The 54372-nt window shown below is 60.3% G+C and carries 47 protein-coding genes; 18 read left to right on the top strand and 29 right to left on the bottom strand.

Annotation, left to right across the window (positions count from 1 at the left end):
• Positions 1-207: 207 nt before the first annotated feature.
• The gene (locus FY528_RS19065; RefSeq protein ID WP_149072623.1) at positions 208-582 is read right to left on the bottom strand and encodes a hypothetical protein; all 375 of its coding nucleotides are present in this window, start codon (positions 580-582) and stop codon (positions 208-210) included.
• Between the two features lie 11 nt (positions 583-593).
• The gene (locus FY528_RS19060) at positions 594-2450 is read right to left on the bottom strand and encodes an LTA synthase family protein (RefSeq protein ID WP_149072622.1); all 1857 of its coding nucleotides are present in this window, start codon (positions 2448-2450) and stop codon (positions 594-596) included.
• A gap of 270 nt (positions 2451-2720) precedes the next feature.
• Here FY528_RS19060 and FY528_RS19055 point away from each other — a divergent pair, with 270 nt between their 5' ends.
• Positions 2721-4910: a glutamine synthetase III family protein gene (locus tag FY528_RS19055; protein ID WP_149072621.1), complete on the top strand. Its 2190-nt coding sequence runs from the start codon at positions 2721-2723 to the stop codon at positions 4908-4910.
• A 384-nt stretch (positions 4911-5294) separates the two neighbouring features.
• Positions 5295-7853, top strand: a complete 2559-nt coding sequence (locus FY528_RS19050; protein WP_149072620.1) for an RCC1 domain-containing protein — start codon at positions 5295-5297, stop codon at positions 7851-7853.
• A gap of 1240 nt (positions 7854-9093) precedes the next feature.
• Here the strand turns inward: FY528_RS19050 and FY528_RS19045 are convergent.
• The 3 genes from FY528_RS19045 to FY528_RS19035 all read right to left on the bottom strand — a co-directional run bounded on the left by FY528_RS19045 (position 9094) and on the right by FY528_RS19035 (position 10883).
• Positions 9094-9702: an HPP family protein gene (locus FY528_RS19045; protein WP_149072619.1), complete on the bottom strand. Its 609-nt coding sequence runs from the start codon at positions 9700-9702 to the stop codon at positions 9094-9096.
• A gap of 329 nt (positions 9703-10031) precedes the next feature.
• Positions 10032-10448: a hypothetical protein gene (locus FY528_RS19040; RefSeq protein WP_149072618.1), complete on the bottom strand. Its 417-nt coding sequence runs from the start codon at positions 10446-10448 to the stop codon at positions 10032-10034.
• A 69-nt stretch (positions 10449-10517) separates the two neighbouring features.
• Positions 10518-10883: a DUF1304 domain-containing protein gene (locus FY528_RS19035; protein ID WP_149072626.1), complete on the bottom strand. Its 366-nt coding sequence runs from the start codon at positions 10881-10883 to the stop codon at positions 10518-10520.
• Between the two features lie 275 nt (positions 10884-11158).
• On the opposite strand from FY528_RS19035, the gene FY528_RS19030 reads away from it, so the two are divergent.
• Positions 11159-11440 (top strand): hypothetical protein, encoded by a 282-nt coding sequence (locus tag FY528_RS19030; RefSeq protein WP_149072617.1) that lies wholly within the window; start codon positions 11159-11161, stop codon positions 11438-11440.
• An 84-nt stretch (positions 11441-11524) separates the two neighbouring features.
• On the opposite strand, the gene FY528_RS19025 is transcribed toward FY528_RS19030, so the two are convergent.
• Together FY528_RS19025 and FY528_RS21350 are read right to left on the bottom strand one after the other, a co-directional pair.
• On the bottom strand, positions 11525-12661 hold the full coding sequence (locus FY528_RS19025; protein WP_149072616.1) for a multinuclear nonheme iron-dependent oxidase: 1137 nt from the start codon (positions 12659-12661) through the stop codon (positions 11525-11527).
• A gap of 25 nt (positions 12662-12686) precedes the next feature.
• Entirely contained in the window at positions 12687-12854 is a 168-nt protein-coding gene (locus FY528_RS21350; RefSeq protein ID WP_168679928.1) for a chryseobasin-related MNIO class RiPP peptide, read from the bottom strand.
• A 449-nt stretch (positions 12855-13303) separates the two neighbouring features.
• Here FY528_RS21350 and FY528_RS19020 point away from each other — a divergent pair, with 449 nt between their 5' ends.
• The 3 genes from FY528_RS19020 to FY528_RS19010 are packed head-to-tail and all read left to right on the top strand — an operon-like array spanning position 13304 to position 17169.
• Positions 13304-13936, top strand: coding sequence for a (2Fe-2S)-binding protein (locus FY528_RS19020; protein ID WP_149072615.1), 633 nt, complete (start codon positions 13304-13306; stop codon positions 13934-13936).
• Complete coding sequence (locus FY528_RS19015; protein ID WP_149072614.1) at positions 13933-14916, top strand: FAD binding domain-containing protein; 984 nt, start codon at positions 13933-13935, stop codon at positions 14914-14916. The genes FY528_RS19020 and FY528_RS19015 overlap by 4 nt, the downstream gene beginning before the upstream one ends.
• Positions 14917-14928: 12 nt before the next feature.
• Positions 14929-17169 (top strand): xanthine dehydrogenase family protein molybdopterin-binding subunit, encoded by a 2241-nt coding sequence (locus FY528_RS19010; RefSeq protein WP_149072613.1) that lies wholly within the window; start codon positions 14929-14931, stop codon positions 17167-17169.
• Between the two features lie 73 nt (positions 17170-17242).
• On the opposite strand, the gene FY528_RS19005 is transcribed toward FY528_RS19010, so the two are convergent.
• Positions 17243-19354 (bottom strand): glycoside hydrolase family 97 protein, encoded by a 2112-nt coding sequence (locus FY528_RS19005; protein ID WP_149072625.1) that lies wholly within the window; start codon positions 19352-19354, stop codon positions 17243-17245.
• 275 nt (positions 19355-19629) lie between these two features.
• Positions 19630-19908, bottom strand: a complete 279-nt coding sequence (locus tag FY528_RS19000; protein ID WP_149072612.1) for a hypothetical protein — start codon at positions 19906-19908, stop codon at positions 19630-19632.
• Positions 19909-20101: 193 nt separating this feature from the next.
• Between FY528_RS19000 and FY528_RS18995 the strand changes: the two genes are divergently transcribed.
• Positions 20102-20755 (top strand): PA2169 family four-helix-bundle protein, encoded by a 654-nt coding sequence (locus FY528_RS18995; protein ID WP_149072611.1) that lies wholly within the window; start codon positions 20102-20104, stop codon positions 20753-20755.
• 89 nt (positions 20756-20844) lie between these two features.
• Here FY528_RS18995 and FY528_RS18990 read toward each other — a convergent pair whose 3' ends face one another.
• From FY528_RS18990 to FY528_RS18975, 4 genes are all read right to left on the bottom strand, one after another.
• Positions 20845-23088, bottom strand: coding sequence for a PAS domain-containing sensor histidine kinase (locus FY528_RS18990; protein ID WP_149072610.1), 2244 nt, complete (start codon positions 23086-23088; stop codon positions 20845-20847).
• Positions 23089-23271: 183 nt separating this feature from the next.
• Positions 23272-24570 (bottom strand): sensor histidine kinase, encoded by a 1299-nt coding sequence (locus FY528_RS18985; RefSeq protein ID WP_149072609.1) that lies wholly within the window; start codon positions 24568-24570, stop codon positions 23272-23274.
• A 164-nt stretch (positions 24571-24734) separates the two neighbouring features.
• A complete protein-coding gene (locus FY528_RS18980; protein WP_149072608.1) occupies positions 24735-24989 on the bottom strand; it encodes a hypothetical protein in 255 nt (84 codons plus the stop codon).
• Positions 24990-25155: 166 nt separating this feature from the next.
• On the bottom strand, positions 25156-25653 hold the full coding sequence (locus FY528_RS18975) for a hypothetical protein (RefSeq protein WP_149072607.1): 498 nt from the start codon (positions 25651-25653) through the stop codon (positions 25156-25158).
• Positions 25654-25814: 161 nt separating this feature from the next.
• Here FY528_RS18975 and FY528_RS18970 point away from each other — a divergent pair, with 161 nt between their 5' ends.
• Positions 25815-26789 (top strand): NAD(P)H-quinone oxidoreductase, encoded by a 975-nt coding sequence (locus FY528_RS18970; protein ID WP_149072606.1) that lies wholly within the window; start codon positions 25815-25817, stop codon positions 26787-26789.
• 75 nt (positions 26790-26864) lie between these two features.
• Here FY528_RS18970 and FY528_RS18965 read toward each other — a convergent pair whose 3' ends face one another.
• A complete protein-coding gene (locus tag FY528_RS18965) occupies positions 26865-28061 on the bottom strand; it encodes a lactonase family protein (RefSeq protein WP_149072605.1) in 1197 nt (398 codons plus the stop codon).
• A 217-nt stretch (positions 28062-28278) separates the two neighbouring features.
• On the opposite strand from FY528_RS18965, the gene ispG reads away from it, so the two are divergent.
• The 4 genes from ispG to FY528_RS21760 all read left to right on the top strand — a co-directional run bounded on the left by ispG (position 28279) and on the right by FY528_RS21760 (position 31668).
• Complete coding sequence (ispG, locus tag FY528_RS18960) at positions 28279-30264, top strand: (E)-4-hydroxy-3-methylbut-2-enyl-diphosphate synthase (protein ID WP_149072604.1); 1986 nt, start codon at positions 28279-28281, stop codon at positions 30262-30264.
• Positions 30265-30322: 58 nt separating this feature from the next.
• Complete coding sequence (locus FY528_RS18955; protein ID WP_149072603.1) at positions 30323-30973, top strand: hypothetical protein; 651 nt, start codon at positions 30323-30325, stop codon at positions 30971-30973.
• Positions 30974-31005: 32 nt separating this feature from the next.
• Entirely contained in the window at positions 31006-31341 is a 336-nt protein-coding gene (locus tag FY528_RS21765) for an NAD-dependent epimerase/dehydratase family protein (protein WP_308418679.1), read from the top strand.
• Between the two features lie 87 nt (positions 31342-31428).
• The gene (locus FY528_RS21760; protein WP_308418678.1) at positions 31429-31668 is read left to right on the top strand and encodes a hypothetical protein; all 240 of its coding nucleotides are present in this window, start codon (positions 31429-31431) and stop codon (positions 31666-31668) included.
• Positions 31669-31780: 112 nt separating this feature from the next.
• Here FY528_RS21760 and FY528_RS18945 read toward each other — a convergent pair whose 3' ends face one another.
• Positions 31781-32239: a nuclear transport factor 2 family protein gene (locus FY528_RS18945; RefSeq protein ID WP_149072602.1), complete on the bottom strand. Its 459-nt coding sequence runs from the start codon at positions 32237-32239 to the stop codon at positions 31781-31783.
• A 163-nt stretch (positions 32240-32402) separates the two neighbouring features.
• Between FY528_RS18945 and FY528_RS21345 the strand changes: the two genes are divergently transcribed.
• Positions 32403-32576, top strand: coding sequence for a DUF6728 family protein (locus tag FY528_RS21345; RefSeq protein ID WP_168679896.1), 174 nt, complete (start codon positions 32403-32405; stop codon positions 32574-32576).
• A gap of 3 nt (positions 32577-32579) precedes the next feature.
• Positions 32580-32936 carry an MmcQ/YjbR family DNA-binding protein gene (locus FY528_RS18940; protein WP_149072601.1) on the top strand — a complete coding sequence of 119 codons (357 nt, stop codon included), beginning with the start codon at positions 32580-32582 and terminating at the stop codon, positions 32934-32936.
• 85 nt (positions 32937-33021) lie between these two features.
• On the opposite strand, the gene leuS is transcribed toward FY528_RS18940, so the two are convergent.
• The 3 genes from leuS to FY528_RS18925 form a co-directional block, all read right to left on the bottom strand.
• A complete protein-coding gene (gene leuS / locus FY528_RS18935; RefSeq protein ID WP_149072600.1) occupies positions 33022-35862 on the bottom strand; it encodes a leucine--tRNA ligase in 2841 nt (946 codons plus the stop codon).
• A 163-nt stretch (positions 35863-36025) separates the two neighbouring features.
• On the bottom strand, positions 36026-37810 hold the full coding sequence (locus FY528_RS18930) for a sensor histidine kinase (RefSeq protein WP_149072599.1): 1785 nt from the start codon (positions 37808-37810) through the stop codon (positions 36026-36028).
• A 221-nt stretch (positions 37811-38031) separates the two neighbouring features.
• Positions 38032-39390: a sigma-54-dependent transcriptional regulator gene (locus FY528_RS18925; protein ID WP_149072598.1), complete on the bottom strand. Its 1359-nt coding sequence runs from the start codon at positions 39388-39390 to the stop codon at positions 38032-38034.
• Between the two features lie 163 nt (positions 39391-39553).
• Here FY528_RS18925 and FY528_RS18920 point away from each other — a divergent pair, with 163 nt between their 5' ends.
• On the top strand, positions 39554-39778 hold the full coding sequence (locus FY528_RS18920) for a hypothetical protein (protein ID WP_149072597.1): 225 nt from the start codon (positions 39554-39556) through the stop codon (positions 39776-39778).
• 138 nt (positions 39779-39916) lie between these two features.
• Here FY528_RS18920 and FY528_RS18915 read toward each other — a convergent pair whose 3' ends face one another.
• From FY528_RS18915 to FY528_RS18880, 8 genes are all read right to left on the bottom strand, one after another.
• On the bottom strand, positions 39917-41011 hold the full coding sequence (locus FY528_RS18915; RefSeq protein WP_149072596.1) for a porin: 1095 nt from the start codon (positions 41009-41011) through the stop codon (positions 39917-39919).
• Positions 41012-41098: 87 nt separating this feature from the next.
• Positions 41099-41926: an ATP-binding cassette domain-containing protein gene (locus FY528_RS18910; RefSeq protein WP_187632197.1), complete on the bottom strand. Its 828-nt coding sequence runs from the start codon at positions 41924-41926 to the stop codon at positions 41099-41101.
• Positions 41927-42128: 202 nt separating this feature from the next.
• Entirely contained in the window at positions 42129-42905 is a 777-nt protein-coding gene (locus tag FY528_RS18905; protein WP_149072594.1) for an ABC transporter permease, read from the bottom strand.
• A 178-nt stretch (positions 42906-43083) separates the two neighbouring features.
• Positions 43084-44862 carry an OmpA family protein gene (locus FY528_RS18900; protein ID WP_149072593.1) on the bottom strand — a complete coding sequence of 593 codons (1779 nt, stop codon included), beginning with the start codon at positions 44860-44862 and terminating at the stop codon, positions 43084-43086.
• A gap of 192 nt (positions 44863-45054) precedes the next feature.
• On the bottom strand, positions 45055-46053 hold the full coding sequence (locus FY528_RS18895; RefSeq protein WP_149072592.1) for a hypothetical protein: 999 nt from the start codon (positions 46051-46053) through the stop codon (positions 45055-45057).
• A 37-nt stretch (positions 46054-46090) separates the two neighbouring features.
• Entirely contained in the window at positions 46091-46777 is a 687-nt protein-coding gene (locus tag FY528_RS18890; protein WP_149072591.1) for a hypothetical protein, read from the bottom strand.
• A 378-nt stretch (positions 46778-47155) separates the two neighbouring features.
• Positions 47156-47848: a spheroidene monooxygenase gene (locus FY528_RS18885; protein WP_262384061.1), complete on the bottom strand. Its 693-nt coding sequence runs from the start codon at positions 47846-47848 to the stop codon at positions 47156-47158.
• 162 nt (positions 47849-48010) lie between these two features.
• The gene (locus tag FY528_RS18880; protein WP_262384060.1) at positions 48011-48550 is read right to left on the bottom strand and encodes a pyridoxamine 5'-phosphate oxidase family protein; all 540 of its coding nucleotides are present in this window, start codon (positions 48548-48550) and stop codon (positions 48011-48013) included.
• A 123-nt stretch (positions 48551-48673) separates the two neighbouring features.
• Between FY528_RS18880 and FY528_RS18875 the strand changes: the two genes are divergently transcribed.
• From FY528_RS18875 to FY528_RS18865, 3 genes are all read left to right on the top strand, one after another.
• The gene (locus FY528_RS18875; RefSeq protein WP_149072589.1) at positions 48674-49288 is read left to right on the top strand and encodes an acyl carrier protein phosphodiesterase; all 615 of its coding nucleotides are present in this window, start codon (positions 48674-48676) and stop codon (positions 49286-49288) included.
• Positions 49289-49300: 12 nt separating this feature from the next.
• Positions 49301-49711 (top strand): hypothetical protein, encoded by a 411-nt coding sequence (locus FY528_RS18870; RefSeq protein WP_187632196.1) that lies wholly within the window; start codon positions 49301-49303, stop codon positions 49709-49711.
• A 118-nt stretch (positions 49712-49829) separates the two neighbouring features.
• Positions 49830-50297, top strand: a complete 468-nt coding sequence (locus tag FY528_RS18865; RefSeq protein WP_149072587.1) for a hypothetical protein — start codon at positions 49830-49832, stop codon at positions 50295-50297.
• A 54-nt stretch (positions 50298-50351) separates the two neighbouring features.
• Here FY528_RS18865 and FY528_RS18860 read toward each other — a convergent pair whose 3' ends face one another.
• The 3 genes from FY528_RS18860 to FY528_RS18850 form a co-directional block, all read right to left on the bottom strand.
• Positions 50352-50867 (bottom strand): FKBP-type peptidyl-prolyl cis-trans isomerase, encoded by a 516-nt coding sequence (locus FY528_RS18860; RefSeq protein ID WP_149072586.1) that lies wholly within the window; start codon positions 50865-50867, stop codon positions 50352-50354.
• Between the two features lie 189 nt (positions 50868-51056).
• Positions 51057-51971, bottom strand: coding sequence for an isoaspartyl peptidase/L-asparaginase family protein (locus tag FY528_RS18855; RefSeq protein WP_149072585.1), 915 nt, complete (start codon positions 51969-51971; stop codon positions 51057-51059).
• Positions 51972-52113: 142 nt separating this feature from the next.
• Positions 52114-54096, bottom strand: a complete 1983-nt coding sequence (locus tag FY528_RS18850; protein WP_149072584.1) for an AAA domain-containing protein — start codon at positions 54094-54096, stop codon at positions 52114-52116.
• Positions 54097-54372: the final 276 nt, after the last annotated feature.

Genomic DNA, 54372 nt, shown 5'->3' with positions numbered 1-54372 from the left:
GTGCCCCCACCCGTACCCGGACGACCCAAAGTGTGCGGTTCGACCAATTTCCATTCCCGTTCGCTTAATTCATGGCGGCGTAGCATGCCGCTAAGCTACGACCACTGTCCACACTCCCTAGGAGCCTAGCTCACGCCCTGGACGAGCAGGGTAGGAAACCCTGCGAAATTTTACTTAGCCTATGGCAGTAGTCAGAGCGGTAGGTGCTTATTCCGCCGGGAGGTAGAGTTTGTCCTGCAGGGCTTGCATCAAACCCGCCAAATCCAAGGCTTGCAACTCGGGGGCGGCAAGCAGTAGTTGCCAGGAACCAGCTACAGGTCGGCGGAAAACGGCCGGCAACGCAACAGCTGCCAGCTCCGGAAATTGTCGCGGAAGCTCATTACGGTGCAAAAAAGTGGTGCGGGCGGATAGCTGGTGCAGGAACTCGCGCCATTCGGGGCGCATGCTGGTAGCGCCGTAAGTGAGGGCGCACAGGGAGCAGGCATACGTGCCGGGTGATACGACCTTATGAACCGCATCCAGTAGGCCATTCAGCAGCCCGGCATCCGCGTTGTACACAAAGAGCAGCTCGGGCTGGGCCATTCAGTCAGCAGTTATTTACGCAGAAAGTCCTCAAAAGTAACCTGCTGATAGGCCTTGCCCAGTTGCAGCTGAGCGGCCGGGACGCCGGGGCTGCGGGAAATTACCTGCCGGGCCGCGTTATCAAACGTAACCACCCCGCGCGGAGTGACGAAGCCAAACCCATCAGTGAAGCAGTAAAACGCAAAGGCCGAAGTCGAGTCGGCGGCCAGTAGGTTCCGGCTGAAAGGATACGCGGCCGTCGGCAGCGCCAGCTGAGCCAGCAGGGTGGCCGCTACATCTGTCTGCGACCCCAGCGTGGCCACAACCTGCCCCCGGGCCTCGGCCCGCAGGGCGCCCCCGGTTAGGATAAGCGGTATTCGGAACTTGGCCGGGGCGTAATTTGGCGTGCCGCCCGGCAACGGATGCCCGTGGTCGGCTACCAGTACAACTAAAGTATTGGCCCACCAGGGCTGCTCCTGGGCTGCCCGTAAAAACTGCCCCAGCGCATGGTCCGTGTAATACACCGAGTTGCGGAAGCGAGTGGTTTCGTCGGACCCCCGAAACCGGGTAGCCATGGGCACATCAAAAGGCTCGTGGCTGCTCAGCGTAAAAGCCGTGACGAAAAAGGGCTGGCGTTGGGCGGGCAGCTCACTCAGCATCCGGCGGAACAGCACGTGGTCGTGGGCGCCCCACTTCGAGTTTTGCTCGGCGGCCCGAAAGTCGCTGCGCTCCGTGAGCTGGTTGTAGCCGGCCGCTACGAGGTAGCTTTTCATGTTGGCAAACGCCAGCTCGCCGCCGTGGTAGTACCGGGAAGAGTAGCCAACAGCCGCCAGGGAGCGGGCCAGGTGGGGCAGCCGCTCCGTTTTGCGCGGGTACTTGATAATGCTGGTGGTGGGCTGGTTAGGATACCCGCTGAGCAGGGCCACGAGGCCCTTCTGGCTTCGGTCGCCGGCTGCGTACACGTTGGAAAACAACACCCCCGTGCGGGCTAGGCTATCCAGGGTAGGGGTAGTGCCCGCCTGACCGCCCAGGCTGCCCACCCACTTGCTGGTAAAGCTTTCCAGAATGATGAACAGTACGTTGGGCCGGGGTGTGGTCAAGAGCTGCTGCGGTGCTACCTTCGGGCGAGCGGCCGGGTAGAGCTGGCTGACCAAGCGGGTGGCGGTGCTGTCGGGTAGGTAGGGGTAGGGGTTTACCGTGCTGTTTTGCTGCAGTAGGGAGTTCATCACGTTCCAGGCCATATTCACCGCCGCGTGGTTGGCGAAGGGCACCGGCGAAAAGTATACGTCGCTCTGGTTGACGGGAATTTGCTGCACCCCGCCCCGTAGCGGCACCACTGCCAGGGCCAGGTACAGCACACTCACTGTGAGGGCCCGCCAGCGGCCGAAAGCAACCGGGGTGGCTGGGAGCCGGCCAATCAGCCGCTGGTAAAGCCCCCAGCTGCCGGCCAGCAGGCCTGCCCACAACGCTAGCAGCAGGGCCCAGGGGGCCGCACCCGCCGAGGCCGCCATTTCCGCGGGCGTATTCAGATACTGTAGCGGGGTAGCATCCAGGCGGAAGCCCCAGACCTGGTACAGTTCTAGGTCCGCTATAGTCAGCGTCGTCACCACCAGCACCGCCACGCTCGTTATATAGCGCAGGAGGGGCTGCAGCGGAAAGCGCGGTCCGGCCAGACTGTCGACTAAAAAAAGCAGAAAGGCAGGTAAACACAGATAAGCCGCAGCGGAGGCATCCAGCCGCAGTCCATACCAAAAAATGTTAGCTACCGTAGCTGCTGACAAAGGGGCCACCAGCCGGAATTGGTAAGCCAGAAACAGCAGTTTGGCCAGGAAGAAAAAACAAAGCCAGAACAGGAAGTAGCGCGGCTGAAACGCAAAGCGGTTTTTCACGCCCCAAAAGTAACACCCCAGGCCCGGGAGTTGCGCCGCGGGCTCACTAGTGCTGAATTTGCAAATGCCTATGCTTTCTTAATCAAGAAGTCGGGAGGGGTTGCTTTTTAACTGGTTAAATCGGAGATTGGTATTGGTTTTTGAGGGGTATGCGAGAAAAAACAAATGATTTTTACACAAATGCCTTAAATTTTGAAAGGGTATTTGGAAAAGAGAAAGCCAGTCATCTACATTTGCCTTCATACATCATAGCCTCCACGTAACTACTGTATGGCCATTCTCAGATTTAAAGCTCTTGAATTAGTCGACCAGCGCAAGACGGTCGAGGTGGTTTCCTCCGGTGAACGTCGCTCTGACTCGTTCGGCAAGAACGTGTTTAACCTCGACGCCATGCGGGCGACTATGCCGGGAGAGTACTTCAAGAAATTACAGTCAGCCATTAAGCAGGGAGCCCCCGTGGAGCGCTCCGTGGCCGACGCCGTAGCCTCAGCCATGAAAACCTGGGCCATGGCCAAAGGTGCTACCCACTACACGCACTGGTTCCAGCCCCTGACCGGCGCCACCGCCGAAAAGCACGACTCGTTCTTTGACCTGAACTCCGACGGCCGGCCCGTAGAAAACTTCAAAGGCTCGGCGCTGGTGCAGCAGGAGCCCGATGCTTCCTCGTTCCCGAACGGCGGCATCCGCAACACCTTTGAGGCCCGCGGCTACACCGCCTGGGACCCCACCTCGCCCGCCTTTATCCTGGAAACGGCCGGTGCCAAGACGCTGTGCATTCCCACCATCTTCGTCGCCTACACCGGCGAAGCTCTCGACTACAAAGCACCTTTGCTGAAGTCGCTGGCTTCCCTGGAAAAGGCCGCTGTGGATGTGTGCCAGTACTTCGACAAAGACGTACAGCGCGTAAACACTACGCTGGGCATCGAGCAGGAGTACTTCCTGGTTGACAAAGCTCTGCACACGGCCCGCCCTGACCTGGTGATGACGGGCCGCACGGTATTCGGCCACTCGCCGGCCAAAGGCCAGCAGCTGGAAGACCACTACTTCGGCTCCATTCCGCCCCGGGTGCACGCCTTCATGCTGGACTACGAAGAAGAAGCCAACAAGCTGGGCATTCCGCTGCGTACCCGCCACAACGAAGTAGCCCCGCACCAGTTTGAGTGCGCACCTACCTTTGAAGATGCCAACCTGGCCATCGACCACAACCAGCTCCTGATGGACCTGATGGACAAGGTGGCCGAGAAGCACAATTTCAAAGTGCTGCTGCACGAGAAGCCTTTTGCGGGCGTAAACGGCTCGGGCAAGCACAACAACTGGGCTATGAGCACCGATACCGGTGTGAACCTGCTCGCTCCCGGCAAGCGGCCCAAAGAAAACCTGCAGTTCCTGGCGTTCTTCATCACCACCATTAAGGCGGTGCATACGTACGGCGACCTGCTGCGTGCTTCCATTGCCTCGGCTTCCAACGACCACCGCCTGGGGGCTAACGAAGCCCCGCCGGCTATCATGTCGGTATTCGTAGGCTCGATGCTGGATTCGGTGCTGGACGAACTGGAGCGCACCGCCAAAGTTCCCCTGGATAAGGGCGACAACATTTACCTCAAGCTGGGCATCGATAAGATTCCCGCTATCCTCCTCGACAATACGGACCGTAACCGCACCTCGCCGTTTGCCTTCACCGGCAACAAGTTCGAGCTGCGCGCCGTGGGCTCTTCGGCTAACTGCTCTTCGGCCATGACGGTGCTCAACGCCATTGTAGCCGAGCAGCTGATTGACTTCAAAACGAAAGTGGATGCGCTGATCGAGCAGGGCAAGAAAAAAGAAGTGGCCATCGTAGAGGTGCTGCGCGAGTACGTTATCAGCTCCAAGGACATCCGCTTCGAGGGCAATGGCTACTCCGATGAGTGGAAGGAAGAGGCCGCCCGTCGGGGTCTGGCCAACATCCCCACTACGCCCCACGCCCTGGATGCGCTGGTGACGGAAGAGGCAGCGGCCCTGTTTGAGCGTCACGGCATCTTCTCGCAGGTAGAGCTGCACGCCCGCCACGAGATTCTGCTGGAGGACTACATGAAGAAAATCCAGATCGAAAGTCGCGTAATGGGTGACCTCGCCGTGAACCATATCATCCCCACGGCGGTTGCATACCAGACCAAGCTGGTGAACAACGTGCGCGGCCTGCGCGAGCTGGGCCTCGACGACGACACGGCTCAGGTAACCGTAGATACGATCAAAGCTATTTCGCGGCACATCAACACCATCAAAACCCAAGTGGAGCAGATGATTGATGCCCGTAAAGTGGCCAACAAAATTGAAGACACGCGTGAGCGGGCTATTGCCTACTGCGACACTGTCAAATCACATTTCGACACCATCCGCCGCTCCGTGGATAAGCTGGAGCTGATGGTGGCCGATGAGGACTGGCCCCTGGTAAAGTACCGCGAACTGTTGTTCCGGCACTAGAGTCCAGCGCCAGAATCGAACCGAAGTTGGGTGGGAATTTTCTTCGGTCTCGATTTCGAAAAAGCCGTTCCGGGTGGGGCGGCTTTTTTTGTGTCTATACCGCACGGTGACTACCAAAAACAGCACTGAAAGCGCATATTAACGGAGTGTCATGTCAGGACGTCGCCCTGACATGAATAAGATATTGCTGGCATCCTCGATTCAATGATTCAAGAAATATTACATGGACAGCATTGAACTGCTCAAACGACTCTTTTGCAAGAAGAACCTCAGCAAGCTGTATCTTGGTCAGCTTATTCGATTGTAGTTAAAGTATACGGGACCACCAGCGGCAACGCGCTCGTCTCAGCCTTTCCCTGGGACGTGGCACTCCCGATTGCTTACATGCACTATTCTTTCTTGGTGGCCCCGCAGGCCGCGTCGCGCCTTTTCGGGCCGACTTCGCTGCTGACTTCCTTGCTTACACGCGGTAGGTGGGCGGGCCAGTGGCTATCAGCGCTGCTGGGGCTGCTGGCTCTCGCCGCTCCGGCCCAGGCCCAGCAATTTGCCGCCGGCGATGAGCATACCCTCAGCATCTACGCCAATGGCACGCTCTGGGCCTGGGGCTTGAATACACGCGGTCAACTTGGCGACGGCACCACCGTCAACCGGAGTGCCCCCGTGCGGGTAGGAACAGCCACTACCTGGGTGAGCGTGTCGGCGGGACGTGCCCACACCATGGCCATTCAGCAAGATGGCACGCTCTGGGCCTGGGGTGATAACACCCAGGGCCAGCGCGGCGAGGGCACTGCCTCCCTGCACAGCGTGCCTGTGCAAGTAGGCACGGCTACTACCTGGAAGAGCGTGTCGTCGGGCGCATACAACACCATGGCCATTCAGCAAGATGGCACGCTCTGGGCCTGGGGCTATAACAAAAACGGCCAGCTCGGTGATGGCACCGTTGCCTCGCGCAGGGCTCCTGTACAAGTGGGCACGGAGACCACCTGGGCCAGCGTGTCGGCAGGCTATGGCCACACCGTAGCCGTGCGCACCGACGGCACGCTCTGGGCTTGGGGCTTAAATACAAGTGGTCAACTCGGCGACGGCACCGCCATCAACCGGAATGCTCCTGTACAAGTGGGCACGGAGACCACCTGGGCCAGCGTGTCGGCAGGCTATGGCCACACCGTAGCCGTGCGCACCGACGGCACGCTCTGGGCCTGGGGTAGCAACATCGACGCCCAACTCGGCGACGGCACCGCCATCAACCGGAGTTCCCCTGTTCAAGTGGGCACCGCCACTACCTGGAAGAGCGTGGCGGCGGGCTATGACCACACCATGGCCATTCAGCAAGATGGCACACGCTGGGCCTGGGGGAGCAACCTCTACGGCCAGCTCGGCGACGGCACCCTCGCCCTGAACACCCCAAGCCCCGTGCAAGTGGGCACGGCCACTAACTGGGCCAGCGTGGCGGCGGGTCGGTACTACACTGTGGCCGTGCACACCGATGGCACGCTCTGGGCTTGGGGGAGCAACTCATCTGGCCAAGTAGGCAGCACACAGTTGCTGCCTAGTACCCAACTCTACCCGGAGCGTATCGGCACAGCTACCACCTGGGCCAGCGTGTCGGCGGGCATCGCTCATACCGTGGCCATTCGCCAAGACGGCACGCTCTGGGCCTGGGGCGACAACTCCTATGGCCAGCTAGGCGAGGCTACCACCACCCTACGCTGGGTTCCCGTGCAAGTAGGCTCAGCTACCAACTGGGTGAGCGTGGCGGCGGGCAGTTACTATACCGTGGCTGTGCGCAGCGACGGCACGCTCTGGGCCTGGGGTGCTAACATCCAGGGCCAGCTCGGCGACGGCACCCTCACCCAGCGTAACGCCCCCGTGCGGGTAGGCACAGCCACCACCTGGAAGAGTGTAGCGGCGGGCGGTCATCATACCGTGGCCATCCAGCAAGACGGCACGCTCTGGGCCTGGGGTAGGAACGTCTTCGGCCAGCTCGGCGACGGCACCACCACCCTACGCTGGGTTCCCGTGCAAGTAAGCGCGGCCACCACCTGGCAGAGCGTGGCGGCGGGCGATTATCATACCGTGGCCATCCAGCAAGACGGTACGCGCTGGGCCTGGGGGAGCAACGTCTACGGTCAGCTCGGCGACGGCACTACTGGTGGCCAGCGCAACGTCCCTGTGCAAATAGACACGGCCACTAACTGGAAGAGCGTGGCGGCGGGGAACTCCCACACTGTGTCCGTGCGCACTGATGGCACGCTCTGGGCTTGGGGCGACAACCACGACAGCCAGCTCGGCGACGGCACCTTCGGTGTCCAGCGCAACGCCCCTGTGCAAATAGGCACGGCCACTAACTGGAAGAGCGTGGCGGCGGGGAAGTCCCAAACCGTGGCCATCCAGCAGGATGGAACGCTCTGGGCCTGGGGTAGGAACATCGAGGGCCAGCTCGGCGACGGCACCGACATCCAGCGTACAGTTCCCCTGCAAGTGGGCACAGCTACTGACTGGAAGAGTGTAGCGGCGGGCGGTTATCATACCGTGGCCATCCAGCAAGACGGCACGCTCTGGGCCTGGGGTAAGAACAGTGAGGGCCAACTCGGCGAACCCTACTTCAGCCCCGACCCGCTCCTCATTGAAGGCCGCGACGGTTCGCTGCCGTTGAGCCTGCCCACTTTCTCGGCCCGCGCCACTAGCCTGCGGGCAGCGCCTGTGCCGCTGGGCAGCGGGGCTGTCCTCACGTTGGACTTCAGCTCGGCCGCCCCGCTGGTGGCCGCGCCCCTGACCCTGACCGACATCACCGGCCGCGTGCTGCTTCGCCGGCTGGTCAGCGCCCCGGCTGGCCCCGCCAAGCTAGTCGTGCCCGAGCTAGGCGGCTGGCCCGCCGGGCTCTACATCGTGCGCTTGGTCATCAATGGTTGCCCCGCCCAGGTGAGGGTGGTGAAGCAATAAACCCAGTGCCGTTCGGGTAGGCTAGCCACCCAAATAGCCACCCAAATTCGGACAAAGCCCCTTTAACACGAATAGAGCTAGTTTTCTACAAAAAAAGCCGTTCCGGGTGGGGCGGCTTTTTTTGTGTCTATATACTACGGTGATTATAACGCCAACCTGCTATAGTCAACCTAGCATGAAGCCTCCTGGAACACAAAAAGCGGCAACCAACCATATACTCAGCATCAGCATCAGCAAAAAGGTGAGGTAGCGGGCTAGCGCATATTGCCATTCATAGTCAGAATAGACTTGCGGTATTTTACGATAAGCACAAACGGCTGCTAGGAGTAGGCTCAGTGCTAGGAGACAGGCACCGCGTTGCCACCCCAATTGCCACTGCTGGTACCTCATCCATGCATCATAGCTTTCCAGTTGGCCGTGGGGTAAGACCCACTCAAAGAGTAGGCCCTGCCCAAGCAGGAGAAAATAGAGCATCCAAAGCAGTCCGAGCAGCCAACGAAATTTCTGGCGTTGAGCGCAAGGAAGCTGCATAACAAGAAGGATTATTGGTTGCGGCGCTTAAGCATATAATGGTGCAGACCAGGCCCGCCCTCTGCCAAGCCATTGGGCAGCACTTCCCACCCTTGGTTGTATAGGAAGTCTAGCTCGTCTGCTTCGGCTGCAACCTCTCGGGTTCGCCCATTCTTCTGGTACTTCTTCCCTTTAGGATTGGGGGTTAGTCCGTCGTATAGAACCAATTAGCAGATACCAGCTATGTTCTTTGTACTTACCAGCGCTACCCTGTACATCGGCTCCGCGGTAACTGCGGCTGGTGACGCCTGCTGGGCTGAGACGGTGGGCAGCGGTCAGAAGCTAGTGATGCAGAGTAGAAAAAGGAGCCGACCCATAGGAGATGGTGCTGAGTGATTGCGCTATAGTTAAAAGTACTGCTGACCGCTCTACCGTGTCTCACATATGCCGCCTACTTCGTAAGAGGCGCTGTAACTATGGGAATAGTGCTTTGCGCCTAAGCGGTAGCAGGTAGAAAGAACGAGAGGCCTTTTCAGGAGTCTAATCGGTCATAGAGGCCCCGCTGCAGCTCCCGCCTCTTCGGTCGCAGGCTTGCGGATGAAGCTTTTGATAAGTAGTACACTGACACCAAGGCAAAGTAATACTTTGTTACCCGAGAAATTGCTGGTAAAGCTAAGCGCCGCCCGGGTCAAGATTAAAAATATTCGATAAAGTGCTGAACAATAGTCTACTATTGATTTATTAGCCGCTTAAGGGCCTTCACATAGTACCGGCGCTGCCAGATTCTATACCAATGCTTGTTGGTAGGGTAATGGCGCGTGGGGGAAAGGTTGTTGAACACCAGCGCTACCAGCAGCAGTACCACCGCCCCCGACAGCACAGGCATGAACACGTAACTGTACCCCAGCGCCTTCAGTTGGGGCGAGCCAATAACGGCAATCAGTGCCGTAGCCCCACCGGGCGGGTGCAGCGTCTTGGTTATTTGCATGCCCACAATGGAAAGAGACACGGCCAGGGCCGCCGCCAGCCACAGCTCCTGCGGCATGCAGCGGTACAGCGTCACGCCAATAAAGGCACTCAGTACATGGCCGCCGAGCAGGTTGCGCGGCTGGGCCAGCGGACTATTGATGACCCCGTACACCAGGACCGAAGACGCTCCAAACGAACCAATCAGCAAAGGCGCATCCGTGGGGAGGCGGTGACGGTTGAGCAAACCGATAATTCCAATTCCCACGAAAGCACCCAGAAACGTCCACAAATGCTCTTTGTAGTCAAAGAGTGTTTCCTGGTACACGATGATCTTCATCCGCCGGGCCTGGCGGCGTATTTTTGTGCGCATAATGAAAACAAGCGTCTGCTGCCGCGCTACATCTCTACGCAGATAAGCAGTTACAAAAACTTTGGTTCTACAGGCAATGCGACCAGTTGCCTACGAGCAAAGTTGGGGAAGTCCCAGCGAAGTATACTCCCGTTGCTTTACCGGTATACGATGGCCAATCCATCGAAAAACCAGCTTATGTTACAGTAAGTGTCTTTTAATCAGTTAGAAGTAAATATTGCATTGGCCCTGCGTCGATCCGGCAAAAAAGGCAAAGTAATACACACGGCTCCCTTCCTCGCAAGCAGAATAAGGTGTAGCAGGTACTCCGGATCCGTTCTGGTTGGAGGCTACCGCGCTGGCGGGGCTTGCCGCAGCCAAGCAGCAGCCTCTTCTGAGGTTTGAAAGTATTGAACTGCCAGGGCAGGGTTCACGGCCATCCCGATGGCTCGGGCCGCCAGCCGGCCAATAGGATTGCTGCTTTCCACGATGGCACAATGGCTGTAACGGGCCTCGCGAATTGCCTGAGGAATCCATTCCGTTTGCAGCCAGTGCTGCAAGCTCATGGACAGAGGGGGCCGTAGGCGATGGTCGCTCAAAAGGCGGGGAGCCCGCTGGGCTATCATCACCTGCAAAACATATGTATACAGTGCTTTGAGCTCAGGTTCTGACCCGTCGGACAGCTTCCATTGCAAGGCTACATGCTGCCCGGCCTGGTACGTCAGCGAAACAAAAGCAGGGGAGACGTAGGGAAGGGCAGGCATCATAAATGCGGCAAATGAAAGGTTGGGGGCTGCGCAATTGATGGCCCCGGCAAACAGCCAGGACCTTGAGCGTTAGTTTGTCAGCGCCAACAGGAGCAGCCCCAGCGCCGCTGGCAGCGTCTGCACATACAGAATGCGGTGGCTGGCGGTGGCCGCTCCATAGAGCCCGGCTATGGCCACGCAGCCGAGAAAGAAGCTGGCCACATACCGCTGCCAGGAAGAGTCGGGAATGAAGAGCGACCAAACCAGCCCGGCCGCCAGAAAACCATTGTATAATCCTTGGTTAGCAGCCAATACCCGGGTGGCCGGAAATAATGAGGCCGGAATGTTGCGAAATACTTTAGGGCCGCGGGTGGTCCAAGCAAACATTTCTAGCCACAGAATATAGAGGTGAATAACAGCCACAAAACCAATCAGGACAAGGGCAAGCAAGTGCAGATACTCCATGGGCCAGGCTATGATAAAGGATATGCAGGCAATTCGAGCGGAAGCTAACGGAAATGCAGAATATAATCGTTGCCTGGACTCTAGAGGAAGTTGGCTAAGGGCTGAAGATTAATGACCGTTATGGCATAAAGCTGAACAAGCAGGCACTGGACAAGCACTACCACAGAAGAGGCGTCCGTGCAGGATCATGCGCAACAATTGATGAAGGCAGCAGATAATTGCTAACAAAATTAGTATATTGCATATGATAACTAATATAGATGGTAATGATGGTTGTTCGACCCGCCTTGTTCGTCGCTTTACAAAACCCGAATGCCGAGTCGTTGGTATTTGAATTCCGACTGGCTGATCAAATACTTACTTCAGTTACTATCAGCCGCTTGGGCTGGCAGGTGTTGGGCCCCTCGCAGGCTATTCATTACGTAGCCGACCGCTACCTGATGACGCTGCCTCTGAGAGAGAAGATGATTAGTCGGGATCTGGTGGTTTTCCACGTCATGCAGGCAGTGGGCATACCCCCGGCCATTTCTACTTCAGCAGCGGCATAGCGGATTTGCCAATGGCGCCTTGGCCTTGGGCTGTGGCAGCGTGCAAAAGATCGGTCAGCACAGCGGCTGGAGTAGCTTTATGGATCAACTGGGCTTAAGCTGCCACTTCTGGGCAATACCCAGCGCCGTTTCCAGCATATAAGGTGCCCACTGCTCGATTTGCCATTCCGATTGGGCCAAAGACGACAAAAGCAGCCGCTGGTGGGCTTCCTCGTAGGAATGGGCCGTTTCGAGGATGTGAGAAAGCTGTTGCTGTTGAGCATATAGCCGGACATCTTCTTCGACGGGTCCGGAAACAACGGGCTGCCGGGGGAGGAAGTGGTAATCTGTCGGTTTCGACTCCTGATTTTGCTGGGCAACCAGCTTTTGCATCCGCAGAAAATCCTGGCGAAAGCGGGTTTGGCTGTGCTCAGTTTGCAAGCCATTACCTAGCTGCTCCAGGACCACGTATTTCAGATGCGGGCACCGGGGCATGGTTGCCTTTAGCAGAGAAAACACCTCGTCCGGGACAGCATCGTCGTGGGTGTCGCGGCGGATCTTTTTGTCGGGCAATAGGGAAGAATCCGCCCAGCTGCCGCCCGAAATATGAATTTCCCGCACCTTTTCCAGGGGGTAAAGTGCGATAAGCTCCTCGTAGGAAATAGAGAAATTGTGGAGCTGACAGTAAAGATTGTGCAAATCCAGGATGAGAAACCCATTAACCGGGGTCAGCAGCTTATCCAGGAACTCACCGTGGCGTGTTACTTCTTCCAGGGAATACGCAAAGGCCAGATTTTCAAGTCCTGCCGGACAGCTGCAGGCTTCGCTGATCCGGCACAGCCGATCCTGCCCGAGCCGGAGGGTGGCCGGCGTATAGGGAACGGGTAAGGGCGCCCCGGAGTGGAAGTTCTGGCCCGTGAAAAAGCCAAAATGCTCGGTAACGTGGTCGAAGGAAAATTGCCGCGCCAATTGGTTGAGACGCTGGAGCCATTGCTGCTGCTCGGTGGTCCAGCGGGCTGAAAGCAGCGAAAAAAACACGCCATGCCCAATTAGCCGCTGCTCTTTGCTAAAAGCATGCAACAGCTCCGTAAACCACACCGGTGTGTTTGCTCCTGATAGCGCATCAAAAGACCATTCCAGCGCGCCAATGGCCCCATCGGCCAGTAAAGGGAAAGCTGCTGCCAGCATATCTGCGTCCAGGTTAAGGGCAAGGGCAGCAAAAATGGTCGGCGGCTTAGTCATAACGGCGGGGGCGGGGCCAACGCTTTTAGCCGCGTCCGCAGGCCGGGCAATTATCGGGCAGTTGGGGGACTTCTTTGCCGTCCTTGCTTACTTTTTCGCCCGCCGGTTCGGGCGTGCCTTTCTTGGCGCAGCCAGTAGCGTGCACCGTAATGCCAACGAGCATGGCACCTAGCAAAGCTTTCGGTAATTTCATCGTGGTAAGGAGGGAAAGTTGGAAAATACGGGTGCTAGCTCTATGGAACGGGCGTTAACCCATAGCTAGGAGCGGCATTTCTGCCGAAACGTTGCATAAGGCATTCGGCCCCCGTGCCGGGCCGCCCTGGATAGGATGCGCCAGTTGCCCTCGAGGCCAGGCCCTACAGCCCTGCGGGTAGGCCACCGTTAAGTTGCCCTGTCCGCCCGCTTACCTTCCGCCGCATTTTTCCGTTGTTTCTTCGCGCCTCCGGTGTGAACTTCCCGTATACGTATCAGCGCGGCCTGGTACCGGTAATTTCCTTGTTAGTTTGGGTCGGCAAATCTTTTCCCGCCTTAACTAACTTTATTGTCCGTGGCAGCCGGTGGGTGGGTCAGTCGGTAATAACCAGCCCCACCCGACGCGGGTCCAAAAGCATCTGGCCTTCTTCCGTTATATCCTTTCTTCTTATGTCTCTTCCTCCCGACCTGGAACAGCCGACCGGCCACGACGAAAGCCGCCGCACCTTCCTCAAACAGTCGTCGCTGCTGACGGCATTGACCTTCGTGCCCGGGCCCGTGGTACAGGCCGCTACCAACGAGCTGGATGAAAAAGTAGCCGCGGCCTTCGAAAAAGTGCCCCTGAAGCTGGAAGTGAACGGGGTAAAGCACAAGCTCTCGGTGGAGCCGCGCACCACGCTGCTGGACTTGCTGCGCGAAAACCTACACCTCACTGGCACCAAGAAAGGCTGCGACTACGGGCAGTGCGGGGCCTGCACGGTACACATAGATGGGCAGCGGGTAAACAGCTGCCTGAGCTTTGCCGTGATGCACGAAGGCAAGAAAATCACTACCATCGAGGGGTTGGCTGAGGGTGACAAGCTGCATCCTATGCAGGAGGCCTTCGTGAAGCACGACGGTTTCCAGTGCGGCTACTGCACCCCAGGCCAGATTATGTCGGCCGTGGCTTGCGTGCGCGAAGGTCACGCCGGCTCGGAGGCCGAAATCCGGGAGTACATGAGCGGCAACATTTGCCGGTGCGGGGCCTACTCCAACATTGTGGCAGCCATTCAGGAAGTGAAAAACGGAGGACAGAAGGTATGAACCAGTTTCAATACGTGCGCCCCAGCAAGCAGCAGGCCGCCATCGATGCCGTAGCCAAGGACCCGAATGCCACCTTTATTGCCGGCGGCACCAACCTGGTAGACCTCATGAAGCGCGGCATCGCCACGCCCCAGAAGCTGGTCGACATCAACCGCCTGCCCCTGGCCCGCATCGACGCCGACCCGGGCAAGCTGCGCATCGGGGCCCTGGCTTTGAACTCCACGGTGGCCGACGACAAGCAGGTGCGGGAGCGGCAGCCGCTGCTGGCCCAGGCCCTGAACGCCGGGGCTTCGGCCCAGCTGCGCAACATGGCTACCGTGGGCGGCAATATGCTGCAGCGCACCCGCTGCTCGTATTTCTACGACCTGGCCATGCCCTGCAACAAGCGGGAGCCGGGCTCGGGCTGCGGTGCGTTGGAAGGCATCAACCGCATGCACGCCATCTTCGGCTTTAGCGACAAGTGCATTGCCGTGCACCCCTCCGACATGAGCGTAGCCTTAGTAGCCCTGGATGCTACCGTGCTGGTAAGCGGTCCAAAAGGGGAGCGGCGCATTCCGTTTATCGACTTCCACCGCCTGCCCGGCGACACCCCGGAGAAAGACACCAACCTGGAGAAAGGTGAGCTGATAACGGCCGTGGACGTGCCCGATGGGCCTTTTACCAAATACGTGCACTACCAGAAAGTACGGGAGCGGGCCTCTTACGCCTTTGCCCTGCTCTCGGTAGCCGCTGCCCTCGACATTGAAAACAACACCATCAAGGCGGCGCGGCTGGCCATGGGCGGGGTGGCGCACAAGCCCTGGCGCCTCACGGCTGCCGAGCAGCTGCTGGTGGGCAAGCCCGCCACCGAAGATACCTTCCGGCAGGCGGCGGAAGTAGCCATGCAAGGGGCCAAGGCATTCAAGCACAATGCCTACAAGATCAAGCTTGGGCCTAACACCATTGTGCAGGCCCTGCGAACGGCTGCTTCGGCTGCCTAACCCTGATTTTCTATGAAAGAGCAAGCGCAAAACAAGCAGATCGGGGCGCCGATGAACCGGGTGGATGGCCACCTGAAAGTAACCGGCGCGGCTAAATACTCGGCCGAGTACGAGCTGCCCAACATGGCCTACGCGGTGCTGGTGGGCAGTACCATTGCTAAGGGCCGTCTTACCGGCGTCGATGCCAAAGCCGCCGAGCGGGCCCCGGGCGTGCTGGCCGTTATCACCCACTTCAACTCGCCTAAGGTTCCGGGCTTTGATACCGCGGGCAAAGACCCCTCGCAGCCGGCTACGGTGGGCGGGCCCCTGAAAATTTTCAAGGACGACAAAATTCACTACAGCGACCAGCCCATTGCCGTAGTGGTGGCCGACAGCTGGGAGCGGGCCCGGCACGCGGCCCGGCTGGTGAAGGGACAATACGCCCCGGAAAAGCACAAAACCAACCTTGAGGCCGGTGCCTCGGAAGCCTTCCTGCCCACGGCGGCCAAGAAGAACCCCAAGCACCCCATGAACGACTACCAGCGCGGCCAGGCTGATGCTTATAAGTTGGGCGCTATCAAGCTGGAAAGTGAGTACGTCATTCCCACGGAAGTACACCATCCCATGGAATTGCAGGCCATTACGGCCCACTGGGAGGCTGCTGATAAGCTCACGATTTACGACAAAACCCAGGGCACCATGGCCACCCGTCGCGACTTCGCCAAGGAGTGGAACCTGCCCGAGGAAAACGTGAAAGTCATTGCCACCTTCGTGGGCGGGGCTTTCGGCAACGCCCTGCACAGCTGGCCCCACGAGTCGGCGGCCATTATTGCCGCCAAGGTGGTCAACCGGCCGGTAAAGCTGATGCTGACCCGGGAGCAGATGTTTACCAACGTAGGCTACCGGCCCTACACCTGGCAGAAGCTGGGCATGAGCGCCACCCCCGACGGCAAAATCACGGCCATTACCCACGAATCCATCGGGCAAACCTCCAACTACGAGGAGTTCACTGAGTCGACCCTGGCCCAGACGCGGATGATGTACCAGGCCCCCAACGTGACGACGCGCTACCGCCTGGTTTCGCTGGACGTATGTTCGCCCATCTGGATGCGCGGCCCGGGTGAGGCTACCGGGGCCTTTGCGCTGGAGTCGGCTATGGATGAAATGGCGCATATGCTGAACCTGGACCCCCTGGAGTTCCGCCTGCGCAACTACACCGACAAGGACCCGGAAAACGGCAAGCCCTGGAGCACTAAGTTTCTGAAGGAGTGCTACCAGCTGGGGGCCGAGCGGGTTGGCTGGAGCAAGCGCCAGCTCAAGCCCGGCTCCCTGCGCGACGGGGAGTGGCTCATCGGCTACGGCATGGGCGTGGGCACGTTTGGCGCGCACCGCGGAGCGGCCACCGTAGGAGCCCAGCTGCTGGCAAATGGCACCGTGCTGCTGCAGTGTGCCACCACCGACATTGGCCCGGGCACCGGCACCGTGATGACGCAGATTGCGGCCGACACGCTAGGGCTGGACCCCAAGAAAATCCGGTTTGAGCTCGGCAACTCCTCGTTTCCCAAGGCCGGCACCCAGGGCGGCTCCTCCACGGTAAACAGCGTAGGGCCAGCCACGCAGGAAGCCTGCCTAGCCCTGAAAGACAAGCTGCGCGGCCTGGCTGGGGCCGGCAACCCTGCCTTTGCTTCCGCTAAAAAAGAAGACGTGACCCTAACCGATGGCTACCTGGCGTTAAGCAGCAACCCCGCCACCCGCGTGGCTTACGCCGACCTGATCAAGCAGGGCGGTGACAAAGCCGTGACGGTGGAAGCCCGCCCCGGCCCGGAAGGCCAGCAGTATTCCATGTACTCGTTTTCGGTGCATTTTGCCGAGGTGCGGGTGCATGAGCTGACCGGAGAAGTGCGCGTGAGCAAGCTGGTTTCCTGCGCTGATGCCGGGACTATCGTGAATGAGAAAACGGCCGGCAACCAGATGAAGGGCGGGGCCGTGGGCGGTATCGGCATGGCCCTGATGGAGGCAGCCCACATCGACGACCGGTTTGGGCGCTACGTCACCAAGGACTTTGCCGACTACCACGTGCCCGTGCACGCCGATTCGCCAGCCGTGGAAGTAGCCTTCGTCAACCAGCCCGACCCCCACGTGAATGCCCTGGGTACGAAGGGTATTGGCGAAATAGCCATTATCGGCGTAGCACCGGCCATTGCCAATGCCGTGTTCAACGCCACCGGCAAGCGGGTGCGGGAGCTGCCCATCACCCCCGATAAGCTGATTTAAAGCCGACTCATAAATCAAAAAGAAGCCCCTTTCGCAGCTGCGAAAGGGGCTTCTTTTATCTTGGGCTTTCCGTTTAGCGGCCCGCTTCTATCAGGCTGATAGCATAGCCGCCGCCGGGGGCGCAGAGCTGGGTCAGCTTGGTTTTGCTGGTCACGTTCAGCTTGCGGATCTGGTAGGCCTGCGGGTTGTACTGGTAGTGGGCGCCCTTGCTGTCGGCATAGATGGTGGCCACGTATTTCTTGCCAGGCTCCAGGAAGCTCAGGTCAATTTTCGAGGTGCGCCCGTTCTCGTCGCAGGTGCTGCCCACAAACCAGCTGCTCTTGCCCTTGGCCTTGCGGGCGTAGGTGATGTAGTCGCCGGGCTCGGCTTCCAGCACTTTCGTATCGTCCCAGTCCACGGCCACGTCTTTGATGAACTGGAAGGCGTCGAGGTGCTTGTTGTAGGTTTCGGGCAGATCGGCGGCCATCTGCAGGGGCGAGTACATGGTCACGTACAGGGCCAGCTGCCGGGCCAGGGTGCTGTGCACGAAGGACGTGTTCTGCGGGTTGTAGGCACTCACCTTGGTCTGGAAGATGCCGGGCGTGTAGTCCATGGGGCCCCCAATGAGGCGGGTAAAGGGCAGGATGGTGGTGTGGTCGGCGTTGTTGCCGCCGAAGGATTCGTACTCCGTGCCCCGGGCGGCCTCGTTGCCAATCAGGTTGGGGTAGGTGCGGGCCAGGCCGGTGGGGCGCACGGCTTCGTGGCCGTTTACCATGATTTTATAGTCGGCGGCCTTTTCCAGCACGTACTGGTAGTGGTTGTTTACCCACTGGTCGTAGTGGTGGTGGCCCAGGGGCACGATGTCGCCCACGTAGCCGGTTTTCACCGCGTTGTAGCCGTACTTGTTCATGAACTGAAACGCCTCATCCAGGTGCCGCTCGTAGTTGCGCACCGAGCCCGAGGTTTCGTGGTGCATGATGATTTTCACGCCCTTGGTGGCGGCGTAGCGGCTCAGCTCGGCCACGTCAAAATCGGGGTAGGGGGTCACGAAGTCGAACACGTAGTCCTTGTGCTTGCCAAACCAGTCTTCCCAGCCCGTGTTCCAGCCTTCTACCAGCACGGCATCAAACCCATGCTGGGCGGCAAAGTCGATGTACTCCTTCACGTGGGCCGTGTTGGCGGCGTGGGTGCCGTTGGGCTTCACCTTCTGGTAGTCTACCGAGTCGAGCTTGATGTTGTCCATGTTGGTGTACGACCACGTGCTCTTGCCCGTAATCATTTCCCACCACACGCCCACGTACTTCACCGGCTTGATCCACGACACATCCTTGAACTTGGTGGGCTCGTTGAGGTTCAGCACCAGCTTGGAGAGCAGGATGTCGCCGGCTTTATCACTCACAATCACCGTGCGCCAGGGCGAGTTGGCCGGGGTCTGAATCAGGCCTTTGTCGCCCACCGCGTCGGGCGTCAGGTGGCTTTCCAGCACCATGTTCTTGTCGTCCAAGTCAAGGTGCATGCAACTGTAGTCGATGAGGGCGGCCTCGTGAATGTTGATGTAAAGCCCGTCCTGGCTTTTGAGCATGAGCGGGGTTTGCAGGCCGGTAGGCGAAAAGGTCGTCTGGGAGGCGTTTGGCGTCACGGCGGCCTTCATCTTGCCGCGCACCTCCGAGAGCTTCGACGTAACGGTGCTGTACTCCTGGGTGTCGTAGTCGCCGGGTAGCCAGAAGGCCTTATGGTCGCCGGCCAGGGCAAACTGGGTGCGCTCCTCCTTGATGGTAAAGTAGTCGAGCTTGGGCTGGCGCGGAAACTCGTAGCGGAAACCCAGCCCGTCGTCGAACACCCGAAACCGGACGCGGATGGTGCGCTGGGTTTCGGCCTGCGTGAGCGTCACAGCCAGCTCGTTGTAGTGGTTGCGGATGGTTTTGGCCTCGCCCCACACCGGCTGCCAGGTTTCGTCGAAGGAGCGGGTTTGCTTGTCGGTTTGCGCAAAGCCACTTTGCAGGCTGGTGGTGCCCTTCAGCTCCAGGCCCAGCTTGCTGGCCTTGATAACGTCGCGGCCCTTGTAGGTAAGCCGGTAAGTGGGCACCCCGCCGGCCTGCAGGTCGAAGTTGAGGGTAAGCTGCCCGTTGGGCGACTTGAGCTCTTCGGCCAGAGCGGCCGGGCTCAGCAGCGCAAGGCCACAGATAGCCAGCAGTTGCCGGGCCATCCGGGGCGGTAAAAAACCGGTAAAAGAAGAAAGCAGCATGGAGATTGTGTGCTGTAGGTGAAGTAGGAGCAAGCAGCGCGGTACGGGTCCAGCAAAGCAAAAAGGACACGTGTAGCCGGCCTAAGCCGCTGCGAACTTAGCCAAACGAAAGCGGATGTACACGCGCAGGCCGCCTATTTGGCGTCAAAAATCCGCGGGGCCGCTGGGGGGCGGGCCGGCACCGGCGAGGCCAGGGCCGGTGTAGCTGGACCGTAGTGGTGGGGGTAGGCCGGAGGCTATAGCTCCTGCACGGCGCGAATAAGGGCATTTTCCAGCTGCTGCCGCCGGGCCTGGCTCGACCAGAAAACCGAGGCGGGCTGCTCCAGGGCGGCCAGCTGCGTAAGACTGTTGGCCACGCGCAGGGCTACCTGCGGCTCCAGCGCCTGCTGCTGCAAGGCTTTCAGGGTCTGCTGCCACTGCTGGCGCAACGTGTCGAGGGTGCCCAGCTCCGCCCGCTCATGAAACAGCTGGCGCATCTGCCGGCGAATGGTAACAAGTTCGGGGTGGATTTCCATGAAGAATATACCGGAGCATTGGCACCAAACTTACACTTTTCGGTCGCACAAGCAAGTCCTGGTCGTGTTTCGGGTCAAAGAGAACAGGCAGCCCCGGCAGCAGTGTGGCCGGAACAAGTGGCTAAGCTCAACATAACTAACTGCTTAACTAGGTCGTAGAGCAAGGTGTTTTTCACCATCCTACGCTAGACCTATGAACCAGTCCGCATCATCTTACCCCACGGCCCGCACCGCGCAACGCGCGGCGGGCCCGGCTACTGCAACGCGTTTTACCCAAGGAACCATGGGCGACCTGCTGGGCCGTTCGGCCGCCAGCCTCAACAAACTCAGCACCCTGCAGAAGGTGGTGGGTGGGGCCCTGCTCGTAGCCGGGGTAGGCTACCTGGCGCGCCGCAATAAAACCGCTTCGCAAACCAACCAGGCCGACACGCTGCGGGAGCTGCTGTATTTCGTAAACGACCGGATAGAAGGGTACCAGCGCGCGGCCGCCGAAAGCACCGATGCCGAGCTGACGGGCTACTACAAGCAGTTGGTCAGCCAGAGTCAGCAGTTCTCCAACGAGCTGAATGCCGCCCTGCGGGCGCAGGGGGAGCCCACGGAAACGAGCACCACGCTGAAAGGCAAGCTTTACCGAGGCTGGATGGACGCCAAGGCCCTGCTCACGGGCCGGAGCGAAAAAGCCATCCTGGGCTCCAATGTGTACGGGGAGGAGTGGGCTTTGAAAGCCTACGAAGACGCCCTGGAGCAAGGCACCCGCACCGGCTCCATCCGGGTGGCCGTGCAGCATCAGTACGAGCTTTCCCAGAAAACCTACGACCGGCTAAAAAAGCTGGAAGACAAGCAATAAGCGTGTTTGCTTAAACTACTGCAAGCCCCGTTCGGCCCACGCCGGATGGGGCTTGCTCTGTTTATGACTCGTGCTGAATCACTGCGGGGTTAGCGGGCAAAGTACACCCGGAACGTGGACCCCAGGCCCGGCGTGCTTTCCACCTCAATGCGGCCCCCACTGTTTTCCATAATCTTCTTGACCATGTAGAGTCCAACGCCCGAACCTTCTACGTGGCTGTGTAGGCGCTTGAACATAATGAACAGCTGGCGCTGCTGGTTGGCATCCAGTCCCAGCCCATTATCGGCCACCGTGAGCACGTGGTGCTCGTCCCGGGCTTCGCAGCGCACTACAATGTGGGGCTCCCGCTCCGGGGCGCAATATTTAAGGGCGTTGCTAAGCAGGTTGTACACCACGGAGCGGATGTTTTTCTCGGAAAAGCGGATGGTGATGGTTTCGTCAACTTCCACCTGCAGGTGCCCGCGGCCGAGCTGGGGTTGCAGGTCCAGGAGCACTTCCCGAATGGCGGTGGCCAGCTGCACGGGCACGGCTTCGGCGCTGTGTTCTTTTTGCAGCTTGGCTACGTCCGTGAGGTTGGCAATGGTCTTGCTGAACCGCTCCACCGACTCCTGCATGAGTGCCGTGAGCTGCAGCACCTGTTCCGACTGCAGCGTTTCCGGGGGGAGCACGCGCAGCAGGGCGTGGAGCAGGCCTTCGATGTTGCTGATGGGGGCCTTCAGGTCGTGGGAGGCCGTGTACACAAAATTGTCCAGGTCGTTATTTATCCGGACCAGCTGCTCGTTGGCCAGCTTGAGCTCCGTGATGTCGATGGCGGCGCCCACGTAGCCGTACAGCTCTCCGTTGGCGTAGTAGCTGGGGGCGCCCTGGGAGAGAAACCAGCGGTACACGCCATCGTGGCGCCGCATGCGGTGCTCCAAACTGTAAGGTTTCCGCTCGTCAATGGCCTGCTCCAGGGTGCGCTGGGCAAAGGCCGCCTCGCTGGGGTGTAAAAAGGAAAACCAGCCTTTCGCCAGGTATTGAGGCAGGTCGAGGCCCACAAACTCCAGAAACGTACGGTTCACGTAGCGCACCGACGAATCCGGGTGCACGGCCCACACCTGGCTGGGGGCGGCGTCGGCCATGATGCGGAACCGCTCTTCACTTTCCTGCAGGGCCTCCAGGTCGCGCTTTTTCTGGGTGATGTCGCGGGCTACGGCCAGCAGGTGGGGCTTGCCGCCCAGCACCAGTGCATTCATGCTCACTTCCACCGGAAACACGTGTCCGTCCTTGCGCTTGTGCAGGGTTTCGAAAGGGGGAATGATTTCGCGCTGGGCCTTGGCAAAGCCCAGGGCAAACATTCTGGGTTGGTACGTGGGGTCGATGTCGGCTACGTGCAGTTGCTGGGCTTCCCGGGCGGTGTAGCCCCAGGTTTCCAGCGCCTGGGTGTTCAGGTAAGCAAAAGTGCCATTCTCGCGCACCAGGATAAATAAGTCGCGGGCCTGATCGGCCATGAATTTAAACCACTCCAGCTCCTCCCGGCGGGCCTCACTTTTTTGGCGGGTCAGCACCTCATCCGTTACGTCGGTGGCCGTGTGATGAATGCCGTACACGTGGCCCTGGGGGGTGCGCAGGGGCTTGCAGGTAAAATCGAAATAGGCAGTGTGCGCTGCCCCGTCTGTCAGTACAGCAGCCTTTTCGTATACCCCCGCGTAGGCCTCTCCGGTAGCATATACCTGCTCCAGCCGGGCTTGGAAGGCGCGGCTCTCCGGTCCCGGCAGCGCTTCGCAGAAAGTTTTGCCCACTACCGATGGGTCCTTGCCCCAGTACTCCAGCATCAAGGCATTGGCGTACTGCACCCGTATTTCCGGGCCTAAGTAAAGCGCCGTGGCAATGGGGCACGCTTCAAGCAGGGTTTGGTCGTAAGAAGCACTTTCCTGCCCTTGCAGAACACCCGCCGCTGGTAGCCGCCCGCCGTGGCTGAAGCTGAGCACCAGGTAGCGAACTTCCCCGGTTGCATCGGACACCGGCCGGATGTGGGTTACCCAGTTGGCCTCCTCTTCGTGGGGGCTCCAGCCCGGCCCGATGGCGTACTGGGTGGCTTGCCGGGTAAGCAGGGCATGCTGCAAGGCGCTGGCCAGGCCGGCTGGCTTGGCGGCGCCGGGTAGGGCCGGGTTGGCAGTACACACGGCCCAGAGGCTGCGGCCTACTACCTCCGCTCGGGTGGAGGCAAGGCGGGGCAGCAGGTCGTCGCTGAGGGCCAGTAGCGTAAAGTCCGGCGCATTGGCCTGCAGCAGGAGCACGGAGCCCGGCAGTGCGTCAAACACGAAAGAAACGTCAGCGAAAGAGGTGGACACGGCAGCGGCGGAGGCTAAACGAGAAAAGGCGCACCCTAAGGTATTGGTAAGTGCGTAGTGTTGGGCCAGCCGGATTTCGACCCGCCGATATTTTTCTGGCGTCCGGTTTCCGCAGCCGACCGCCAACGCGTGCCTACAGCCCCAGCGGGCCGATTTTCCCGGGTAGCCGGGCTGGCTTTATTGCTACTGAGTAGGCGCAGAGCCAGGCCCTGGCCTTGTGGGGGCCGGCAGTACCACCCGGAAAGTGGAGCCTTTTCCTACCTCACTCTCCACCTCCAGATGCCCTCCGGCCTGCTCCAGCTGGCGCTGCACCAGATAGAGACCCAGCCCGGTGCCGGGAATATGGTCATGAAAGCGCCGGAATAATTTAAACAGCTCCGTGCCGTGCCGGGTCAGGTCGATGCCCAGGCCGTTGTCCTGGACCACAAGGGTGGGCTGGCCGTGCTGCCATTCCGTGCGCACCTCAATCTGGGCGGGGCGGGTGGGGTCGGCGTACTTCACGGCATTGCTGAGCAGGTTATACAGCACGCTGCGTAGGGTGGCCGGCTCCAGGTGCAGGGCCGGAATGTTGGCCAAGGCCAGCGTCCAGGTAGCGGTGTTAGGATGCAGATTCTGCACGTTGCGGAGCACTTCCTCCACCAAGGGCTGCAGCTCTACCGGCTCGGGAGGGAGCAGGTGGGCCGGGCGCTGCACCTGCACCACTTCTGCCAGGGACTGAATAGTACCCAGCAGCTGGTTGAGCGACGCATCCACCATCTTCAGCATGGGGCCGGCCTCGGGTTCGGCGAAGGTAGCCGTGCGCGTGAGTTCCTCCAGCAGGCCCGACAGGTTCAGCACGGGTTGCTTCAGGTCGTGGGAGGCTGTATACACGAAGGTGTCCAGGTCGCGGTTGGTGCGGGCCAGCGTGGCGTTCTGCTGCCGGAGCTGGGCGGCCACGTCCTGGAGCTGCTGGTTGGTGGCAGCCAGCTCCGTGGTGCGTGCCTGAACGATACTTTCCAGCTCGGTGGGCGTTTTCAGCAGGAGGGCTTTGGGAATCACCCCAAACAGGGCCAGCACCGTGCCCCAGGAGGCCAGGGCCGTAATCAGCCGGACGAGGCCGCTCAGCCGGTAAACGGGCACCCAGAAAATCAGGGCGTCGAGCAAATGCGTGGCGCCGCAGGCAAAAATAAACAGCCCAAAAAGCCAGAACAGGCGGTTGAAGGGCATGTCGCGGCGCTGCCGGATAAAGTTGATCAGCAGGAAAGGAATAGCGAAGTAAGCCGCCCAGATCATCAGATCGGACACGATGTAGAGCCAGCCGTGGAAGCTGGTCCAGTGCCCGCAGTGCCAGCGTGCTGGAAACCCCCAGGGCGAAAGCAGGCGGGCAAAAAACTCAACAAACTGGTCGGCCAACGTGGGAGGAGCAGCCGGAGCCGGGCCCCCCGCCCAAGCCGGAACCGAAAGAAAGCAGGCAGCTAGCCACAACCAGGTACGAGCGAACATAAAAGCAAGGCGAAGACCACCGAAATAACTTTCCGGGGCGAAACGGCCTCAAGATACGTACACGGGGGCTGGTAACAGCCCAAGGCAGCAGCGGGCAGGAATAAAACAAAAGCTCCTGCCCAAACCAAGGTTTGAGCAGGAGCTTTGCGGATAAAAGGCAGTAACTAGTTCTGCGGCGTAGCGGGTACTTTCTCCACGAGTTTGTCGGCTTCTTTGTTCTGCACTACGGCCGTGTCACCGGGCTCGGTAGCCATGTCAGCCTGCACTTCATTGGCGGCTTCGCTGGTAGCGTCGCCGGCCTGATCCACGGCATTTTCGGTGGCGGCTTCCGTGTTTTCCTGCTGGCGCTCCGAGCAGGAGGTGGTAGCAAAGGCGGCAAATGCCGAAAACAACACGAGAGACTTGAAAGAGAGTTTCATAAAGGTCGTAAAGCTGGTGAAGGTTGGCTATACGGGAAACGCTCAGTTTCGGCCATCCGATTGCGCCGGGAGTTGACAAAAACCACGTTGCGGGCCTGAAACAAGGGAATTCTGGGATAGGATAACGGTTCCTTCCGGCTAAGGCATACTCAGCGCTGAAGCCCGGTCAGGAAAGCAGCCGTGGGCCTTCGGCGTCATCGGGCAGCACTTCGGCGCCGCTGCCGGCATCCGGCACCAGCGTTTTCCAGGCGGCGCGCTTCAGCTCATCGAGGCGCGTGAGCGTATCGGCCACGGCGGGGTGAGCCCTGAGCTTATCGATTACCCCCGTGCGCTGCGCAACTTTCACCAGCTGCTCTACCACAAAAGGCAAAATCCAGCCGACCACGCTGGAGGCCAGGGCCCCGCGCAGCCCAATGCGCACCAGCAGCCGGGCCGCCATGCGCTCCAGCAGCAGGGCCCGTGCCGCCGGCAGGGCTTTGTTGGCCAGAAAGTCTTGTACTAGCCGGCCATTGCCTTTCTTCACTTCCGCCCGTAGCACTTCCTGCACCGACTCCAGGGCGGCCGCGGCGGCTTTGCGAAACAGGCGGCCGGTTTGCCAGGCGGCTAGGCCGGTAGCCTTGGTCATATTGCCAAGCAGGGTAATCCAGATGGGGCGGTCTTTCATAAGGGTGGGCAAAGCAGTAAGGCCTGCAAGTACGCAGCCTGCCGCCGGGCGGACAAGCAGTACCGGCCAAAACCTGCCGAAACTACCACTGCCCGCTGGCGTAGGTGACGTAGGCGGTCTGCCGGTAACGCAACTTTATAGCCCTGCCTTTTTCTCTTTTTATGCATCAGATCATCATTACCCAGCCCGGCGGCCCTGAAGTCTTGCAGCTTACTTCTGCCGATATACCCGAGCCGGCCCCGCACCAGGTGCTGGTGCGCGTGCAGGCCGCCGGCGTCAACCGCCCCGACGTGCTTTTGCGCCAGGGCAAATACGCCGGCAGCGGCGACGTAGCGGGCACCGTGCCGGGGCTGGAAATAGCCGGCATTGTGGAGGCCGTGGGAGCGGAGGTCGGGCGCTGGCACCCCGGCGACGCGGTGTGCGCCCTGCTGGCCGCGGGTGGCTACGCCGAATACGCCGTGGTGGATGCCCGCCACTGCTTGCCCGTGCCCCCCGGCTGGAGCATGGCCGAAGCCGCCACGCTGCCCGAAACGGTATTCACCGTGTGGCACAACGTGTTTCAGCGGGGGCAGCTGCAACCCGGCGAAACCCTGCTGGTGCACGGCGGCAGCAGCGGCATCGGCGTTACGGCCATTCAGCTGGCAGCGGCGCTGGGCTCCCCGGTGTTTGCCACGGCCGGCTCCGACGAGAAATGCCGCGCCTGCGAAAAGCTGGGAGCTACGCGCTGCTTCAACTACAAGACCGAGGATTTCGAAGCCGAACTGAAAGACCAGGGCGTAGACGTGGTGCTGGACATGATTGGCGGCGACTATACCCCCAAGAACCTGCGCCTGCTCAAGGAGGATGGCCGCTTGGTGTTCATCAACGCCATGCAGGGCCCCAAAGCCGAGTTCAATGCCCTGGACATGATGCGCCGCCGCCTCACCGTCACGGGCAGCACCCTGCGCCCCCGCTCCGCCGAGTTCAAAGCCGCGCTGGCCGCCACGGTGGAGCAGCACGTGTGGCCGCTGCTGGCGGCCGGCCGGTTCCGGCCCGTCATTTACCGGCGCTTCCCGCTGGCCGAGGCCGTAGCGGCGCATCAGCTCATGGAAAGCAGCGCGCACATCGGTAAAATCGTATTGGAGGTCGGGGAGTAATGTGCCAATATGGGGTGAATGTGCTGATGCAATGGCTGTTATGGCGAGCAGGGCATCAGCACGTTCCCAGCCACGCTAGGCCAGAAAATCCGGCACCACCTGCAGGCACACCGGTGCCGACACTTCCACCGACGTGCCGGTAGCAGCAAGCTGGCCGGTCTTTTCATCAATGCGGTAGGTGACGATATTGTTGGTCTGCTGATTGGCTACCAGCGCCACGCGGCCGCTGGGGTCGAGGGCAAAGTTGCGCGGAATCCTGCCCTGCGTATCGGCGTGCTGCACCCAGGTGAGCTTCCCGCTGGCCTGGTCAATGGCGTAGACCACAATGCTGTTGTGGCCCCGGTTGGAGGCGTAGAGAAACCGGCCGTTGGGCGACACATGAATATCGGCGCAGGCATTCCACGCGGTAAAGTTGGCGGGCAGCGTGGGCAGGGTGTGCAGCTCGCTGAATTTGCCCTGGGCGGCATCGTAGCTCAGGGCCGTGACGGTGGAGTTCAGCTCGTTGATGAGGTAGGCCCAGCGCTGGTTGGGGTGAAAGACGAGGTGGCGCGGCCCGGCACCCGGCGCGGTGGTGAAGGCCGTGGTGGGGGTGTTGAGAAATTTGCCCGTACCCGGCGCCAGCGGGTAGGCCACCACCTGGTCGATGCCCAGGTCCACGGCCAGGGCAAAGCGGTTGGCAGGGTCGGGCAGGAAGCAGTGGGCGTGGGGTACGTTCTGGTTTTTGTGGGGCCCCGAGCCGGTGTGCTGCCGGGTGGCCGAGGGCGCACCCAGGCGGCCATCGGCCTGCACGGGCAGGGCGCACACGCTGCCCCCGCCGTAGTTGGCCACCAAGGCCAGGCGGCGCGAGTGGTCGAGGCTGACGTAGCACGGCCCCGGCCCAAACGACGACTGCTCATTGAGCAGGGTGAGGCCGCCGGTTTTGCGGTCGACGGCAAAGGCCCGTACCGAGCCGCTCTTCATGCCCTTGTATTCCTCGGTTTCGTTGGCGGTGTACAGCAGGCGCTGCTGCGGATCCAGGGTCAGGTAAGTGGGGTTGGGGCCGGCTTTGGTGGCGCCTACGCGGGTGAGGGCGCCGGTTTCCGCATTCAGCCGGTACAGAAACAGGCTGTCGGCGTCGGCAGCGGCGTAGGTACCCACGTACACCAGATACGAAGGCGCTTTGCGGGAACCGGGCAGGGCGGCCGCGCACCCGGAAAGGGCCAGGGGCAGCGCGGCCAGCGAAAACCCGGTCAGTTTCAGAAAGTAACGGCGCGAAGAATTGAACTCAGACATGCAGGCTGGGCGAGAAGGGAGATGAGAAGCGGGGAGCCGCGGCAAGGTAGTAACTGCGTTCGAGTTGTACGATACAAAAAGCAACACCCGCTGCGCCGCCTGCGGCGGTGGTGGGCCGGAGAACGGCGCTGCTAAACGTAGCGGCTGGCTCGTACCTTTGCGGCTGGTACCGCCTTTCTCCCGCAACTTTCGCCTTTCGTCGTCGGTTTCCCTTTCTATGAACAAGACGTATTGCCCCAGCCTCACCGAATACAAGCGCCGCCTCTCCCGGGAAGTGAAAATCGGCGACCTGCCCCTGGGTGGCCTCAACCCCATCCGGGTGCAGAGCATGACCACCGTGGACACCATGGACACGCTGGGCTCGGTGGAGCAGACCCTGCGCATGGTGGAGGCTGGCTGCGAGTACGTGCGCATTACGGCCCCCAGCGTGAAGGAAGCCCAGAACCTGCTGGAAATCAAGAAGGAGTTGCGCAAGCGGGGCTGCAACGTGCCGCTCATTGCTGATATTCACTTCACGCCCAACGCCGCCGAACTGGCTGCCCGTATCGTGGAGAAAGTGCGCGTGAACCCCGGCAACTACGCCGATAAAAAGAAGTTCGACGTCATCGACTACACCGATGCCTCCTACGCCGCCGAGGTGGAGCGCATCCGGGAGCGGTTCCGCCCCCTGGTGCAGATCTGCAAGCAATATGGCACGGCCATGCGCATCGGTACCAACCACGGTTCGTTGTCGGACCGGATTCTGAGCCGCTACGGCGACACGCCCCTGGGCATGGTGGAATCAGCCCTGGAGTTTTTGCGGCTCTGCGAGGAAGAAAACTACTACGACGTGGTGCTGAGCATGAAGGCCTCCAACACCCAGGTGATGGTGCAGGCCTACCGCATGCTGGTGCAGAAGCTCGACGAAGAAGGGCTGCAGCCGTACCCGCTGCACCTGGGCGTGACGGAAGCGGGCGAGGCCGAAGACGGCCGTATCAAGTCGGCCGTGGGCATCGGCACCCTGCTGGAAGATGGCCTCGGCGACACCGTGCGCGTTTCGCTTACGGAAGCTCCCGAAGCCGAAGCTCCCGTGGCCCGCGCCCTCATCGACCGGTACACGAACCGCGCCGCCGAGGCCAAGCCGATACAGCCGGTTACCCAGGTGCCCATCGACCCCTTCCAGTACCACCGCCGCCATACCCACGAAGTGCTCAACCTGGGCGGGCAGAACGTACCCCGCGTGCTGGTCGATCTTTCGCGGCTCTCCTCGGTAGAATATGCCGATCTGCGCGCAGTCGGCCACCTCTATTCGTCTTTTCTCGACAAGTTCCAGATGAATGACCTGGGCGCCGACTACGTGTACTCGGGTCAGCGCCCGGTGCCGTTTATGCTGCCTAATGGCCTGAAGGAAGTGGTGGATTACAGCGCTTGGCTCGACGCGGGCCGCCGCACCGACCATTTTCCCGTGCTCACCCAGGCCGATTACGCCGTAGTGGGGGCCCGGCACCCGGAGTTGAACTTCGTCTTCCACAACCTGGACTCGCTCACGCCTGCTGCCCTCGACCAGCTCCGGCTGGACGCTACGGCCGTTGTCATTCTCTACACCGACAATGCCCACGCCATGCCCGAAATCCGCCGGGCATTCTTCGAGCTGCTGCATAACGGTATCACTAATCCGGTTATCATCAACCGCCAGTACCCCGAGCTCACGCCCGCGCAGACCCAGCTCTACGCCGCCACCGACGTGGGCGGCCTGCTCCTTGATGGCCTCGGGGACGGGGTGGTGCTCAGCACCGAACTGCTGCCCGAGCGTCCGAAACAGGAGTGGCTCACGACCCTAGATCAGCTCAACCAGCTTTCCTTCGGGATTCTGCAGGCGGCGCGCACGCGCATGAGCAAGACCGAGTACATCAGCTGCCCTAGCTGCGGCCGCACCCTGTTCGACCTGCAGGAAACCACCGCCATGATCCGCAAGCGCACCGACCACCTGAAGGGCGTGAAGATTGGGATTATGGGCTGCATTGTGAACGGCCCCGGCGAAATGGCCGACGCCGACTACGGCTACGTGGGCGTCGGCAAAGGCAAAATTGCCCTCTACCGCGGCCAGGAAGTCATCAAGAAAGCCGTGCCCGAGGAGCGTGCGGTAGATGAGTTGATTGAGCTTATGCGCGAAGACGGCCGCTGGCTTGAGCCGGTACGGCTGGAAGAACCGGTGGTGGGGTAGTAGGGTGAATAACCCGATGAAAACGGGATTGGGCTGTATGCTCCAATCCCGTTTTGTCTTGAAATCGAAAGAAACGGTGCTGGATTTCTATTTGAATTCTGACAGCCAGCATCTTTTAAAAGAGGCTAGACGCAACGCTGGCCCGTTACGGCTTGCTGGCGCAAGATGGTTGACCGAAGGCATGCGTACCATTATGACAGATAAGCAAAAAATGCAGACGGTGCTGGAGGAAGCCGACAGCAACTGGCGGAAGCATCCGGAGCCGTTACGCCCCGAAAATGCTGAACTTCTTCGCCAGTGGGGCGTTTCGGCGGAGGTACAGCAATTCTTGGCCGAGTTCTCCTTCGATACTGACCTGGCAATCGGGGAAGTGCATCTCGACCAAGCCAATAGCCTGAAAAAGAGACTGGACTGGGAAGACGATTTTCAACGGGCCCTGCAAGCCGGTCTGCTGTCGGTTGGAGCTGGTTCAACCGGTGACCCGCTGGCACTGGATATTGAGGATTCGCAGGTGGGCTACCTTTTTCACGACTATTTCTGGGAAGAAGAAGCCGAAGATCCCCGCAAGTTCTTCATCAAACTAAATTGTTCCCTAGGGCAGTTTTTCTGGAACACTCAGTTTGTGGAGGACTACCCGATTGATGCCTACGGAGCTGCTGAGTATACCGGCGCGGGGTTTACCGGCGACAGGAGCCCGGACGAAGCGTAAAACATCCATGCCGCTCGTCCGTCTGCCCTTCCATGAAACTACGTGTAATTTTAACCGGGGCCACCGGCATGGTGGGCGAGGGGGTGCTGCTGGAATGCCTGAACAGCCCCGAAGTAGAGGAGGTGCTCAGCATTAGTCGGCGGCCGAGCGGCCACACCCACCCCAAGCTGCGGGAAATCATCCACTCAGATTTTCAAAATCTGACACCCGTACAGGACCAACTGACGGGCTATAACGCCTGCTTTTTCTGCCTGGGTGTGTCGTCGGTGGGGATGAAGGAGCCCGAGTACCGCCGCCTCACCCAGGACCTAACCCTCCACTTCGCCCAAACTTTGCTGCCCCGTAACCCCGGCCTCACGTTCTGCTAAGTATCGGGCGCGGGCACCGACGATACGCTGCGCAGCCGCCAGATGTGGGCCCGCGTGAAGGGCGAAACCGAAAATGCATTGCGGGTCATGGGTTTCCGCCAAGCCTACATGTTCCGCCCCGGCTTTCTGAAAACCACCCCGGGCCAGCGGCACGTGCTGTCGTACTACAAGTATTTCAGCTGGCTGTACCCGGTGGTGCGGGGGCTGGGCCCCAAATATGCCTCTACATTGGTAGAGTTGGGCCAGGCCATGTTACACGTGTCGCAGCGCGGCTACGCGAAACCTGTATTGGAAGTGCCGGATATTGTGGCTGCGGCGAAAAAGTAGCCTTTCCTGTCATCCTGAGCGGAGCGAAGGACCTGCTCACGCCTGCTGTTCTGGCGTGAGCAGGTCCTTCGCTCCGCTCAGGATTACTGCTGGGCGGCAGGCCAAAGCTTTGCTACTTACACTTTTCCTTGCGGCGGGTGTCGATGATGTGCACGATTTTCCAGCCCTCGGCCAGCTTCACCAACTGAAAGGAATTGTAGCCGCAGTGGCTGAAGGAGGTGCCCAGATAGAACTCATAGGGCGTCCAGACGCTGGCCAGGTTGGCGTCAATCAGCACCTTATCGAAGGTGATGCGCTCATCCCACACGGCGTTGTGGGGCGTACCTACTGCCTTCAAAAACTCCTTGGGGCTTTCCACCAGCACCTGCGTTTTTCCTCCCCGGTTGCTGATGGTTTGCAGCACCACACCCGGGGCCAGCGTACTGCGCACCAAGGTGCTGTCGCCCTTGCGCAGGCCCTCAAAAAACGTGGTGATGGTTTTCTTGGCCGCGTCGGCGTCGTAGGTCGATTTTTGGGCGTGGGCAGCGGGCAGGGCGTTGAGCAGGAAGGCTACGAGTAGCAGATGTTTCATGGAAGCAAAGCGTTACGGGGGAGCTGGAAACCAAAGATAAGGCCGAAACGACGCCCGCCTTTCGGCAGGGTTGCAGCCCAGGCAGCAGTAGATTAAATAGCGGAAAACCTAAATCTTTCTGCGCCTGGCTATGTTATCTTCGTGTACCAGATAAGCACTTCCCATGCGCAAAGACCTGTTTAATTTCGGCCCGGCTCTGGGCTATTTCTTTCGTAAGCCAGACCCTACCCGCCACACCAACTTCAACCTGCGGACCATGCACTTTATCAATAAGCTGAGCATGGCCATGTTTCTGGTCGGCTTGGTGGTGCTGATCTACCGCTGGTTTATTCGCTAATTCATGAACATCGAAGACTTCCGCGACTACTGCCTGCTCAAAGCGGGTGTAAGCGAAGAAACTCCGTTTGGGCCCGAAACCCTGGTGTTCAAAGTCGGCGGTAAAGTCTTCGCCCTTACCGATATTGATACGTTCGGGAGTATCAACCTGAAGTGTGACCCGGAGCGGGCCGCCGAGCTGCGCGAGCAGCACGACTACGTGCTGCCGGGCTACCACATGAACAAAAAGCACTGGAACACCGTGCTGGTTGGCACGGGCATTCCCGAGGCGCAGCTACGTGAGCTGATAGATCATTCCTACGAGCTGGTGCGTGCTTCCCTGCCCAAAAAACTGCGGGAAGAACTGGCCGCAGCCGAATAGCTGGCCCGCGCACCGCACCCTGTTTAAACATAAAAAGTCCCTGCCGTGCGTACGGCAGGGACTTTTTGGTGAAATCGGATTGGCTCTATACCACCACGTTCACCATGCGGCCGGGCACCACAATAATCTTCTTGGCTTCTTTGCCATCGGCGAAGCGGGCCAGGAAGTCGGAGGCGCGCACGGCGGCTTCGATGTCGGCGGGGGTGGCGGTGGCCGGGAACTGCAGCTGCTCGCGCACCTTGCCGTTTATGGCCACGGGGTAGTTCACTACGTCCTCCACCAGGTACTCTTCCTTGAACTCGGGATATGTAGCGGAACTGATGGAGCCGGGCGCGTGGCCCAGCTTCTGCCACAGCTCCTCGGCCAGGTGGGGGGCGTAGGGCGACACCAGCACCACCAGCGGCTCCAGCACGGCGCGCTTGTGCGTGTCGAGGGCCGTCAGCTCGTTCACCGTAATCATCAGGGCGCTGACGGTGGTGTTGAAGGAGAACTTCTCGATATCCTCTTCCACCTTACGGATGGCCTTGTGCAGGGCCTTCAGCTCGGCGGGTTTCGGGGCCTCGTCGGTCACGGCAAAGTCGCCATCCTGGGGATGGTAGAGGCGCCAGAGCTTTTTGAGGAAGCCTGCCACGCCGCTCATGCCGTTGGTATTCCAGGGCTTGAATTGCTCCAGCGGCCCGAGGAACATTTCGTACAAACGCAGCGCATCGGCCCCGAACTTCTCAATGAGCGTGTCGGGGTTCACCACGTTGTACTTCGACTTCGACATCTTCTCGACCTCGACGCCGCATACGTAGGTGCCATTGTCTTCGAGAATGAACTCGGCGTTGGCGTACTCCTCGCGCCAGTTCTTGAACGCCTCAATATCCAGCACATCGTTTTCAACGATGTTCACATCGACGTGCAATGCGGTAGTCTGATGGTCACCTTTCTTGCCTGAAGACACGAACGTATTCGTGCCGTTGATGCGGTACACGAAGTTCGAGCGGCCCAGAATCATGCCCTGGTTGATGAGCTTCTGGAAGGGTTCAGGCGCTGAAACCAAGCCTAGATCTTTCAGGAACAGGTGCCAGAAGCGGGAGTAGAGCAGGTGGCCCGTAGCGTGCTCTGCGCCACCCATGTATAAATCCACCTGCTGCCAGTACTGCTCGGCTTCCTCGCCTACGAAACGGCCGACGTTCTGCGGGTCCATGTAGCGTAGGTAGTACCAGCTGGAGCCGGCCCAGCCGGGCATGGTGCTCAGCTCATACTCGAACTGGCCCTTGTACTTCCAATCCTTGGCGCGGCCCAGGGGCGGCTCGCCGGTTTCGGTGGGCTTGTACTCGTCGATTTCCGGGAGTACCAGGGGCAAGTCGGCTTCGGCCACGCCGTAGGCCACACCCTCCTTGTAGTAAATCGGGATAGGCTCACCCCAGTAGCGCTGGCGGCCGAAGATGGCGTCGCGGATGCGGAAGTTGGTTTTGCCCTTGCCGATGCCACGCTGCTCCAGCTCCTGAATCAGGGTTTGGGTGGCTTGCTTGTAGTTCTGGCCCTGGATGAGGCCGTGCAGGTACTTGCCTTCCTTGGTGGGGTCGGCCTGCTCGTCAATTTGCTGGGCATCTACTACCTGCACAATGGGCAGATTGAAGTGCTTGGCAAACACGTAGTCGCGCTGGTCTCCACTGGGTACGGCCATCACGGCGCCGGTGCCATAGCCCGCCAGCACGTAGTCGGCAATCCAGATCTGGATAGGCTCGTTCGTAAACGGATTCAGGGCATAAGCGCCGGTGAAGGCACCCGAAACCGTCTTGGTATCGGCCATCCGGTCGCGCTCCGAGCGGCGCTTGGTGGCGTCGATGTAGTCCTGAATGGCCTGCTGCTGGTCTGGGGTAGTCAGCTCTTTCAACAGCTCGTGCTCGGGCGCCAGCACCAGGAAGGTCGCGCCGTAAATGGTATCTACGCGGGTGGTGTAGACCTTGATTTTAGAGCTTAGAAGTGAGAACTGGGAGCTTAGAGTATTTTCAGCCGAGTTCTGAGTTCTAGGTTCTAAATTCTCAGTTCTAATAACCGAAAATTCTACTTCGGCCCCGATGCTTTTGCCAATCCAGTTGCGCTGCATTTCCTTTACCGCGTCGGGCCAGTCGAGGGTGTCGAGGCCCTGGAGGAGGCGGTCGGCGTAGGCCGTGATGCGCAGGTTCCACTGGGGCATGAGGCGGCGCTCCACGGGAAAGCCGCCGCGCTCCGAAAGGCCATCCTTTACCTCGTCGTTGCTGAGTACCGTGCCCAGGCCGGGGCACCAGTTCACGTAGGTATCCTGCTGGTAGGCCAGGCGGTAGGGGTGCACGGCCTGCAGCTTCTGCTTTTCCGTGAACGACTGCCACTGACCGGCCGTGAAGGAGTGCCGCTCCTCCTCATCTCCGGCGGCGCGGATGCCCTCACTGCCATTCTGCTGGAACTTGTCGAGCAGGGTTTTGAGCGGCTCGGCCCGGTTGGTGTCGAGGTTATACCAGGAGTTGAACAGCTTGAGGAAAATCCACTGCGTCCACTTGTAGTACTGCGGGTCGGAGGTGCGTACTTCCCGGCTCCAATCGTAGCTGAAGCCCAGGGAGTTGAGCTGCCGGATATAGGTGTCGATGTTCTGCTCCGTGGTCAGGGCCGGGTGCTGGCCGGTCTGGATGGCGTATTGCTCGGCGGGCAGGCCGAACGAGTCGAAACCCATGGGGTGCAGCACGTTGTAGCCCTGCAGGCGCTTGTAGCGGGCCACAATGTCGGAGGCAATGTAGCCCAGCGGGTGACCTACGTGCAGGCCCGCGCCGCTGGGGTACGGGAACATGTCCAGCACGTAGTACTTGGGCTTGTCCGACTGATTCTCAGCCTTAAACGTATGGTGCTCTTTCCAGTGGGCTTGCCACTTCTTCTCAATATCCTGGGGATAATAGCCGGGCATGGGATTCTGCTGCGAGTGAAAGGGCGAAATTAAGCGGAATTGCCGGGAAAGGGGTAGTCGATTCTTAGTAGGTTGGGTTTCTGCTTAGCTAAGAAGTGTTTTCGAGTAGGCAAGGGGTATTTGGCTGGTACCCGAGCGGCGGCTAATCGGCAGCTGAATCCTTTTATCCTACGTCCACCAGCGGCAGCGTGAAGCGGAAGCTGCTGCCGCAGTCGGGCTCACTTTCCACCCACAGGCGCCCGCCCTGAGCTTCGATGAATTCGCGGGAGATGCTCAGGCCCAGCCCCGAGCCGCCCTTGTGGCCCGTGGCGTTGGGCACGTGGGTGAAGCGCTGAAAAATCCGCTCGTGGAACTCGGCCGCAATGCCGGGCCCGCAGTCCTGCACGTTGATTTCTACTGCCTCTAGGCGCGGGGTGGCCTGCACCAGCAGGCGGGCACCCCGGGGGGAGTAGCGAATGGCGTTGCTGAGCAGGTTGATGAGCACCCAGGTGGTTTTCTCCAGGTCGGCGCGGGCCGGCAGGAGGCCGGCGGGCAGCTCCAGGCACAGCTGCAGCTGCTTGTCCTCAATCTGGGGGCGCACCGTATCAATGGCGTAGTTTACTACTTCGGCCAGGGCCACGGGCTGCACGTCGAACTGAATGTCAGCGCCGGCATCGAGGCGCGACACGGCCAGCAGCTGGCCCACCATGCCCAGCAGGCGCTGGGTTTCGTCGCGGATGCCGTCAGCCAGGCGCTGGCGCTCCTCGGCCTCGGTGCGCTCATCCTGGAGCAGCATGAGGCTGAGCTTGATGCTGGCCAGCGGGGTTTTCAGCTCGTGCGAAATCGTAGCCAAGTAGTTCGACTTTACCTCGTCCAGCTTCTTGAAGTCCGACACGTTGCGTAGCGCCAGAATGTGGCCCACGAACTCCGTGCGGCCCGTTTCGCGGTTGCGGGTTACGATGTGGTTGAGCGTGAGCCGGTAGTACGCCGTTTCGCCGTTGGCATGGTTGATGGTGAGGAGCACCGGCGCTGGGGCTTCGCCGGCCCGGCCCGACTCCGGCTCCAGCAGGGGCTGAAAGACGTCGTGCAGCAGGGCCGACTCGCGGCGCAGGTCCTCGGCCCGCTGGCCTACCAGTTCGGCGGCCGAGCGGCCCAGCAGCTCGCGCGCCACGGGGTTGGCCAGCAGCACGCAGCCATCTGGGTCGAGTAGCAGCAAGCCCTCGTCGAGGTGCTCGATGAGGCTTTCCAGGCGGCTGCGCTCGGTAGCCAGGGCCGCCCGCGTCACGGCGCGCTGGTCCTGCAGGTAGCCGAAGGCGCGGTTGAGAGCCAGGGCCACGGCGCCTACTTCGTCGTTTTTGGCAATGGAAACCTGGGTGGCGGGGCCGGCGCTGGCCACATCCTCCACATCGGCGCGGAGGCGGCGCAAAGGGCGGAGCACGGCCCGGGGCAGCCGCACCACCAGGCTCAGGGCTACCAGAGTGCTCAAAATCATACCGACCAGGACCACGCGCCGGGCCCCGGCCGCAGCGGCGGCGGTTTGCTGAGTTTGGCGGTGGAAGGAAGCCTCGTTCAGCGCCATCATGCGGTGGGTTTCGGCCCGCAGCTGGCGGAGGCGGGCAAGCTGCTCAGGGGTGGGGGCGCGGTCATCCACCAGGCGCTGATAGTCGGCCACCTGCTGGGTGAGCGTATCAACCAGTTCCAGCTCCCCGGCCTCGGTGATGTTGGCCGCCTCACGGGTAAGGGCCCGGCGTAGGGCGGCCAACGGAGTCACATCGGCCGGCGCATCTTCCAGCTGCTCCAGAGCCCGAAGCATCTGCTGGCCGTATTCCACAGAGCGGAAATTGGCTTGCTGTACGCCCCGCGTCCCGCCTTCCAGCCGCTGAATGGTGAAGAAGGTGTACCCGCCCAGTCCCAGCAGCAGGACCAGCATCGTGAGAATGCTCAGGCGGATTTTGAGTTTCAGGGACATGGATAGAAGGGTCTTGGGGACTTAGGGTCTTAGGTATTGGATTTTCGTTCTGCTTCGTCTGTCATCCTGAGCTTGCGAATGACCTTGTGATGCCAGAACAAATTTGTTAGCCCGCAGAAGCCCCAGAAGTTTCCGCAGAGGGCGCTGAAGTTGTTCTGCCGTGATAAGGTCCTTCGGGCTGCTCAGGATAACAGCCGTTTGTGTAAGAGACAAAGGCCGACCTACAGCCCGTACTCCTGCACCTTGCGGTAGAGCGTGGTGAGGCCGATGGCGAGGCGGCGGGCGGCTTCGGTTTTGTTGCCTTGCACTTGGTGCAGCACCTGGCGGATGTGGCGGGCTTCCACGGCGCGCAGGCTCTGGTCGGTGGGGTCGGCGTCGGGGCTGCCGGAGGCGGGGAGGGTGTGGAACTCGTCGGGGAGGTAGCCGGCGGCGAGGGGCTGGTCGGCGGGGGCGAGGATGGCGGCGCGCTCCAGCACGTTTTTCAACTCCCGCACGTTGCCGGGCCACTCGTAGCGCTGTAGCAACTCCACGCACTCGGGCTCCAGGCCGGGCAGGCGCTTGCGCAGCTGGGCCGCGAAATGTTGAAGGAAATATTGGGCCAGGGCGGGTACATCGGCGGCGCGCTCCTGCAGGCTGGGCACCAAGATGTTGAAGACGGACAGGCGGTAGTAGAGGTCCGGGCGGAAGTGGCCGGCGGCGGCTTCCTGGCGCAGGTTGCGGTTGGTGGCGGCCACAATGCGCACGTTCACGCTGGTGGGCTTGGTGTCGCCGAGCTTGGTGAACTGCCGCGTTTCCAGCACCCGCAGGAACTTGGCCTGCACATTCAGTTCCAGCTCCCCGATTTCGTCCAGAAACAAGGTGCCGCCGTTGGCTTCTTCCAGCAGCCCCTTCTTATCGGCTAGCGCGCCCGTAAACGCGCCCTTCTTGTAGCCAAACAGCTCCGATTCCAGCAAGTCCTTTGGGAAAGCCGAGCAGTTCACGGCCACAAAGGACTTAAGCTTCCGCTCACTGGCCTCGTGAATAGCCTGGGCAAACAGCTCCTTGCCCGCGCCGGTTGGGCCTTCCAGCAACACGGTGCTGTCGGTGGGCGCTACCTGGCGGGCCAGGTCCTGGGCGCGGCGCAAAGCCGGGGCCGCGCCAATCATGCTCGCGAAGCTGAAGCGCTGACCCATGCGCCGCTCCAGCTCGGCCACGCGGCGGCGCAGGCGGGATTTTTCGGCGGCCCGCTCCACTACTACTACCAGTTGCTGCTCGAAGTCGCCCTTGGTGAGGTAGTCGAAAGCGCCCAGCTTCATGGCTTTCACCCCGTCCGGAATGGTGCCGAAGGCGGTGAGCAGCACGATTTCGATATCGGGGGCCTTAGCCTTGAGGCGCGGAATCAGGTCCACGCCGTGGGCGTCGGGCAGGCGCACGTCCGACACCACCACCAGCACCTCATCGGCGTGCTGCTGGAGCAGCTCCAGGCCGCGGCTGGCGTCGGGGGCTTGCAGCACGGTGTAGCCTTCCAGCTCTATTACCCGCGCCAGCAGCTGGCGCAAGCGCGGTTCGTCGTCAATCAGGAGCAGGGTACCGGTGGGCATGACGTTGATGAAATCTGAGATATTAGTTTCGGCAAAGAACGGTAGCCATAAGGAGTTAACTTTGAATAATACTGGCTAAATGAATAGTGAAATGAGCGAACCAGTTAACCGGGTAGAATGCTGCACGCATGGATACCGGTATCCAGCCTTTGTTTGCCAACATTTGAATACTGATTATTCAGTTGGCTTTTATGAGCCATTTGCTTCAGACCCCAGTGTCGTTTATGCAAATGATGAACTCAATGCATGGTGCGATGCATGCGACGAAGTATTGACGCGGGTTGGTGAGTGGAATGATGAGTCTGAGGGATTTGCGAAGATTAAAGTCGTTTGTGATGCATGTTTCTTCGATATGAAAGAGCTCAACCTAGGTTATAGAGTGGGTTAATCAATTAAAATACAGGGACTAGCTTTTCCGAATCTCCTCCTTCAGATACTCCACGAAGCGGTTGTGTTCGGGTTCGGCTTCCACGTTTTCGTGCCAGGCCAGGCCCATTTCGGACAGGTAGTGCAGGAGAGCAATAATTCAAAAACTCACTGTCACTGACGACGTCACGTTGCCGTACGTGCGTGCCAAGCCATTCTCCTTCGTGGCGAACAGCGGATCTTTTCCGCGTAGTACGCGGCCTTCCAGACGAGCTACCACGTGAGCAGTTGGGGCATAATCCAGGTTCAGTGATGCGCTGGCCACACGGAAGCGGTTTTCGAAGCCGGTGGGCTGGGTGGTTTGGATGATGATACCGTGGGCGGCCCGGTAGTACTCGGCACGGGCGGTGGCCGCAACCTGCTTGGTGAACTGGTAGCGGGCGAGGGCGTAGCCAGTGTGCCACACGTCGGCGCGGCGGCCGGGAGCCTGCTGGGCGCCCAGGTCAAATAGGGCGGCCAGGCTTAGCCGAGAAGAGGCCGCGTATGTGAGGTAGAAATCGTGGAAGAAGCGGCGGCGACGGGCCGAGTCCTGGGGCTGCTCGTTGCCGAAGAAGGTGCTGATGTTGAGGAGCAGCTTCTCGGTGGGCTTCCACTGCAGCTGGGTTCCTACGGCTTTGCCGCGGTTGTTGTCGCACAGGTTTTGCCAGCCGTTCAGCACAAGCGCCGTAGCCGTGAGCCGGGGCGAAACCTCGTACGTGAGGCGGGCGCCGGCCTCGTAGTAGGGCGAGTTTTCGGCGGCCAGGGAGCGGGTCAGCGTCCAGTTGTCCTTGCTCAGCGCCGATTCCAACCCGATGTGCGAGCTGAAAATGCCCAGGTCGAGCCAAGCGCGGCGGGTGGGCTGGAAGCCGGCGTAGGCTTCGTAGAGGTGGCGCAGCACCAGCGGCTCAGCGGCGTAGTTGGCCTCCACGTAGGTGCCGGCGTGCAGGCCTAGCGCACCGCGGGCGTGCTCGTCCTGGTAGCGCACGCCCAGCACGGCATTATTGAGGGCAAACTCATTGGTGCGGTTGTGCGAATACAGAAACGCCGGCCGCTGTGGGCTCCGCCCCGTAAAGTTATAGCCGTAGTAGGCATCCGCGAAGCCGTAGAAACTGATGGGCCGAGCGGCCGTGTCGGGGGCCGCCGAGGGCACCTGCGCCACGGCGGTGGGGGCCGTGGGCCAGCTAGCCAAGCAAAACAGCAACAGCAGAAACTTCATAAGAGGGGAAAGGCGAAGACGCCAGATTGGACGCAAGGAAAGTAAGCGAGAACGAAGTTGCTGAAGCAGAGGACTGACTCCGAGTACTTAGGCGCTCTGCCGAATCTCATCCTTCAGGTGCTCCACGAAGCGGTTGAATTCGGGTTCGGCTTCCACGTTTTCGTGCCAGGCCAAGCCCATTTCGGCCAGGTTGTACTGGTGAGCGGCGCTGATAGTGGCGCCGGGCAGCAGCTGGCCGCTGGCGTCCCGCTCGTAGCCCAGGAGCCAGAGCCGGTCGGCCAGGGCGGTGGTGGTCTGAATGTCGTGGGAGACGATGACGACGGTGTTCAGCTCGTCCATGGTCGTTACTTCGAGGATGATTTTCTTGACCTCGTCAATCATAGCAATGTCGAGGCCGGAGAATGGCTCGTCGAGCAGGATGAGGTGGTCGGAGCAAAGGAGCTGCTGGGCAATGGCGGCGCGCTGGCGCTGCCCGCCGGAAAGATGGGCCGGGTATTTCTTGCGGTGCTGGCTGAGCTGGAACCGGTCCAGGTAGGCATCGGTCTGCCGCTTGGCTTCCTCGGGCTCATACTTCCGGGCGGCCGCCACCAGCAGGTTGTCCTGCAAGGTACGGTGGTTGAACAGCGGGTACTGCTGCTGCACAAAGCCCACGGCACCGGGCGTCACTTCTTCCTGCTCAATGCCCACCTTCACCGTGCCGCTGGTGGGCGTAATCAGCCCGGCCATGATGCGGCACAGCACCGATTTTCCCAGGCCCGAGCGACCGTAGAAGCCCACTACCTGGCCTTGGTTCATGTTGGGGCGGCACACGTCCAGTACCTGCGCCGAAATGTCGCGCAGCACGGTTTCGCCCCCATATTCCATCGACACGTTGTCGAGCGTAAGGACCGGGGCTTTGTAGAAATAGGGAGTCATTGGTGAGGTGGTGAGATGGTAAGGTTGAGGTTTAGTGCATATCAGGCCGTCATTCCGAGCGCAGCCGAGGAATCTCGCGTGCTGATGTTGCCAAACTATTGTCATGCTGAGCTTGTCGAAGCATCTCTCCCGCTTCGTTGGCTTTACCACACTAGCAAGATTCCTCGGCTGCGCTCGGAATGACGATACTTAAAGTTTAAAGCTACCGGGCAGTGGTGAGGGAGGAGTAGGGGAAGAACACGCGGCGCAGGAGGCTGAAAAGGTAGTCCTGGGCGGCACCGGCGGCGAGGATGACGAGCTGAATGGCCATTACGCCGTCGAGGTGGAGGTAGCGGTTTTGCTTGTAGAGCAGCAGCCCAATGCCGCCTTCCGACTGGTAGAGCGTTTCCACCAGCGTAATCATCGTCCAGATGATGGCGAAGTTCTGGCGCACCACTTCCAGCATATCATCCAGCTTGCCCAGCACCACCACTTCCCAGAAGCTGCGCCACTCGCCCAGGCCCAGGGTGCGGGCGTGGTCCATTTCCTGCTGGGTAGTGGTCAGAATCACCGAGGTCATGCCCGTGACGAGGTACACCGTAGTGGCAAAAATCAACACCGACAGCTTTACCTCGTGGCCCGAGCTGACCATCAGGGCCATGAAGAACGTGAGGCCGGTAAGGGTGAGGTAGCGCATCTTGGAGGCCGCGTAGGCCAGCGGCCGGAAGAAGGGCAGGGCCGTGAGGTAGGAAATCAGCAACGCCAGCACGGTGGCCACGGCCAGGGCTTGGAGCGCCGTGGTCATGCTGGCCCACAGCTCCTGGATGAGGCCCTGCGTGGTGACCATGTCCACGAATGCGCGGAGAACTTCGCCAAGGGAGGGGAACATACGCAGTGGCATCCACAGCCACAGCCCCAGCAGCAGGGCCGCCTGGCCCGCCGCCATCAAGGCAAAAGTGCGGCGGCGGGGCTGGGCGTTGGGGGAGAATAGCTCTTTCATGGGAAATCAAGGATCTGAAATAGAACGTCCTGCTGAGCGAAGTCGAAGCATCTCTACCTCTGGCTAATTATTGCCATTGCAACGAAGCGGTAGAGAGCTTCGGCTTCGCTCAGCAGGACTATTCTTAGTTGAAGAGAATGAAATGACAAGTCTCTCATTCACACTCATCCATTCACCGCTAGTTGCCCAGCACGATTTCTACGCGGCGGTTTTTGGCTTTGCCGGCGGGCGTGGCGTTACTGACTACCGGTTCCTGGGCGCCGTGGGCGTACACCTGCACGCGGCCGGCGGGGAAGGCGCTGGCGCTTTTGGCTTCGAGCCAGTGCTGCACGGCCAGGGCGCGGTCTTCGGACAGCTGCTGGTTGCGCTGCGGGTCGCCGGCGTTGTCGGTGTGGCCGTGCACGGCTACTTTCAGGCGGCCGGCCACCACCAGGTCATCGAAAAGCTTGGCCAGCTGCTGCTCGGCGGCGGGGGTAAAGGAGCTCTGGCCCGTGTTGAACTCGATGTTCCAGGCCCGCTTACTCACGCTCTGGCGGATTTCATCATCGGCGGCAAACTGCTGCTGCTCGGCCGGGGCCAGGGTTTTGCCGCGGTATTTGTCCTGCAGCTTGCGCAGGGGGGCAAGGTCGAGCATCTGGTCCAGGGGTACGTAGCTGGGCAACTCCTTGGGGTAGAGGCGGTGCTGCACGTCGCCGAAGGTTTTGTACACGGCGGCGTAGATGTTGGTGCCGCCTTCGTTGAGGCCGAACAAAGCCAGGTTATCCGAGAAGTTGAAGGCCTTGGAGCCGCCCAGCTCCACCACCTCGCCGTTGCGGTCGGCCTCGCTCACGCCCTTGTAGTAGCGCAGCCAGTAAGCACCAGGCTTGTCCTTGTCGCCATACACCACGCTGGAAATATCGGCGGCGCGGCTCAGGGCCTCGGGGTGACTTTTCACCTGGTCGCCGGCTACGGCCAGGGCCGTTATCAGGCCTTCTACCTCTTTCTGGTGGGTTTCATACCAGAGCTTGGTTGTTACCATGATGTTGGGCATCTGGTTGGAGTAGTCCTTGGTGCTCACGATGTTGACCAAGCCACCCTTCTGGCGGGCAATGTTCACGTCGCCAGGCGTCCAGGTGGCTACGGCATCGGCTACCACGTCCACTTTCACGCCGGTGTTCTTGCCGTTTACCACTTTCGTGCGCTGCTCGGGCTTGCCCAGGATGTACTTCTCGGCGGCCACCAGGAAGTCGGAAGCGGCCATGAAGTTCACGGCCTCGGGGTCGTAGGTGGTTTCGTCGGGGTTGACTTTCAGGCCGTTGTCGGCGCACCACTTTAGGGCAATGTTCTGGTCACCGTCGCGCAGGTAGCAGGCCACGGTTTTGCCCAGGGCGGCCTTGGGGTTATCCAGCCACTCTTTGGGTCCCATCAGCTTGTCTTCGCCAAAGCTTTTACCCACCGAGTAGGGAATAATCTGCAGGCTGGTGCCGGCCTTTTCCAGCTGGGGCTGCACCGCCGAAAAGGCTGGCAGTCCGTCGCCCATGATGCTCACCAGCAGGCCCGGCGTTTCGGGGTTGCTTTGCAGGTCGAGGGCGTTTTTCACCAGGTCGGCCTGCATTTTGGCTACGTCGTCTTGGCGCACAATCTGCAGATCCAGGCCGTTGGCCGCCATGCTGGAGCCCTGGGTGGTGCGCGGGCCGCCGTTGGCCAGCATCCCCGCCATCTGCGAGTTCCAGGCCATTACTTCCCATACCACCGGCGTGCCTTTCTCGGCCGGGGTTTCGGAAGGCAAAGGTGCCAGCGGTACGGCCACGTTGGTGCGGGCGCCGCCGCTTTGGGTGGGCAGCTCAATGGAGTTCAGCAGTACTGATTCGGTGGCCGCTTTCTTAAAGACCATGCCGCTCGACACCAGCTTGTTGATGCCGAAGTACAGCAGCGCCACGAGCAGGGCGCCAATTACAATTTTACCGCGAGTAGTCATGGGGAAGATGTGTGAAATGTGCTAATGTGAAGAATGTGCGGAATGGGGAATGGCCAGAAATGATGAGGCTGTAGATGGGCTAGGTGCAGTATGAGTGGGGAAGGTGAGCTTCAGGTCAGGCCTGCGTAGCAGCACGGCTTAGCTTGTTTTTTGTCACATTTCCCACCTTCAGCACATTTCCCACCTTCCCAATTAGTCCAGCAGGCTGGTGTAGGCGTCGTTGGTGGCGGTGCGGGTCTGGGCGGTGGTGCGGGGCGCGGGCTGCTCGTCGAGCAGGGCGTTGAACTCGCCTTTCTGGTATTTCTCCAGCAGGCGCTGGCCTTTCTCGCTCATCACCCCGTTCTGGATGTCCATTTCCTTCACGAACTCCTGGGAGTAGCGCATGGCCTGCTTGATCTGACCGAGCTGCTGGGCCATGTCCTGGGCCACGCGGTCGGTAGCCAGGTCGAAGAAGTACTTCTTGTCTGGGTCGCCGCGCAGGATGTTCATGGCGGCGCGCATACCGCTGCTGGTGCGCTTCACCAGCTCATATTCGTCTTTCAGCAGATTCACCTTGAACTTGCTGTTGTCGATCTGACGGAGGGCCGCTTTCAGGATCTGGCGCATCACCAGGCTCACGTTCTGGGTGGTGGTGAGCATGGGTTGCAGGCGCTGGTTGTACTCCTGGAGCTGGGCCGCGCGGGAAGCGTAGGAGGCGGCTGCGTCGCCTTCCTGCTGGCGGGTGGCCGAGTCGGCCAGCTGCAGGTACTCGCGCATCTGCTGGTTGTTGGCTTCTAGCTTGCGCTTCACCAGCTCGTGGGCGCCTTCGATGTGGCCAACTTCTTCCTCCATCTTGCGGGCTTCCTGGCCGGTGCTGCGGATGTAGTCCTCCATGATGCCGATGGGGTCGGTGTTGACGAAGATGCCGGCGGCCGTGCGGAAAATGCGCTGCCCGGCATACCACAGCCCCGCCTTGATGCGCGGACTCGTCACGAGCAGAAACAGCAGGAACAGCACGCCCAGCCCAATGCCCAGTTTCACGGTGTCGAACACCATGTCGACCAGGAACGGTACGATGGTGCCCCAGCCGTAGACGCCGGCGGCTACCAGCCCGCCGAGGAAAACCCAGCCGGCTACTTTTTCCGGCTGCTGCCACTTGGGCAAGTCGCCGGAGAGGCTGGAAGAAGCGTTGGAAAGGAGAGGAGTGTTCATGGTTGTAGGAGTTAGTTGTGGAGGATGGACCCGCGGGCTACTTCAGCAGGAAGGACTGCGCGGCCTGGCGGTGAGCCTGCAGCTCGGCCGCGGCGGCGGCGTTGGCCAGCTCGTAGGAGGCCATGGCGGCCGTGGCTTTCTGGCTTTCCTGCTGGCGCTGCTGCTGCACCTGCAACAGCTCCTGCTGCTTGGCTTCGAGCTGGCGCTGCAGGTCGGTGAGGGCAGTTTGCAGCTGAGTTTCCTGCTGCTGCAGCTGCACCAGGGCGCTGGGCGGTTGGTTCGGAATCTTGATTTCGCCCAGCTTTTCGCGGTGCCGCTCCAAAATGTGGTTGCGGTCGGCGGTGAGCTTGCGCTCAAACTCCTCGGCGGAGGCCAGCAGCCCGGGCAAGTCCAGGCCCGTCACGGCGGAAAAGGCGTTGAAGGCCGTTTGGTAGAGGATGGGCCCACTGAGTCCGCTGGCCCCCAGGCTTTTTACCATTTTGGTGTAGGCCACGAAGTCCTTGCCGTTGCCCGTAAGCAGGCTTTGTATGTGGTCGAGGTGGCGCTGCTCGGGCTGGGTAACCAGGGGAGCCGGAGCCGGGTAGGCCATGCCCGCTGGGGTGAAGGCCGAGGGAGTGGCATTCGGCAGCGGCCGGGCCGAAGCAGGCGCGGGGGAAGTGGATTCCTCGCCTTCCTCAATGAAGAAGTCTTTGGCCGCTTTGGCGAGGTTGTCGAAGATGGGCATTGGTCAGGCGGTGTTTGGTTGATGGTAGCCTATTGCCAAACCCGGTGCCGCCTGCAGCTACAGTAGCTGAATAGTGATGTATGTAATTGATAATGAGAGGGTAAAAATAAAATAGGGGATGGCTGAGAATTCCGCAAAAAGAAAAACCCTTCCATTTTGGAAGGGTCGGTTTTCAGAATGAAGCTGTCCGGTTATGTCATGATGAGCTTGCCGAAGCATCTCTACCGCTTCGTTGAATAATGCAGACGAAGCGGTAGAGATGCTTCGACTCCGCTCAGCATGACGTTCGGTATACAATGCCGTAATCATCTACACCTTGCTGCAGAACGGCTTGCTGGCGGGCAGATGCAAACGTAGTACGTCTCAACCTCTCATTGACTACGCTTCCGTCGGGTTGCGGCCGTCGAGGGTGCCGCGGCTACTGAGCACCCGGAAGCGCGCAAACAGCTCCTCGCCATACCAGTTCTCCTGGCGGGTGAGCTTGATGACTTCCTTGTGTTTTGCGCTGCGGTAGGCGTAGTCCTGCATGGCCTGGGCCGAGGTCCACAAGCTGAAGGTAGCCTGGCGCACCACCGGCAGCTCGCCTAGGCCAATGGCAGCCAGCACACCCGGGGCCTGGGCAATGGTTGCACTGGTAGGCGCTACGTAGCGCCAGAAGCGCGGCGTTTTATACCAGCGTATAGCGGCGCGGGTCAGCACGGCCACGGGGCCATCGGCGGGGCCACCATCCTCAGCGTAATCAAACGGGTTTTGCTTGTCCCAGAGTCCGTGGGACTTGATTGGAGCCAGGTGAGCTGTCCAGATTTCCTGGCACCGCTGCTCATACTCCTGCCACAGCGGGTGGGTATTGAAGAAATCTGCCGCCGCAGCTTCCGACTCCCACACGGCCATAAAGCCATAGCGCAGCAGGTTGGGCAGTGCGCCGAAGCCCCCGGCCCCGCTGCCCAGCAGCTTCTGAAACCGCAGCCCGGGTACGCGCTGCAGAGGGCGCTGGGCCGTGCCCATCTGGGCAAATCCCCAGCGCTTCTGGTTGGGGTGCAGCGTCAGCAAGGAAATAGTAGTGAGGGGCAATAGGAAAGCAGGAAAAAAATCCAAAAACAAGTCGGCTGGGCATTGAAACAGCCGCGCAAAGCCAAGCGCCGCATGGCCCGCAGACACGTGGCAAGCTACAAACAGCGCATAAAAAAGGACCGGGCTACCCCGGTCCTCTTATAACAATTAGCTTCTCAAATGTTACTGCACGTTCACTTTGGCGTGCTCGTTCACGTCGTCGGCTTTGCTCCGCTCGCCGGTGGCCAGGGCGCGCACGTAGGCGTATGCCCGCGTGAGCACGGAACTTGGCGTATCCCAGTATTCTCCTTTGTCGATTTCTACTTTCAGAATGTAAATGCTCGGGTCGTCTTTGCCGCCGGGAAACCAAGCGCGCATCGACTCATTCCACAGCTCGTTAATCTTGGCTTGGTCGCGGTACGCATTGGCGCGGCCCGAAACCGAGACGTACACGTTGCTTTCGGGGTTAGCGAAGCTCAGGTTTACTTGGCTGTCCTTTTTTACTTCGTACACTTTCGCCGATTCCTTATCAGTCAGGAACAGCAGCGCGCCCGAGCCATCAGGCTTTTGCGTGAACATGGGGCGGCTGCGCAGGGAGTGGTCCTCGTCGGTGGTGGTGAGCATGGCAATGCGCACGTCCTTGATTTTTTCGAGCAGCTTGCTGAGGTCGTTGGTAACGGGTGTTTGGTCGGCCATGGGGCAGGAGGTTGAAGAATAGTACATCAGGAAAACGACCCGCCTGGGCGGGCCGGGCCACCGGGGTGAGCCTGCCAGAAGTACGGCCCGCGCTACGGTCGGGTTCGGGTGCAGCCCAGGTTGCCCGGATTTTCCCGACCTTCCGCCCCAATGAACTTCTTGGCTCACCTGCTGCTTTCTGGCCCGCCCACCACGCCCGACTACGCCGATATCGTCGTGGGCAACTTCGCCGCCGAAGCCGTGCGAGGCCGTGCCGCCGTGCTGGCCTACCCGCCGGCCGTGCAGCGCGGCATCCGCCTCCACCGTTTTATCGACTCCTTTACCGATGCCCACCCCCTGGTGCGCCGCACCACCGCCCGCCTGCGCGCGGCCGGGCTGGGCAAGTGGGCCGGCGTCGTGTCCGACGTGGGCTTCGACCACCTGCTGGCCCGCGACTTTGCCAAGTTTCACTACGATGCCGCCGAGCCCCTGCCGGCGTTTGCCCTGCGCATGTACGCCTTGCTGCACGCCCGCCGCGCGGAGCTGCCGCCACGCCTGCAGCACATGCTGCAGTACATGCGCCAGGGCGACTGGCTTAGCGGCTACGCTCATCCCGAGGGACTGCGCAATGCCTTGCTGGGCCTGAGCCGCCGCGTGCCCCAGGCCGAGGTGCTAGGTACCGGCGCAGCCGCGTTTCTGGCCGAGCTACCGGCGTATGAGGCGGATTTCCGGGAGTTTTGGCCGGAGCTGCGGGTGGGAGCAATTGCTGAAATACACAGCATTTAGCCTATGACAAATATGGAGCAAGCAATAGAAGCGGTTAAAAACATGGTTGTGCAACAAGCCAAGCATTTTCTGACGGAGGCGGGAGAGTTTTATCCTTTCGGTGCAGTTCAGAAAGCCGATGGCACATTGGTTCCAGTGGCAGCCGGAGCGGCTGAAGATATGCTGGAGTCACAGCCGTTGGTGGAACTGCTGGAACTGGGTATTCGGCAGCAACTTAAAACAGGCGTCAGTACCATTGGTGCCATAGGGGTTGATGTACGCCTGCGGTTTTCGGCAGACACCCCTGCAACTGACGCCTTGCAAATTAGGCTGCTAACGGCCGAAGGCTACTCAGTAGATTATTTTATGACCTATCGTTTAGCAGAAGATAGGTTGATCTGTGACCCGCTGTTTGAAGAAGCAGGGACTTTCACGCTGGACTAACTATTTAACGGCCAGTTGTACATTTCGGAAATAATAGGTCGTCATCGGTGAACTGCTTGCGTGAATCTAGAGGGCTTATTCCTAAGGAATCTTTTCTATACCATTCAATTACCTTTTAATGAAGAAATCCTTACTCATCTGTGGCCTGCTTCTGCTGCCGGCTCTGAGCATGGCGCAGGCAAATCTTGTACATGGCGTTAGCGCTCTGACTAATGCGGCCCTCCGGAAAAAAAACACAGCCCATCGGCCTGCTTCTCACGGTAAAAAAGAAGTAGTTAAACACTTTCGTGCGGGCAATAAGTCAATTCCGCAGAAACGTACGCCAGCCGCCTACCTGGATGGGCCAGCAGCCAGCACAATCAGTGGGGTAGAGGGCTTTCTGGATGCAACGTACAAAGCCTATAAAAACCCGCAGGAGTCGAATATATGCGCCAACAGCGCGTTGGTCACAAGCATGATCAATAGCATTGAGGCCGCCGAGCCCAAATGGAATACGGCCCCTTACAAAGCCGAGCTGGCCTTCTATGAGCAAGAGCATAAGCGGCGGCAGCAGGCAGTTGCCCAGCCGCAGCCAAACGGCCAATAAAAAAGCGGCGGAACCACTCTGGTTCCGCCGCTTTCGGTTTGTAGCTGAAGGCTATTAATGATGGTGCCCGCCTTCGCCGTGTACGTGGCCGTGGTCGAGTTCCTCGCGGGTGGCGTCGCGCACGGCGGCTACTTTGCCGTCGAAGTGCATAACCATGCCAGCTAGGGGGTGGTTGAAGTCCATTTTCACTACTTCGTCGCCAATTTCCACGATTTTACCCTGCATGTGGTTGCCCTGGTTATCGGCCATGGGCAGGAAGTTGCCTACCTGCAGCATCTCATTGTCGAGCTGCCCGTCGATTTCGAAGACGTTTTTGGGGATTTCCACTACGGCCTGCTGGTCGTAGTCGCCGTAGGCCTGCTCGGGGGTGAGAGAGAAGGTGAACGTGTCGCCAGCCTGCTTGCCGTTGAGCTGGTTTTCGAATTCTTCAGGCAGGCCGCTCTGACCAAACAGGAAGACCATAGGTGCATCGGCTTCGGCCGACTCTACCAGTACTTTCTCTTGATTTTCGTCGGTTACGCTCAGGTCGTAGGTGATAGTAACGACTTTGTTTTCGCTGATTTGAGCCATGCTGCGGGTGGACGCTGGCGCCCGGGGGTAGAAATGAAGGGTTGGGTTTCGATTAGCTAGTTACGGAAATAGCCCGAAATAGTCGGTGCAGCGGCGCAGTTTCGTGGGCATATGGCACGAAGTGAGACAGTTGCGAAAAGTGCCGAGGCACAAGCATCCGCTGCGCTTTAGTACTACTACCTCCGGCGTCTATCCCTCTTCGCTCCAGATAGCTACAAACGGCTCCTGCTCGCCTACGCGGTAGCCGCGGCGCATGATGTTGGTGTTGGTTTCTAGGGCAATGTTGCCTTCTTTATCAACCGCAATCAGGCCTTTATCGCCCTGCAGGTCTTCGTCGCGCAGCTCAATGGCGGCCCGGCAGGCTTCGTTTACGGGCAGGCCCTTGTACTTCACTAAGGCGTACACTTCGTGGGCCAAGGCGCCGCGCAGGATAACTTCGCCGTCGCCGGTAGCTGAGACGGCGCAGGCCTCGTTGCTGGCGTAGGAGCCGCCCCCAATTACCGGACTGTCGCCCACGCGGCCTTTCAGCTGGCCTTCGATGCCGCCGGTGCTGGTGGCCACGGCCAGGTTGCCATCCTGGTCGAGGGCCACGGCGCCCACAGTATCTTTCTGGGGCACTTTAGCTTCTTCCTGCATGATTTCCAGCCACTCCTGCTGGGCCTTTTCCGTGATGAAGTAGTGCACGGCTTCCATATCGAGGCCGTGCTGCAGGGCAAATTCCATGGCACCTTCCCCGGAGAGGTACACATGCTCGCACTTGTCCATCACCGTGCGGGCCAGGCTAACGGGGTTTTTGACGTAGCGCACGCCTTCTACGGCACCGGCTTTCAGCGTTCTGCCATCCATGATGGAAGCATCCATCTGTACCTCGCCCTGCTTGTTGAGGCTGCTGCCCCGGCCGGCGTTGAAGTGCTCGTTGTTTTCCATGCTGTTCACGGCCGCTTCTACGGCCTCCAGAGCTGAGCCCCCGCGGTGCAACACTTCCCAGCCAGCCTGCAGAGCATCATGGAGGCCTTCGCGCTGGGCAGCTTCTTCCTCGGGGGGTAACTCGCTGGGGTCCATGGTAACGGCGCCTCCGTGAATGACAATAGCGTACTTATTCATAACTACAAGGTGGTTTTGGAAGGATGTATCGCTGAATACGCACACAAAAAAGCCCCGTTTCTGAGGACGGGGCTTTTCAGGGTTAATAGCAGACATCCGGAAAAACACGGAGCCAAGTGCAAATCACATGGCTTCTAGCGGCTTACTGCAGCTCCCAGGCCGTGCGGTACGCCCCGATGCTCTCCACGTAATCGAGGAAGGCTTTGTAAAACGGGTGCCCGCCCAGGGTGGCCGAGTCGCCCACGATGAGGAGCTTGCGGCGGGCGCGCGTCATGCCCACGTTCATGCGGCGAATGTCGGAGAGGAAGCCGATTTCGCCCTGAGGGTTTGAGCGGGTGAGGGTAATGGCAATGATGTCGCGCTCCTGGCCCTGAAACGAGTCGACGGTGCCGATGCTGAGCATGCGGTGCTCCATTAGGCCCACCAGCTCATCGTTGTCTTCCACGGCATCCTTGAGGTAGTTGATCTGGGCGCGGTAGGGGGCAATGACGCCGATGGTGAGCAGATCCTCGGTGTGGTCGGCCGGGTCGTAGACTTCCAAGAGCTGCGAAAGGCGCTTCAACAGCAGGTCGGCTTCTTCGGGGTTGGCAATAGAGCGGCTTTCCTCGATGCCCAGCTCCTGAAAGCCGAAGCCGGCGGTGTCCAGAAACTCCACGGCCATGTCGGGGGCAAACCGCAGGTCGTAGGCGGGCAGGTCGGCGTGGGCCACGGTGGGTGCGGCCTTCAGCCGGCCTTCGTAGAACTGCTCCGAGCTGAACTCCATGATCTGCTCGTGCATGCGGTACTGCACCTCCAGCATGCGGGCCGTGTCGGGCTGGCGCTTGATGCACTTCTCAAACAGCGTTTCGCGCAAACCCTGGGCCGCCGCTTTCTCACTTTTCACGGTGGGCGGCAGCTGCTGATGGTCGCCGGCCAGCACCACGCGGTTCGCCTTGGTGATGGGAATCCAGCAGCCCGGCTCCAGGGCCTGGGCTGCCTCGTCAATAAACACCGTTTCGTAGGTGAGGTGGCGAATGGCGCGGTTGCCGGCCCCCACCAGCGTGCAGGTAATCACCTGCACCTTTTCCAAGAGGTCCTCGGTGATGTAGCGTTCCAGGTTGTCGGAATCCTGGAGCATGAGGTGGGCCTGTTCTTTCAGCATCCGGCGCTGCTCCCGCTCCTCCCAGCCGAAATGGCGCTTGAACTTGCCGGCCTGCTCGCGGTACTGCTCGGCCGTTTGGCGCATGCTTTTCAGCTCGGGGTAGCTTTTGTGCGCCATAATCTGGGCATCAAGCGTGTGCTCCAGCAGCAGGTCCGACACGCGCGAGGGGTTACCCATGCGAATCACGTTCACCCCGCGCTCAGCCAGCTTTTCGGTGAGCAAGTCCACGGCCGTGTTACTGGGCGCGCACACCAGCACGCGCCGCTCGCGGCGGATGGTTTCCAGGATGGCCTGCACCAAGGTGGTAGTTTTGCCGGTGCCGGGCGGGCCATGAATGATGGCCACATCCTGGGCCGCCAGCACGTGGCGCACAGCCGCTAGCTGACTTTCATTCAGGGGCGAAGGGTAGTAGAGCTGAGCTTCGGCTTCGGGCTTGTAGCGGGCCGGTTTGGCACCCAGCAGCACGTCGCGCAGCTCGGCCAGCCGGCTTTCGTAGGCGCCCATGACTTTGCCCAGGGCGTACTCCATCTCGCGGTAGCTCACCTCGTCGAAGGTCAGGTCCACGCCCAGCTTGCCTTCCTCCACCCAGTCGGGCAAATCCTCTTTGGTGGTGGCCAGCAGGATTTTGTTGCGCTTCACGCTGGTGATAACGCCCGAGAGCGTGGGCCGGTCGGAGCCCGAGCGGCCCGGAATGTTGCCGAACAACGCCGCGTTTTTGCCCACCTGAAACAGGTGCAGCCCGGCCTGGCCCGAGGGGCGCTCCAGCTCAATAACGAGCTTGCCGCCGAAACCAATGTCTTCCTTCGTGATTTTGACCGGGTACCAGGTTAGGCCCCGCTTCTGTCGCTCGGCAATAGTAGCCTGGGCGCTCTTGATTTTGAATTGTTCGAGGTCCTCCTGCTGCTCGAGCTTCATGAGGGCCTGCACCTTGCGCAGCTCTTTCTCGATGGCGTAAGGGTCGGTATAGGTAGGTTGTTCAGCCAACTGATGGGTTCTTTTTGCGAATCGTTGATAACAACGAAAGCGGGGAAAAGGTGGCCGAAGGTCGGGAGGAATTACCTTCCTTCTGTATCAAGGTAATCTTTGATGTATTGTTTGCACTTCTGAGCTACATCTTCCAATAGGCTCTGTTTCTTGTGACCTCCTCCCAATTGCTGGACCGGCTAGAAGTAGAGCATCAGGCGGTTTGAAGCTCGACAGTAGCGGCGGCCGCCATTGCCTGATCGGGCGTTAAATTCTGTAACGAACTGTGTGGCCGGA

Source organism: Hymenobacter lutimineralis (genome assembly GCF_008271285.1).
In the GTDB taxonomy this organism is placed as follows: domain Bacteria; phylum Bacteroidota; class Bacteroidia; order Cytophagales; family Hymenobacteraceae; genus Hymenobacter; species Hymenobacter lutimineralis.
This window is presented reverse-complemented; position numbering and strand designations above follow the sequence as displayed.

What these genes read in the sequence shown, in the direction of transcription:
- FY528_RS19065 (WP_149072623.1), bottom strand. Translation starts at nt 582, where the DNA reads ATGGCCCAGCCCGAGCTGCTCTTTGTGTACAACGCGGATGCCGGGCTG.
- FY528_RS19055 (WP_149072621.1), top strand. Translation starts at nt 2,721, where the DNA reads ATGGCCATTCTCAGATTTAAAGCTCTTGAATTAGTCGACCAGCGCAAG.
- FY528_RS19050 (WP_149072620.1), top strand. Translation starts at nt 5,295, where the DNA reads ATGCACTATTCTTTCTTGGTGGCCCCGCAGGCCGCGTCGCGCCTTTTC.
- FY528_RS19045 (WP_149072619.1), bottom strand. Translation starts at nt 9,702, where the DNA reads ATGCGCACAAAAATACGCCGCCAGGCCCGGCGGATGAAGATCATCGTG.
- FY528_RS19040 (WP_149072618.1), bottom strand. Translation starts at nt 10,448, where the DNA reads ATGATGCCTGCCCTTCCCTACGTCTCCCCTGCTTTTGTTTCGCTGACG.
- FY528_RS19030 (WP_149072617.1), top strand. Translation starts at nt 11,159, where the DNA reads ATGATGGTTGTTCGACCCGCCTTGTTCGTCGCTTTACAAAACCCGAAT.
- FY528_RS19025 (WP_149072616.1), bottom strand. Translation starts at nt 12,661, where the DNA reads ATGACTAAGCCGCCGACCATTTTTGCTGCCCTTGCCCTTAACCTGGAC.
- FY528_RS21350 (WP_168679928.1), bottom strand. Translation starts at nt 12,854, where the DNA reads ATGAAATTACCGAAAGCTTTGCTAGGTGCCATGCTCGTTGGCATTACG.
- FY528_RS19020 (WP_149072615.1), top strand. Translation starts at nt 13,304, where the DNA reads ATGTCTCTTCCTCCCGACCTGGAACAGCCGACCGGCCACGACGAAAGC.
- FY528_RS19015 (WP_149072614.1), top strand. Translation starts at nt 13,933, where the DNA reads ATGAACCAGTTTCAATACGTGCGCCCCAGCAAGCAGCAGGCCGCCATC.
- FY528_RS19010 (WP_149072613.1), top strand. Translation starts at nt 14,929, where the DNA reads ATGAAAGAGCAAGCGCAAAACAAGCAGATCGGGGCGCCGATGAACCGG.
- FY528_RS19005 (WP_149072625.1), bottom strand. Translation starts at nt 19,354, where the DNA reads ATGGCCCGGCAACTGCTGGCTATCTGTGGCCTTGCGCTGCTGAGCCCG.
- FY528_RS19000 (WP_149072612.1), bottom strand. Translation starts at nt 19,908, where the DNA reads ATGGAAATCCACCCCGAACTTGTTACCATTCGCCGGCAGATGCGCCAG.
- FY528_RS18995 (WP_149072611.1), top strand. Translation starts at nt 20,102, where the DNA reads ATGAACCAGTCCGCATCATCTTACCCCACGGCCCGCACCGCGCAACGC.
- FY528_RS18985 (WP_149072609.1), bottom strand. Translation starts at nt 24,570, where the DNA reads ATGTTCGCTCGTACCTGGTTGTGGCTAGCTGCCTGCTTTCTTTCGGTT.
- FY528_RS18980 (WP_149072608.1), bottom strand. Translation starts at nt 24,989, where the DNA reads ATGAAACTCTCTTTCAAGTCTCTCGTGTTGTTTTCGGCATTTGCCGCC.
- FY528_RS18975 (WP_149072607.1), bottom strand. Translation starts at nt 25,653, where the DNA reads ATGAAAGACCGCCCCATCTGGATTACCCTGCTTGGCAATATGACCAAG.
- FY528_RS18970 (WP_149072606.1), top strand. Translation starts at nt 25,815, where the DNA reads ATGCATCAGATCATCATTACCCAGCCCGGCGGCCCTGAAGTCTTGCAG.
- FY528_RS18965 (WP_149072605.1), bottom strand. Translation starts at nt 28,061, where the DNA reads ATGTCTGAGTTCAATTCTTCGCGCCGTTACTTTCTGAAACTGACCGGG.
- ispG (WP_149072604.1), top strand. Translation starts at nt 28,279, where the DNA reads ATGAACAAGACGTATTGCCCCAGCCTCACCGAATACAAGCGCCGCCTC.
- FY528_RS21765 (WP_308418679.1), top strand. Translation starts at nt 31,006, where the DNA reads ATGAAACTACGTGTAATTTTAACCGGGGCCACCGGCATGGTGGGCGAG.
- FY528_RS21760 (WP_308418678.1), top strand. Translation starts at nt 31,429, where the DNA reads ATGGGTTTCCGCCAAGCCTACATGTTCCGCCCCGGCTTTCTGAAAACC.
- FY528_RS18945 (WP_149072602.1), bottom strand. Translation starts at nt 32,239, where the DNA reads ATGAAACATCTGCTACTCGTAGCCTTCCTGCTCAACGCCCTGCCCGCT.
- FY528_RS21345 (WP_168679896.1), top strand. Translation starts at nt 32,403, where the DNA reads ATGCGCAAAGACCTGTTTAATTTCGGCCCGGCTCTGGGCTATTTCTTT.
- FY528_RS18940 (WP_149072601.1), top strand. Translation starts at nt 32,580, where the DNA reads ATGAACATCGAAGACTTCCGCGACTACTGCCTGCTCAAAGCGGGTGTA.
- leuS (WP_149072600.1), bottom strand. Translation starts at nt 35,862, where the DNA reads ATGCCCGGCTATTATCCCCAGGATATTGAGAAGAAGTGGCAAGCCCAC.
- FY528_RS18930 (WP_149072599.1), bottom strand. Translation starts at nt 37,810, where the DNA reads ATGTCCCTGAAACTCAAAATCCGCCTGAGCATTCTCACGATGCTGGTC.
- FY528_RS18925 (WP_149072598.1), bottom strand. Translation starts at nt 39,390, where the DNA reads ATGCCCACCGGTACCCTGCTCCTGATTGACGACGAACCGCGCTTGCGC.
- FY528_RS18915 (WP_149072596.1), bottom strand. Translation starts at nt 41,011, where the DNA reads ATGAAGTTTCTGCTGTTGCTGTTTTGCTTGGCTAGCTGGCCCACGGCC.
- FY528_RS18910 (WP_187632197.1), bottom strand. Translation starts at nt 41,926, where the DNA reads ATGACTCCCTATTTCTACAAAGCCCCGGTCCTTACGCTCGACAACGTG.
- FY528_RS18905 (WP_149072594.1), bottom strand. Translation starts at nt 42,905, where the DNA reads ATGAAAGAGCTATTCTCCCCCAACGCCCAGCCCCGCCGCCGCACTTTT.
- FY528_RS18900 (WP_149072593.1), bottom strand. Translation starts at nt 44,862, where the DNA reads ATGACTACTCGCGGTAAAATTGTAATTGGCGCCCTGCTCGTGGCGCTG.
- FY528_RS18895 (WP_149072592.1), bottom strand. Translation starts at nt 46,053, where the DNA reads ATGAACACTCCTCTCCTTTCCAACGCTTCTTCCAGCCTCTCCGGCGAC.
- FY528_RS18890 (WP_149072591.1), bottom strand. Translation starts at nt 46,777, where the DNA reads ATGCCCATCTTCGACAACCTCGCCAAAGCGGCCAAAGACTTCTTCATT.
- FY528_RS18880 (WP_262384060.1), bottom strand. Translation starts at nt 48,550, where the DNA reads ATGTACTATTCTTCAACCTCCTGCCCCATGGCCGACCAAACACCCGTT.
- FY528_RS18875 (WP_149072589.1), top strand. Translation starts at nt 48,674, where the DNA reads ATGAACTTCTTGGCTCACCTGCTGCTTTCTGGCCCGCCCACCACGCCC.
- FY528_RS18870 (WP_187632196.1), top strand. Translation starts at nt 49,301, where the DNA reads ATGGAGCAAGCAATAGAAGCGGTTAAAAACATGGTTGTGCAACAAGCC.
- FY528_RS18865 (WP_149072587.1), top strand. Translation starts at nt 49,830, where the DNA reads ATGAAGAAATCCTTACTCATCTGTGGCCTGCTTCTGCTGCCGGCTCTG.
- FY528_RS18860 (WP_149072586.1), bottom strand. Translation starts at nt 50,867, where the DNA reads ATGGCTCAAATCAGCGAAAACAAAGTCGTTACTATCACCTACGACCTG.
- FY528_RS18855 (WP_149072585.1), bottom strand. Translation starts at nt 51,971, where the DNA reads ATGAATAAGTACGCTATTGTCATTCACGGAGGCGCCGTTACCATGGAC.